A 56,070-nucleotide genomic window follows, 5' to 3' on the forward strand; every position below is an offset into this window, starting at 1 on the left:
CTGCACGCCGCCGGGCTGGACGAGCACCGCTTCCAGGTCTGCCTGAACGACATGGCGCATCAGGCGCTGCATGACGGCTGCACACCGACCAACCCGCGTGAGGCCAGCCTCGCCGACTTCGAAAGCATGCTGCGCCGCGCTTACCACGGCGCCGCCGGCAACGACCCATCATCAAGCTTACGGACTTTGCGCGACAACGTGCAAGGCGAAGGAATCAGGAGATATTGAACATGGCACACTATGCACTGACGCCGCGCGTACAGCAGCTGGCGGAACGCTTTTTATCCCAGAACAGCACCATCAGCACCGAGCGCGCCAGCCTGCTGGAGACGCTGCATGACGACGTGGCCGGCCAGCCGGCTCAGGTTCGCCATGCCCGGCGCTTCAATGAGCTGATGAAAAAACTGCCCGGCTATATCGGCCCGGATGAGCTGATTATCGGCAGCCAGTCTTCCGCTCCGCGCGCCGCCATTTTCCACAGCGAAAGCGAGCTACGCACCCCTTCCGCCTTTACCGCGCCGGGCCAGAGCTCGCCTGACTATCTGGCGGTAATCACCAAAGGCCTGAACGCCATCGGCGCCGACATGGAAGACCGCGCCAGAAGCATCGGCAGCGCGGTCAGCCGCGGCGCGCTGGACGAAGCCAACCAGTGCCGCGCGATGATTTACGCCTGCAACGCCGTCGTTCATCTGGCGCACAAGCTGGCTGACAAAGCGGAAAATCTGGCCGCGGTGGAAAATCACCCTTACCGTCAGGCCGAGCTGCGCGAAGCGGCCGCCATCCTGAGAAAAGTGCCGGCGCAGGGCGCAGGCAGCTTTAAAGAGGCATGCCAGGCGTTCTACCTGTTCCAGCTGGCGCTGCACCTGGAAAACGGCAGCTACGCGGTCAGCCCGGGCGGTTTCGACAAGCTGCTGTACGGCTTCTACCAGCACGATATCGCTCAGGGCATCCTGACGCCGGCGCAGGCCTATGAGATCGTCGAGTGCCTGTGGTTAAAACTGTGCGAGCTGTCGGAAGTGCGCGCCCCTTGTGAGCAGGACGGCTACCCGATGTTCGACGCCATGCTGCGCGGCGTAAGCATCGACGACCCGGCGCTGGTCATTAACGAACTGTCCGCCATGCTGCTGGCCGCACGCCGCAATCTGGAAAGCCGCAACCCGGCGCTGCGCGTCCGGCTGTTTAGCAGCCAGTCCGCCTCCCCTATTCAGCACCATGCCGCCGCCGGCGCGCAGCCGGCGCCGGGCCTGACGCCGCGCCTGCAGCGCCTGCGCGACAATTACCTGGACGCCCGCCCGAGCGTCTCCATCTTCCGCGCCCTGGCCTTTACCGAGGTGGCGAAAAACAACCCGGGCCTGCCGACCATTCTGCTGCGCGCCAAGTCGTTCCGCGCCGCCTGTGAAAGCGCGCCGATCCTGATCCAACCGGACGAACTGATCGTCGGCCACCCGTGCGGCAAACCGCGCGCCGGCGCCTTCTCGCCGGATATCGCCTGGCGCTGGGTGAAGGACGAACTGGATACCATGAGCACCCGCCCGCAGGATCCGTTCGAGATCGCCGAAGAAGATAAACAGATCATCCGCGAACAGATCGTACCATTCTGGGAAGGCCGCTCGCTGGATGAGATCTGCGAAGCGCAGTACCGCGAGGCCGGCGTCTGGTCGTTCAGCGGCGAGACCTTCGTCAGCGATCTCTCCTACCACCAGATCAACGGCGGCGGCGACACCTGCCCCGGCTACGACATCCTGCTGTTCACCAAGGGCATGAACGGCATCAAGGCCGACGCCCAGCAGCGCCTCAACGCGCTGAGCATGGAAAATCCGGAAGATATCGACAAGATCTACTTCTACAAGGCGGCGATCGAAACCTGCGACGGCGTGATGAACTATGCCAGACGCCTAGCCGACAAGGCGCGCGAGCTGGCGTCGCAGGAGCGCGATCCGGCGCGCCGCGCCGAGCTGCTGACCATTGCGGAAACCAACGAAAACGTGCCGGCCAACCCGCCGCAGACCCTGCAGGAAGCGCTGCAGAGCATCTGGACGATAGAGTCGCTGTTTGAAGTGGAAGAGAACCAGACCGGGCTGTCGCTCGGGCGTATGGACCAGTACTGCTACCCGATGTATCAGGCGGATATCGCCTCCGGCCGTCTGACGCAGGAGCAGGCGCTGGAACTGATGCAGGCGTTTATCATCAAGTGCGCCGAGCTGATGTGGATGTCCAGCGAACTGGGCGCCAAGTACTTCGCCGGCTACCAGCCGTTTATCAACCTGACCGTAGGCGGCCAGAAACGCAGCGGCGGCGACGCCTGTAACGCACTGACCTACCTGATTATGGATGCGGTGCGCTTTGTCAAAGTGTACCAGCCGTCGCTGGCCTGCCGTATTCACAACCAGTCGCCGCAGCAGTATATGGAAAAAATCGTCGAGGTGGTGAAAGCCGGTATGGGCTTCCCGGCCTGCCACTTCGATGATTCCCACATCAAGATGATGCTGCGTAAAGGGTTCGACTTTGAAGACGCGCGCGACTACTGCCTGATGGGCTGCGTGGAGCCGCAAAAGTCGGGTCGCATCTACCAGTGGACCTCCACCGGCTATACCCAGTGGCCGATCGCCATCGAATTTGTGCTCAACCGCGGCCGTATGGTGCTGTTCGACAGCGACCAAGGCCTGGATACCGGCGAGCTGCACACGCTGAAAACCTTTGAAGACTTCGACCGCGCGGTGAAAGAGCAGGTGGCGCATATCGTCAAACTCTCCGCCATCGGCACCGTGATCAGCCAGCGCGTGCACCGCGACGTCGCGCCCAAGCCGCTGATGTCGCTGCTGGTGGAAGGCTGCATGGAAAAAGGTATCGACGTCGCCGCCGGCGGCGCGGTGATCAACCACGGCCCGGGCCTGATCTTCTCTGGTCTCGCGACCTATGTCGACTCGATGGCCGCCATCCGCAAGCTGGTATATCAGGATCGTAAATACACCCTGGAGCAGATCCGCGATGCGCTGCTGGCCAACTTCGAAGGCTACGAACAGCTGCGCCGCGACTGTCTGAACGCGCCGAAGTACGGCAACGACGACGACAGCGTGGATCAGTTCGCCCTCGATATCACCGAGTGGACGGAGCGCGAATGCCGTCAGTACAAGATGCTCTACTCGCGCCTGAGCCACGGCACCCTGTCCATCTCCAACAACACGCCAATCGGCGAGCTGACGGCGGCGACGCCGAACGGCCGTCTGGCCTGGATGCCGCTGTCCGACGGCATCAGCCCGACCCAGGGCGCGGACAAGCAGGGGCCGACCGCCATCATCAAGTCCGTCAGCAAAATGAACGTGGAGACCATGAACATCGGCATGGTGCACAACTTCAAGTTCCTCAAAGGGCTGCTGGACACGCCGGAAGGCAAGGGCGGGCTGATCACCCTGCTGCGCACCGCTTCGATTCTCGGCAACGGCCAGATGCAGTTCAGCTATGTCGATAACGAGGTGCTGAAAAAAGCCCAGTTGGAGCCGGAGAAATACCGCGACCTGATCGTGCGCGTTGCGGGATACAGCGCCTACTTCGTGGAGCTGTGCAAAGAGGTTCAGGACGAAATCATCAGCCGTACGGTGATTGAGAAGTTCTGATATTGCGCCGGGGATGACGCAGGGAGGCGTTATCCCACCGCCCGACTAATGAGGTAACGATAACCATGGATAACATGGAGCGAAAGGGTCGCATTTTCAATATCCAGAAATACTCGATCTATGACGGAGACGGTATCCGCACCCTGATTTTTTTCAAAGGCTGCAACATCCGCTGCGCCTGGTGCGCCAACCCTGAAGGGCTCAGCAGCCAGTTTCAGGTGATGTACTCCCGCGACAAGTGCGTTGACTGCGGCCAGTGCGTCGATGTCTGCCCGGTGGGCATCCACTCGATGATCAAAAACCCGCAGGGCGACCCGCAGCACCGGGTCGACCGTCAGCTCGACTGCATCGGCTGCCGCAAGTGTGAAGAGGTGTGCATCAGCGACGCGCTGGACATCATGGGCAAAGACGTCACGGTGCGGGAGCTGATGGACATCATCCTGCAGGACATCGACTTTTACCATGCCTCCGGCGGCGGCGTGACGCTGGGCGGCGGCGAGCTGAGCCTGCAGGCGGACTTTGCCGTCGCGCTGCTGACCGAATGCAAAAAAATGATGATCAACACCGCCATTGAGACCAACGGCACCACGCCGCTGGCCAACTACGAAAAACTGGCGACCTGCACCGATATGTTCCTGTTCGACATCAAGCATATCGACAGCGACCGCCACCGCGAACTGTTCGGCGTCGGCAACGAAGGCGTGAAGCGCAACCTGGAGCGCCTGGTGGAGCTTGGCGCTCATATCGTGGTGCGCATGCCGCTGGTGCGCGGCTACAACGACGCCTACGACGCCATCACCGGCGCGATTGACTATGTCACCGCGCTGGCGCGGCGCGGCAATATCAGCCGCATCGACGTGCTGCCTTACCACCAGTTGGGCAACACCAAATACGACCGGCTCGACATGATCTATCCCATTCAGCACGACCCCAGCTACAGCGAGCAAGAGCTGGATCAACTGGCGGCGTTTTTCCAACGCTTTGATTTCGACATCAGACTAGTAAGGCACTAAGGAGAATCACATGAAGTTAAGCCTGGGAGTCATTGAAACCTACGGCCTCACCGCCGCCATTCAGGCCGCCGACGCGGCCTGTAAATCCGCCTCGGTCACGCTGCTGGGTTACAAGAAGATCGGCGCCGGTCTGGTTAACGTATTCCTCGGCGGCGAGATCAGCGCGGTGAAAAGCGCCGTTGACAGCGGCGTCGCCGCCGTCGGCCAGCCGACGTTTATCCGTGGCCGGCTGGTTATCGCCCGTCCGGGCGAACAGGTGGTGGCACTGCTGAATGGTCTGGCGGGCAACGCCCTGACGCCGTCAGACGACGATGCCGCCATCGCACCGAGCGCCGCCGCAGCCGCTCCGGCCGACAAACGGGACGATGCCCCGCCACCGACCGCCGAGGCTAAACAACCCGCGCGCACCGAAAACCGGGCCGGCGGCAAAAAGGATCAGAAATAACGACAGCGTCTCTTAACAGTCAGGAACAACCCTATGTTTAAAGCATCGTTACTGGAAAAGGTGCGTCACAACCTGACGCAGGCGCAGCCGCTGCCGTCGGAGATGGCAATCCCGGTTGGCGTCTCCAACCGCCATGTCCACCTGTCGCAGCCGGATATCGAGGCGCTGTTCGGCCCAGGTTACCAACTGACGCCGCTGAAGGAACTGCGCCAGCCGGGACAGTTCGCCGCTAAAGAGTGCGTGACCATCGTCGGGCCGAAGGGCGCAATTGGCAAGGTGCGGGTGCTGGGGCCGGCGCGGGACGTTTCGCAGCTGGAGATCTCCAAGGCCGACTGTTTCACCCTCGGGGTGAAAGCGCCGGTGCGCGAGTCGGGCCAGCTGCAGGCCTCCGGCGACGCAATGCTGGCCGGCCCGGCGGGCTATGTCGCGCTGCGTTCGCAGGTGATTTGCGCCTAGCGGCATATCCATATGTCGCCGCTGGACGCCGCCCGGCTGGGAGTGAGCAACGGTCAGGCGGTGCGGGTCAAAACGGCAGGTCAGCGCGCGCTGGTCTTCGACCAGGTGGTGGTGCGCGTGAAAGACAGCTTTGCGCTGGAACTGCACATTGACACCGATGAAGCCAACGCCGCCGGACTGGCCTCCGGCGACAGCGTCACGCTGGCAGGCTGAGGGGGCGATGATGCAAGACGACACTCTCGACCGGATCGTGAATGCCGTACTGATGCGTATGCGGCCGCGGCTGTTGCTGCTGCTCACCGCCGCAGACGGCTACCACGAAATCATTCTGGCGCGTTTGCAGCACTGTCGTCACTTCGCGCCGCAGGTGCTGTTTGCCGACAGGGCGCAGGCTGTCCACCCGGCAGACGCCTGGCGGCAGCTGGGCCACGTTGTCACCCTGGAGGAGATGGCGCAAGTCGGCGCGCTGGAAAATATCGACCGCGTCATCGCGCCCTTCCTGGATTTCGCCACCGCGGCGGACGTCGCCCACGACCTGTTTCAGTCTGAAGCCGCTCGCTGCATTCAGCTGGCGCGGCTGCATAACACGCCGGTGCTGGCGCTGGATTACAACTGCAATCCGCACAGCGAATTAAACCGGCTCAAAGGGCTTGGCCGCAGCGCAGACGCGCACTCGCTGGCGGACAATCTGCCCCGGCTGGCGCAGCGCGGCATTCAGTTCTGCAGCCTGGAGCAGATGCTGTCGCCGGCGCCGCCGCCTGCGGCCGCTACTGGCGCCGATGCTGAAACCGGCGGCTATATCACCCTCAGCGAACTCAAACAGCGCAACGGCCGCTGCCCGCCGGGCGCCAGGCTGACCGATCTGGCGCTGGAATACCAACGAGGAAGCCAATAACCAAAAAAACATTCCCCCAACGTGATGGAAATTATCATTTATCAGGAGAAACAGAGTATGTCATCAAAAGCGAAGTCCTGGCTGTGGATGTTGTTGGTGATAGCGTCCGAGACCTCGGCCACCTCAACGTTAAAGATGTTCGATAACAGCGAGGGCGCCACCAAAACCCTGCTGCTGGGGCTTATCGTCGTGCTGTATTGCGCCTGTTATTACGCCCTGTCGAACGCGGTGAAGTACATCCCCGTCGGTCTGGCCTACGCCACCTGGTCGGGCACCGGCATCTTGCTGGTGTCGACGCTGGGCATGGTGTTTTACGGCCAGCACCCCGATATCCCGGCGATGATCAGCATGGCGATTATCGCCAGCGGCATCGTGATTATGAACCTGTTTTCTAAAATGGGCTCGGCAGAGTCAGAGTAAGGGAGAGGCACATGTTTAATATTGGCTTTCTGTGGCTGGCACTGTCTATCGGCGCCGAAATCACCGGCACCTCGATGATTAAAAAAACCAACAGTTTTAAGAAGTTCGGTCCCTCTCTGCTGGTGATCGGCGCGTATTGCCTGTGTTATTTCGCGCTGACCCGGGCGATGGGCTATATGCCGGTAGGGGTGGCCTATTCGCTGTGGTGCGGCTTTGGCATCGTCGGCGTGACCGCGGTGTCGATGCTGCTGTATAAGCAAAAACCCGACCTGCCGGCGATTTTCGCCATGGCGCTGATCATCGGCGGCGGCATCATCATGAACACCTTCTCGCAGATGTAGCGTTTTCTCACCACAAAACGGCCTTCCGGCCGCCGGGATCAAAAAAGGGTCGAAGCAAGCTTCGACCCTTTTCACTGATCAGACGTTCGTTATTTGCGCTTGAGCAGCATATACACGCTGACCGACAGGAACAGCAGGCTCGGCAGCAGCGCACCCAGTACCGGCGGCATGCTGTACACCAGGCTGAGCGGGCCGAAGATCTGGTCCAGCACGTAGAACAGGAAGCCGCAGCTGATACCGGTCACCACGCGCACCCCCATCGGCACGCTGCGCAGCGGGCCGAAGATAAACGACAGCGCCATCAGCATCATCACCGCCACCGACAGCGGCGAGAAGATTTTGCTCCACATGTTCAGCTGATAACGGCTGGCTTCCTGGCCGCTCTGCTTCAGATATTTGGAGTAGTTGTGCAGCCCGCTGATGGAGAGCGAATCCGGATCCAGCGCCACCACGCCCAGCTTATCCGGCGTCAGGTTGGTTTTCCATTCTCCGCTCAGCGTCTGGGTGCCGGTGACCTGCTTGGCGTTGGTCAGGTCCGAGGTGTCCACCTGTGACAGCTTCCATACGCCGTCTTCAAAGCTGGCGGTGGCGGCATAGCGCACCGTTTCCAGCCGGCGCTGGTCGTTAAAGTGGTAGATATTGACGCCGGACAGCTCGTTCTTGCCGGAAACCCGCTCGATATAAATAAAGTCAGTGCCGTCCTTCGCCCACAGGCCGCTTTTGGTGGACAGCAGCGAACCGCCGTACATCTGCTGCGCACGGTAGTTGCGCGCCATCTGCTCGCCCTGCGGCGCTACCCATTCGCCGATCGCCATGGTCAGCAGCATCAGCGGAATGGCGGTTTTCATCACCGAGCCGGCAATTTGCAGCCGCGTAAAACCGGAAGCCTGCATCACCACCAGTTCGCTGCGCGTCGCCAACTGCCCCAGCCCCAGCAGCGCGCCCAGCAGCGCCGCCATCGGGAAGAAGGTTTCAATGTCCTTCGGCACGCTCAGCAGGGTATACACCCCCGCGCCCAGCGCCGAATACTCCCCTTGCCCCACTTTGCGCAGCTGGTCGACAAACTTGATGATGCCGGACAGCGACACCAGCATGAACAGCGTCATGATGATGGTGTTGAAGATGGTTTTACCGATATAGCGGTCTAATACGCCAAACATCAGACAGCTCCTCTCAGACGTCCGCGCAGTTTACGCATCGGCACGGTATCCCACAGGTTGAGCGCCAGCGCGATCGCCAGATACACCGCGTTCACCAGCCAGATCCACAGCATCGGGTCCAGCTTGCCCTTGCCGGCGTTGGAGCGCAGCGAGGTCTGCAGCAGGAAGAAGATCAGATACAGCAGGATAGCCGGCAGCATGCTCAGCACGCGCCCCTGACGCGGATTCACCACGCTGAGCGGCACCACCAGCAGCGCCATCAGCACCACGGAGACCACCAGCGTCAGGCGCCAGTGGAACTCGGCGCGCGCGTCCTGATCGTCGGAGTGCCACAGGGCGCTCATCGGCATCTGCTCGGCTTCGGTGTTGTCCGCGACGACGGCGCGGTGGCCAATCACCGCCTTGTAGTCGCTGAAATCGGTGATGCGGAAATCGCGCAGCAGCGCGGTGCCCTCAAAGCGGGTGCCTTTATCCAGCGTCACCACCTGCGAGCCGTCTTTCGTCTGGTTGATCTTGCCATGTTCCGCCACCACCACCGACGGGCGCTGATTGCCGTTAGGCCGCAGCTGCGCCAGGAACACATCGTTGAAGGTGTTGCCCTTGACGTTGCCGATAAACAGCACCGCATTGCCGTCCTGCGACGGCTTGAACTGCCCTTCCGCCAGCCCGGCTACGCTCGGGTTGGCCTTGGCTTCGGCAACCACCTCATCCTGGTGGCTGGAGGCCCACGGGCCGATCCAGAACACGTTGGCCGCGGCGACGAGGGCGGTGAACAGCGCCAGCACCATTGCGGCGACAATCAGGGTGCGTTTGCCCAGGCCACAGGCGTGCATCACCGTAATTTCACTTTCGGTGTACAGCCGTCCAAGCGTCATCAGCAAGCCAAGAAACAGGCTTAACGGTAAAATGAGCTGCGCCATCTTCGGCACGCTCAATGCGAGCAGGGATAATACTAAATTTGTCGGGACATCGCCGTCCACCGCGTCCCCTAACACCCTGACCAGGTTCTGACAAAAGAAGATCAGCAGCAGGATGAACAGGATCGCGATTTGGCTCTTGAGCGTTTCCCGTACCAGATATCTAATGATAATCACGCTTATTACGCCTGTGAAAACTTGTCTTTTTGCAGGAAAATCGATAGTTTCTTCGCTAATCCGCCATTTATTCTCATCATATGGCAACCTTCACAGCTAAAATAGTATTACAACATCAAGCCGTTTGGGTGCCCTATAGGAACATACCTATAGTCGCCAAAACAGAACAATTTACGCCGTTCAGGTTAACATACTTTAGTTAACTCAACGGCGGGAGATCGTTACGGAGCTGGTTATTCTAGCCGTACCTCCCGCCTTTGTCTTTAAGATTCAGGAGAGTGCATGGAGTTCAGTGTAAAAAGCGGTAGCCCGGAAAAACAGCGCAGTGCCTGTATTGTAGTCGGCGTTTTCGAACCGCGCCGCCTGTCGCCTATCGCGGAACAACTCGACAAAATCAGTGATGGTTATATCAGCGCCCTGTTGCGCCGTGGTGAACTGGAAGGCAAGGTCGGCCAGACATTGCTGCTGCATCACGTGCCTAACATCCTCTCCGAACGTATCCTGCTTATCGGCTGCGGTAAAGAGCGCGAACTGGATGAACGCCAGTACAAACAGGTGATTCAGAAAACCATCAATACCCTTAACGACACCGGCTCCATGGAAGCGGTCTGCTTCCTGACCGAGCTGCACGTCAAAGGCCGCAACACCTACTGGAAGGTGCGTCAGGCGGTGGAGACCGCCAAAGAAACGCTGTACACCTTCGACCAGCTGAAAAGCAACAAGGTGGAGCCGCGCCGTCCGCTGCGCAAAATGGTGTTCAACGTGCCGACCCGCCGTGAACTGACCAGCGGCGAACGCGCCATCCAGCACGGCCTGGCAATTTCCTCCGGCATCAAGGCGGCGAAAGATCTCGGCAACATGCCGCCGAACATCTGTAACGCCGGCTATCTGGCCTCGCAGGCGCGCCAGCTGGCGGACGCCTTCAGCACCAATGTCACCACCCGCGTGATCGGCGAGCAGCAGATGAAAGAGCTGGGCATGAACGCCTATCTGGCGGTCGGCGCCGGTTCACAGAACGAATCATTAATGTCGGTGATGGAATATAAAGGCAATCCTAACCCGGACGCCAAGCCTATCGTGCTGGTCGGCAAGGGCCTGACCTTTGACTCCGGCGGCATCTCGCTCAAGCCGGGCGAAGGCATGGACGAGATGAAATACGACATGTGCGGCGCGGCGACGGTCTATGGCGTGATGCGCGTAGTGGCGGAACTGAAGCTGCCGCTGAACGTGATCGGCGTGCTGGCCGGTTGTGAAAACATGCCGGGCGGGCGCGCCTACCGTCCGGGCGACGTGCTGACCACCATGTCCGGCCAGACGGTGGAGGTGCTGAACACCGACGCCGAAGGCCGTCTGGTGCTGTGCGACACCCTGACCTACGTCGAGCGCTTCGAACCGGAGCTGGTGATTGATATCGCCACCCTGACCGGCGCCTGCGTGATCGCGCTTGGCCACCATATCACCGGGCTGATGTCGAACCACAACCCGCTGGCGCACGAGCTGATCGGCGCCTCCGAGCAGGCCGGCGACCGCGCATGGCGCCTGCCGATGGCCGACGAATACTACGAGCAGATGGACTCCAACTTCGCCGACATGGCGAATATCGGCGGCCGTCCGGGCGGGGCGATCACCGCCGCCTGCTTCCTGTCGCGCTTTACCCGCAAGTACAGCTGGGCGCACCTGGATATCGCCGGCACCGCCTGGCGCTCCGGCAAGGCCAAAGGCGCAACCGGCCGTCCGGTCGCGCTGCTGTCGCAGTTCCTGCTGAACCGTGCAGGCCTGAACGGCGACGATTAAATACCCTTAATCTTTCAAGCCGCCGCCTTGCTGGCTGCAACTTGAAATCTATTGGGTATATAATCTTCTCAGCAGCGAAGGAGCAGAGTTATCTGCTCCGTTCCCTAAAAGGGCGCAACCGACATGTTGTGCCCTGTTTTTTTATCGGCAGCGGTGGATCCCAATGAAACAGGCGACGTTTTACTTGCTCGACAATGCAGACCCGGCGGGCGCGCTCAGCGCACACGAGGCCGTGGCCTGCGCCGCGGCTGCCGACGCCTTCCGCGCCGGTAAGCGGGTGCTGATCGCCTGTGAAAGTCAGGAACAGGCCATCCGGCTGGATGAAGCGCTGTGGCAGCGCGATCCGCACCAGTTTGTCCCGCACAACCTGGCAGGCGAAGGGCCGCACTACGGCGCGCCGGTGGAGCTGTGCTGGCCCGGCAAGCGCGGCAACGCCCCGCGCGATCTGCTGATCGCCCTGCTGCCGCAGTTTGCGGACTTTGCCACCGCTTTCCATGAAGTGGTAGACTTTGTCCCTTATGAAGAAACCTTAAAACAGTTGGCGCGCGACCGATACAAAGCCTATCGCAGCGTCGGCTTCCAATTGACCACGGCAACGCCGCCAACTCACTGAATTACGAAATAAAATGGAAAAGACAAACAGTCAGCTCGATACCGCCTACAACCCGTCCCAGATCGAACAGAAACTGTACGATCACTGGGAGAGCCAAGGTTACTTCAAGCCCAATGGCGATACCAGCCAGGAAAGCTTCTGCATCATGATCCCGCCGCCGAACGTCACCGGCAGCCTGCACATGGGTCACGCTTTCCAGCAGACCATCATGGACACCATGATCCGCTACCAGCGCATGCAGGGTAAAAACACCCTGTGGCAGGCGGGCACCGACCACGCCGGCATCGCCACCCAGATGGTGGTGGAGCGCAAAATCGCCGCGGAAGAAGGCAAAACCCGCCACGATTACGGCCGCGACGCGTTTATCGACAAAATCTGGCAGTGGAAGGCGGAATCCGGCGGCACCATCACCCGCCAGATGCGCCGCCTCGGCAACTCGGTAGACTGGGAGCGCGAGCGCTTCACCATGGACGACGGCCTGTCCAACGCGGTGAAGGAAGTGTTTGTCCGCCTGTACAATGAAGACCTGATCTACCGCGGCAAGCGCCTGGTGAACTGGGATCCGAAGCTGCGCACCGCCATCTCCGATCTGGAAGTGGAAAACCGCGAATCCAAGGGTTCCATGTGGCACCTTCGCTACCCGCTGGCCGACGGCGCGAAAACCGCCGAAGGTAAAGACTACCTGATCGTCGCCACCACCCGTCCGGAAACCGTGCTGGGCGACACCGGCGTGGCGGTCAACCCGGAAGATCCGCGTTACAAAGACCTGATCGGCAAAGAGATCGTGCTGCCGCTGGTGGGTCGCCGCATCCGTATCGTCGGCGATGAGCACGCCGATATGGAAAAAGGCACCGGCTGCGTGAAAATCACCCCGGCGCACGACTTTAACGACTATGAGGTGGGCAAGCGCCACGGCCTGCCGATGATCAACATTCTGACTTTCGACGGCGATATCCGTCAGGAAGCGGAAGTGTTCGATACGCTGGGCGAAGCCAGCGACGCGTACAGCAGCGACATCCCGGCGCAGTTCCGCGGCCTGGAGCGTTTCGCCGCGCGTAAAGCCGTGGTAGCCGCCTTTGAAGAGCTCGGCCTGCTGGACGAGATCAAACCGCACGACCTGACGGTGCCTTACGGCGACCGCGGCGGCGTGGTGATCGAGCCGATGCTGACCGACCAATGGTACGTGCGCACCGCGCCGCTGGCGAAAGTGGCGGTGGAAGCGGTAGAGCAAGGCGATATCCAGTTCGTGCCGAAGCAGTACGAAAACATGTACTTCAGCTGGATGCGCGACATTCAGGACTGGTGCATCTCCCGTCAGCTGTGGTGGGGCCACCGCATTCCGGCCTGGTACGACGCCAACGGCAAAGTGTACGTCGGCCGCAATGAAGAAGAAGTGCGCCGCGACAACAACCTGGCGGCGGACGTGGCGCTCAGCCAGGACGAAGACGTGCTGGACACCTGGTTCTCTTCCGGCCTGTGGACCTTCTCCACCCTGGGCTGGCCGGAGCAGACCGACGCGCTGAAAACCTTCCATCCGACCAGCGTGATGGTCAGCGGCTTCGACATCATCTTCTTCTGGATCGCCCGCATGATCATGCTGACCATGCACTTTATCAAAGATGAAAACGGCAAGCCGCAGGTGCCGTTCCACACCGTCTACATGACCGGCCTGATCCGCGACGACGAAGGGCAGAAGATGTCCAAGTCCAAGGGCAACGTGATTGACCCGCTGGATATGGTCGACGGCATTTCGCTGGAAGATCTGCTGGAAAAACGCACCGGCAACATGATGCAGCCGCAGCTGGCGGAGAAAATCCGCAAGCGCACCGAGAAGCAGTTCCCGAACGGCATTGAGCCGCACGGCACCGATGCCCTGCGCTTTACGCTGGCGGCGCTGGCCTCCACCGGCCGCGATATCAACTGGGATATGAAGCGTCTGGAAGGCTACCGCAACTTCTGTAACAAGCTGTGGAACGCCAGCCGCTTTGTGCTGATGAACACCGAAGAGCACGACTGCGGCTTCAACGGCGGCGAGATGCAGCTGTCGCTGGCGGACCGCTGGATCCTGGCGGAATTCAACCGTACGGTGAAAGCCTACCGCGAAGCGCTGGACAGCTACCGTTTCGACATCGCCGCCGGCATCCTGTACGAGTTCACCTGGAACCAGTTCTGCGACTGGTATCTGGAGCTGACCAAGCCGGTTATCAACAACGGCAGCGAGGCGGAACAGCGCGGTACGCGCAACACGCTGATCACCGTGCTGGAAGCGCTGCTGCGCCTGGCGCACCCGATCATTCCGTTTATCACCGAAACCATCTGGCAGCGCGTCAAGCTGCTGAAAGGCATCAGCGACGATACTATCATGCTGCAGCCGTTCCCGGCCTACGACACTGCGCTGGAAGATGAGCAGGCGCTGGCGGACCTGGAGTGGATCAAGCAGACCATCATCGCGGTGCGTAATATCCGCGCCGAGATGAACATCGCGCCAAGCAAAGCGCTGGAAGTGCTGCTGCGCAACGCCAACGGCGATGCCCAGCGCCGCGTGCAGGACAACCAGAACTTTATCGCCCGTCTGGCGCGTCTGGAATCCATCGCGCTGCTGCCTGCCGGCGAGAAAGGCCCGGTTTCCGTCACCAAACTGGTGGACGGCGCCGAGCTGCTGATCCCGATGGCCGGCTTTATCGACAAGGACGCGGAAATCGCGCGCCTGACGAAAGAGATGGCCAAGCTGGACGGCGAGATTGCCGCGATTGAAGGCAAGCTGGCGAACGAAGGCTTTGTCTCACGCGCGCCGGAAGCGGTCGTCGCCAAAGAGCGCGATCGTCTGGCGGCCTGCAAAGAAGGCAAGGTGAAACTGCAAGAGCAGCAGGCGACCATCGCCGTGCTGTAATCCCGCGGGCGCCGCAGCATGCGCCCGTCAGTCAGACAACGGATAAAAGCTGATTATTAGGGAGAGCGTGCCGCTGGGGTCGTAGCGGCGCAAGCCGCCGGAGCGCCCCTCGGTACGCTAGGCCCGGGTATCTCGGATTATCAGACTACTTTGCACAGCGGGTTAACCCCGCTGTTTTTTTTTTCGCCGTTGCATCCGCCCCGGCATCGGTGTTATTACAAACTATCAATACCGCACCAGCGCCCCACCGAAAAATACGCCCGGTGCGCTTGCTGCCGGAATAATAACAATGACGATCTTTTTTGGATGGCGAGAGCAAACATGACAACCGCAACGCCCGTGCGCCTGCAGGTGCGCCCCATCACGGCGGCCGATAACGCCGCCATCGCCCAGGTGATCCGCGAAGTGTCCGCCGAGCACGGCCTCACCGCGGACAAGGGCTACACCGTTTCCGACCCGGATCTGGATGCGCTGTATCAGCTGTACAGCCGGCCGCGCAGCGCCTACTGGGTGGTGGAGCTTAACGGCCAGGTGGCCGGCGGCGGCGGCGTCGCTCCGCTGCCGGGCGGCGAGGCGGACGTGTGCGAACTGCAGAAGATGTATTTCCTGCCGTCGCTGCGCGGACAGGGGCTGGCGAAGCGGCTGGCGCTGCAGGCACTGGACTTCGCCCGTGAACAGGGCTTCCTGCGCTGCTATCTGGAAACCACCGCCAGCCTGACGCAGGCCGTCGGCCTGTATCAGCACCTTGGCTTTGTCCATATCGACCATGCCATGGGCCACACCGGCCACGGCGACTGCGAAGTCACCATGCTCAAGACGCTGTAACCCCCGCCCAATGCCGCCGTGGACACCCTGCCCACGGCACAGCCATTAACATCAGAATCATTGATTTTTTCAGAAAGAAATCTGCCGTATTCAATCAGTTAAATTCGCAATAAATTATTTATTCATAATTTATTGTGATATTCATTAATAAATTAATGAATGCAGGTTTGACCGCCACGCCGGCTGGACTACGCTGCTATCAGCGATTCGTTCAGCCAACAGGGAGTGCCTATGTCAGACAACCGTTTTGATTACATCATCGTCGGCGCCGGCTCGGCCGGCTGCGTGCTGGCGGCGCAGCTGGTCCGCCGCACGCAGGCGCGGGTATTACTGCTGGAAGCCGGCGGCGACGACAATAATCTGTTTATCAAAATGCCGGCCGGGGTGGCGAAGATTATCGCCAAGAAAAGCTGGCCCTATGAAACCGAACCGGAACCGCACGCCAATAACCGGCGTATGCAGATCGCCCAGGGGAAAGTGCTGGGCGGCAGCAGCTCGGTCAACGGTATGATCTACATCCGCGGCCAGCAGCAGGACTTCGACGCATGGGAGCAACAGTACGGCTGCCACGGCTGGGGCTACCGCGACGTACTGCCCTACTTCAAACGCGCGGAGGCCAACGAAAGCCTGTCTGACGCGTATCACGGCGACGACGGGCTGCTGCCGGTCAGTGAAAACCGCTATCGCCACCCGCTCAGCATGGCGTTTATCCGTGCCGGGCAGGAGCTGAACCTGCCCTATCGCAACGACTTCAACGGCGACAGCCAGCACGGCGTCGGCTTCTACCAGACCACCACCCGCAACGGCGAACGCGCCAGCACCGCGCGCACCTACCTGCAGGCGGTGCGTGACCAGCAGCGGCTGGTGGTGAAACTCAACGCGCTGGCACACCGGGTGATTATTGAAGACAACGTCGCCCACGGCGTGGTGTACAGCCAGAGCGGCGGCGCGGAGGTGAGCGCCTTCGCCGAGCGGGAGGTGATTATCAGCGCCGGCGCGGTCGGCTCGCCCAAACTGCTGATGCTGTCGGGCATCGGCCCGCGCGCGCATCTGGAATCGCTGGGCATCACGCCGCTGGCCGACCTGCCGGTGGGCAAAAACTTCCACGACCATCTGCATATGTCGATCAACGCCAGCACCCGGCAACCGGTCAGCCTGTTCGGCGCCGACCGCGGCCTGCAGGCGCTGCGCCACGGCGCGCAGTGGCTGGCGTTCCGCAGCGGCGTGCTGACTTCCAATATCCTGGAAGGCGCGGCCTTTGCCGACAGCCGCGGCGGCGATCGTCCCGACGTGCAGGTGCACTTCCTGCCGCTGCTCGACGGCTGGGACGATGTGCCGGGCGAACCGCTGCCCGCAACCCACGGCATTACGCTGAAGGTCGGCTACCTGCAGCCGAAGGCGCGCGGCGAGGTGCTGCTGCGCAGCCGCAACCCGGCCGATGCGGTCAAGCTGCATGCCAACTACCTTGGCCACCCGGAAGACCTGGCCGGCTGCGTGCGCGCGGTAAAATTCGGCCTGCGTTTTCTGCAGACCGCGGCGCTGAAGCCGTTAATCAAAGAAGTGCTGATGCCGCTGCCGGACTGGCAGCGCGATGACGCGCAGCTGGAAGAGTTTGTGCGCAACTTCTGTAAAACGGTGTATCACCCGGTGGGCAGCTGCCGCATGGGGCAGCACGCCACGGATTCGGTCACCGATCTGCAGCTGCGGGTGCATGGTTTTGAGCGGCTGAGAGTGGTCGACGGTTCAGTGATGCCGCAGGTTACCAGCGGCAACACCAATGCGCCGACCATCATGCTGGCCGAGAAGGCCGTCGATCTGATCCTCGGCGCGCCGGATTAAGCCGGCAGGCCGCTGTGGAAGCGGAACTCGCTGTCCGGCGACAGGATCAGATCCGCTTCGAGACGGCCGAAGTAGGCGACGCGCTCGCTGATATCTTCCTCGCCGGCGATCTGCTGCGCCAGCGTCAGGTAATCCTGGTAGTGGCGCGCTTCCGAACGCAGCAGCGACAGGTAGAAACGGTGCAGCTCGTCGTCCAGATGCGGCGCCAGCTTGGCAAAGCGCTCACAGGAGCGGGCCTCGATATAGGCGCCGCAGATCAGTTTATCGATCAACGTCGCCGGATCGTGGGTGCGCACCTCGCGGATCATCCGCTTGGCGTAACGGCTGGCGGTAATCTTCTTATAGGCAATGCCGCGCGACTGCATAATTCCCAGCACCTGAGAAAAGTGGTGCAGCTCTTCTTTAATCAGCAGCACCATTTTATCCACCAGATCCTGGCCGTAGGCGGAGCCCTGCTTCGGCAGCAGTTTCCGGGTGAACTGGCTCTGGTTGAACAGCGCGTCCGGCACGCCCTGCTCTTCATGCACAAACGTCTCATACGGCTTCAGCAGCGCCAGCAGCGCATCGCCGCTCGCCTTGTCCACCACGTAGCGGCGGATCAGCCACATGCCGGTCTGGGCGGCCTTAAGCTCGCACACCAGATGGTCGGTCAGCAGCAGCGACAGGTTTTCCGGCCGGCGCGCGGCGTCGATCCAGCCGTCCGGGGTTTCACAGTGCAGAAAAGAGAGAATCGGGGCAAGTAACGATGGGTAATTCATAAGATCTTCAAAGGCCGGCGGGAGCCGGCCCTACAGAGTGGTTAACAGGGAAACGATCAGTGGCGCTTGCCGTCGTCGTCTTCGTCGATAAATTCGCCGTCTTCTTCGTCGCCGTCTTCGCCGTCCGGGTCTTCAAAATAGGTGCCCCAGCCGTCGTAGTTAACGCCGCATTTTTCCGCCAGCGCCACCAGTTGCTCAACCTGCGCGTCGATCACGTCCGGGTTCAGGCCCACTTCGCTGATCACGTCGCAGCACATCAGCACCTGGCCGTCTTCCACTTCCAGCTCTTCGGCGTCGGTCACTTCGTAGCCCAGTTTGAAGGCTTCCACCGCGGCCTTCTCCAGAATTTCAAACTTTTCGGCAGAGAAATGGTGCTCGATGGTGTAGAGTGCGTCCGGATCGCTGCCGTCTTCCAGCAGTTCTTCAATGATCAGACGCGTCTCTTCCCGTTGTTCTTCCAGCAATTCGCGGTTTGCCATGACTCTATCCTCAATAAATGGCTTTTACTCCTTCTATTTTCACACAGCGTCGGCGCCGCTGCCACGTTAATCACGAAAGATTTCCGCCCCGGGGTTGAATTTGAATATTCATACATATAAAGTGAATTTTAATTCAAAAATAGACAATAAAGGATACCTGGCGATGAGCAGCATAAACCCTTTTTACCAGCGGCATTTTTTACGCTTGATGGATTTCACCCCGGCAGAGCTGCAGGCGCTGCTGCAGTTGGCCGCCGATCTGAAACAGGCAAAAAAGCAGGGTCGTGAAACCCGCCGTCTGCAGGGGAAAAATATTGCGCTCATCTTTGAAAAAGACTCCACCCGCACCCGCTGCGCGTTTGAGGTCGCCGCGTTCGATCAGGGCGCGCAGGTCACTTATCTCGGCCCGAGCGGCAGCCAGATCGGCCATAAAGAGTCGATGAAAGACACCGCCCGGGTGCTGGGGCGCATGTATGACGGTATTCAGTACCGCGGCTACGGCCAGCCGCTGGTGGAAACGCTGGCGCACTACGCCGGCGTGCCGGTCTGGAACGGCCTGACCGATGAGTTCCACCCGACCCAACTGCTCGCCGACCTGCTGACGGTGCAGGAACACTTGCCGGGCAAACCGCTGTCGGCGGTGAAGTTCGCCTACCTCGGCGATGCGCGCAACAACATGGGCAATACACTGCTGGAGGCGGCGGCGCTGACGGGTATGGATCTGCGTCTGGTAGCGCCCAAGGCCTGCTGGCCGCAGGCGGAACTGGTGGCGGAGTGCCAGGCGCTGGCCGAACGCCAGGGCGGTAAAATTACCCTGACCGAAGATATCGCCGTCGGGGTGAAAGACGCCGACTTCCTGTATACCGACGTCTGGGTATCGATGGGCGAGCCAAAGGAAGTTTGGCAGGAGCGTATCGCGCTGCTCAAACCTTATCAGGTCAATATGGCGATGCTGCGCCAGACCGGCAACCCGCAGGTCAAGTTCCTGCACTGCCTGCCGGCGTTCCACGACGACCAGACCACGCTTGGCAAACAGATGGCCGAGCAGTACGGCCTGTACGGCGGCATGGAGGTCACCGACGAGGTGTTTGAATCGCCGCACAGCATCGTGTTCGATCAGGCGGAGAACCGTCTGCACACCATCAAGGCGGTGATGGTCGCCACCCTGAGCCGTGAAGGGTAAGAAAACGATCCCTTTCGCCTGATTTAGGCTAAGCTCAACACCATATTGCCGGGGCGCGTCACGCACGGGCAATGGGAGAGCGGGTTGCGGCCCGTTCTCCCTTTTCCGTTTTTTCCTGCCGGCCAATCGATGGCTAAAATCCCTTTTTAACGTTTGCAGCGGCGTCCGTCGCGGGTATAATGCGCGGCAATTTGCCAGGAGAAAGCATGAACAACAGCATCACTTTTGCACCGCAAAACCGGCTGCCAATCGGCGGTCAGCTGGCGTTCTTTCTCCTGTTGCCGGATCGATCTTATTAAAAGGCCCCTCGTTGAGGGGCTTTTTTTTGCCTGCAAGACAGAGCAACACCGCGTTTGTTAACCGCCCCGCGCCACGGGCATGCGTCGAGGAGAGTGAAAAATGGCCAACCCGCTGTATCACAAAAACATCATCTCTATTAACGATCTCAGCCGTGAAGATCTGGAACTGGTGCTGCGCACCGCCGCCAGTCTGAAGGCACAGCCGCAGCCGGAACTGCTGAAGCACAAGGTCATCGCCAGCTGTTTCTTCGAGGCCTCGACCCGCACCCGCCTGTCGTTTGAAACCGCCATTCAGCGCCTGGGCGCCTCGGTGGTCGGCTTTTCCGACAGCAGCAACACCTCCCTCGGCAAAAAAGGCGAAACGCTGTCCGACACCATTTCCGTCATCAGTACCTACGTCGACGCGATTGTGATGCGCCACCCGCAGGAGGGCGCGGCGCGCCTGGCCTCTGACTTCTCCGGCAACATCCCGGTGCTTAACGCCGGCGACGGTGCCAACCAGCACCCGACGCAAACGCTGCTGGACCTGTTCACCATTCAGGAAACGCAGGGGCGGCTGAGCAATATCAACATCGCCATGGTCGGCGACCTGAAGTACGGCCGCACGGTGCACTCTCTGACCCAGGCGCTGGCCAAGTTCGAAGGCAACCGCTTCTATTTCATCGCCCCGGACGCGCTGGCGATGCCGGGCTATATCCTGAAGATGCTGGAGGAGAAAGGCATCGCCTACAGCCTGCACAACAGCATTGAGGAAGTGGTGCCGCAGCTAGATATTCTGTATATGACGCGCGTGCAGAAAGAGCGCCTCGACCCGTCGGAATACGCCAACGTGAAGGCGCAGTTCGTGCTGCGCGCCGCCGATCTGGCCGGCGCGCGCGACAATATGAAGGTGCTGCACCCGCTGCCGCGCATCGATGAAATCACCATCGACGTCGATAACACGCCGCACGCCTACTACTTCCAGCAGGCGGGCAACGGCATTTTCGCCCGGCAGGCGCTGCTGGCGCTGGTATTAACCGCAGAACTGGACTTTTAAGGGGGAACCGTCATGACGCACGATAACAAACTGCAGGTTGAAGCCATCAAATGCGGCACGGTGATCGACCACATTCCGGCGCAGGTCGGCTTTAAGCTGCTGACCCTGTTCAAACTGACCGCCACCGACCAGCGCATCACCATCGGCCTGAATCTGCCTTCGAAAGAGCTGGGGCATAAAGATCTGATCAAGATTGAGAATACTTTCCTGACCGAACAGCAGGCCAACCAACTGGCGATGTACGCGCCGAAGGCCACGGTCAACCGTATCGACAATTATGAAGTGGTGCACAAACTGACCCCCAGCCTGCCGGACCATATCGACGGCGTGCTGACCTGCCCGAACGGCAACTGCATCAGCCGCAGCGAACCGGTTCCTTCCAGCTTCAGCGTAAAATCCCGCGCCGACGCGGTGCACCTGCAGTGCCGCTACTGTGAAAAAGAGTTCGAACATCAGGTGGTGCTGCAGGCCGGATAAAATTTAGCGTTTCATACGGGGCGTTCGCTGTTCATCTGCCGGCGACGCCCTATAATGGGATTTCCGAAGCGCACTACCCACGTTGATACCTGACGGATTTACGCCGCAGCGCGGCCTAAAACCCGCAGGGAAAATCAGGAGAAAACATGTCACGTAACATCAGCACTGAACTCGCACCGGCAGCCATTGGTCCTTACGTGCAGGGCGTTGACCTGGGCAGCATGATCATCACTTCCGGCCAGATCCCGGTCGATCCGAAAACCGGCGCCGTAGCCGACGACATCGCCGCGCAGGCGCGCCAGTCGCTGGAAAACGTGCAGGCGATCGTCGAAGCCGCCGGCCTGAAGGTCGCCGACATCGTTAAAACCACCGTGTTCGTCAAAGATCTCAACGATTTCGCCACCGTGAACGCCACCTACGAGGCGTTCTTCAGCGAGCACAATGCGCCGTTCCCGGCCCGCTCCTGCGTGGAAGTAGCGCGTCTGCCAAAAGACGTGAAGATTGAAATCGAAGCGATTGCCGTGCGTCGTTAATTCTGCCCGCACAGGATAAAACAACGGTCAGCCCAGGCTGACCGTTTTGCATTCCGCCCCGTCTATCAGCGCACCGTCAGCCCGCGCAGCAGGATTTCCAACGGATACACCGCGGCGATGATCAGCTCATCGCGCACCTGCGCCGCCGCATCCAGCTGCTGCTGGATCTGCTCCGCCTCGCGCTTGTCCAGCGGCTTACCCTGCCGCCAGCGCTCCAGCAGCTTCAGCCCCAGATCCGCCAGCGCGTTGACGTCCTGCGCCACCGGCGCCAGATCTTTCATCAGCACGTTGCCGCCAATCAGTCGTTTCACCGGCGCCGCGTTCTGCTGCCAGCGCAGCAGGCGGCTACGCAGCGCCTCGGCGGCCACGCGGTTATCGCGATCGCGCAGAAGCGCTTCCACCTGCTGATGCATCTCGCGCACCGACCGGCTCTCCGGCGGCAGCGCGTCCGCCAGGCGGTTCAGCGGCTCAAACTGGTGGTAGTTGCCCGCCTGAAACTTCAGATGCTGACGCGTGTAATACTGCGCCGGCTCCAGCGCTTCGGCCAGCGTCTGCAGCGGCATAATCTCGACGCTGTTGGCCAGACGGGTGAATTCACGCGCGGTTTCCGCATGCTGCTGCAGGCCGACGGACACCACCGACCAGGCGTCCACCGCCGCCAGACGGCGGTACATACTGCTCTCGTCGGTGACCTCCTGCGCCGACCACAGCCGCTCCGCCACGGCGAAGGCGCGCGGCCACAGCTTCAGGTCCAGCAGCGGCGCGCGCACGTTCTCCGCCCACAGCGCCGCCTCGCCGCCAAGAATATTGGCCTGCTGTTTGGCACCCGGCACCACCGGCATGTTACCCGCCGGCGCCGCATCCAGCCGACTGCCGCTGGTGGGATAACGTACGTTGCCCAGCAGCGTGTAGCCGCTGAGCGTGTCCTTTTTCAGGGTCAGCACCGGACGGGTATCGCCCATCCAGGTATCCAGCCGGAAGCTCACCTGCTGCTGCGTGTGCCAGACAATATCATGCAGGGCGCGGCGCGTTTTGCCGTCAAAGTCGATAAAGCCGCGCCAGCCCTGTCGGCCTTTAATCAAGGTAAAACTACCCGTCACCGCGCTGCCCTTCAGCCGCGGAATGTCAAAGCGCCAGCTTTGCGCCTGCTCGCCGGCCGCCACCTTTGTTTCCACGCCCAGCGGCTGCGGCAGCACCTCATTGCGGTAGTGATAGGCGGTGCTCTGCGGCTGATCGAGGTAGAAGCCGGTGGACAAAATTCCCTGATAGCCGTCCTGCGCGCTGGCGCCCAGCGAGTCCGGCCCCTGCCAGGACTGGATCAGAATGGTGCGCGGCAACGCAGGATGATAGATCTCATCCCAGCCCACCATACGCCGCCGGTGCTGTTCGAGGATCTTTTCCAGCCGCTGGTTGAACCAGGCCTGCAGCGCATGGGCATCCGCCAGCTGATGCTGGCGCATAAACGCCTGCAGCGTTTTCGACTGCTGCCACTGGCTGGGAGCGACCTCATCGCCGCCGATATGCACATAGGGATCGGTGAAGATCGTCGCCAGTTCGCCGACGATCGCATCAATAAACTGATACACCTGCTCGTTGCCAGGATCCAGCGTCGGCGCGTGCACGCCCCACTCGCGCTCCATCTGGTATGGCCCCGGCGCGCCGATCAGTTCCGGATAGGCCACCGCAATGCTGGAAGCATGGCCCGGCAGATCGATCTCCGGCACCACGCGGATGCCGCGTGCCGCGGCGTAGGCCACCACCTGCTGCATCTGTTCGCGGGTATAGAACTGGCCGTCGCTGGCCAGCTGCTGCAGCTTGGGATAACGCACGGAGGCAAAACGCCAGCCCTGATCGTCGGTCAGGTGCCAGTGGAACACGTTGAGCTTGGCCGCCGCCATGCCGTCCAGCTGGCGCAGAATATCGCCGACCGGCAGGAAATGGCGCGCCGAATCCAGCAGTACGCCGCGCCAGGCAAAGCGTGGCTTGTCGCTGATACTGACCAGCGGCAAGAAGGTGTTGTGTCCGTCGGTCTGCACCAGCTGCAGCAGGGTTTCCATGCCGCGCAGCGCGCCGAAGCGGGTGGCGGCGGTCAGCGTCGCCCCCTGCGGCGTCACCGATAATTGGTAACTTTCATCGCTGTCCGGCAGCGGCTGCGCCGAGACCTGACGTTGGATCTTCACCGTAATATTGCTGGCCTGCTGCGCCGTCGGCGGCGCCAGCGTCCAGCCGGTCTGCAGTTCCAGGCGCTGACGCCAGCGCGCCGGCGCGTCACCCAGATTATCGCCTTCAATCTTCAGGTTCAGCCGGGGCGTCAGCACCAGTTTGCCCTGCGGCTGGGCGATATCCACCTGCTGCGGCCACGGCATCAGCGGCAGTTTGCCCGCCGGCTGCGCCAGCGCGCCCAATGGGCAAAGTAACGACGCCGCAAGCAGCGTATAACAAAGCGGTTTATGCATCGAAAATTCCTCAGAGGACAGCAAAATCTTATGGATTAAGTACGACAAAAAAACAGCAGAAAGCCCGAGCATAAGGGTAAACGCAGTGCGCCTGTCCAGCGCCGACGGCGAAAAAGCGGGGTTGATCACAGATAACGCAGCCAGGCTGGCGCACGCGCCGGGTTGTCGGCAAGATCCCGTCCGTAAAATGCGTTACTCTGCTTTTGTACTTGCCATGCGCCCGCGGCAGCGGCACATTGCCGGGAAAGCCCACGTTCATCGGCGTTTACGCCTTTCAACCATAACGATAAACCGATCATGCAAAACAGGCTGACCATTAAGGACATCGCCCGCCTCAGCGGGGTAGGAAAATCCACCGTTTCACGCGTGCTGAACCATGAAGGCAGCGTGAGCCAGCAAACCCGTGAGCGCGTGGAGGCGGTGATCCGTCAGCAGGGGTTCACCCCGTCCAAATCCGCACGCGCCATGCGCGGCCAGAGCGATAAGGTGGTCGGCATTCTGGTGTCGCGCCTGGATTCGCCGTCGGAAAATCAGGCGGTGCGCACCATGCTGCCGCTGCTGTACCAGCACGGCTATGACCCGATCGTGATGGAAAGCCAGTTCGACAGCCAACTGGTGCAGGAACACCTGCACGTGCTGGCGCAGCGTAACGTCGACGGGGTGATCCTGTTCGGCTTTACCGGCCTGGAGGCCGAGATGCTGCAGCCTTGGCAGGAGAAAATGGTGGTGATGGTGCGCGAATATCAGGGCTTCTCATCAGTCTGCTACGATGATGCCGGCGCGGTGAACCTGCTGATGGACCGACTGCTCCAGCAGGGACACCGCGATATCAGCTACCTCGGCGTCCGGCAGTCGGACGCCACCACCGGCGCGCGCCGCTATCAGACCTATCTGGATGCCTGCCAGCGCCACGGCCTGACCCCGCACGCGGCGCTGGGCGAGCTCAGCTACCAGAGCGGCTTCCAGCTGGCGGCGGAGGCGATCGTCCCGCAGACCCGCGCGTTGATCTGCGCGTCTGACAGCATCGCCCTCGGCGCGATCAAATATCTGCAGCAGCAGCAGATCGCCGATATTCAGGTGTGCGCCATCGGCAATACCCCGCTGCTCAGCTTCCTGTTCCCGGAGACGCTGTCGGTGGAGTTTGGCTACGGCAGCGCCGGCGTGCAGGCGGCGCAGCAACTGCTGGCCCAGCTCAGCGGCGATGCGCCGATCCGCCGCATCGTGGTGCCGAGCAAACTCTCTTAACCCTCCTGCCGCGTCGGGCCACCCGCGCGGCGGTTTCCCTTGAGATCTCACACGTCATTTTGTGATCGTCATCCGATTCCGGGAACGTTCCCATTTTCTAACCACGGCGAAATGACTAAGCTTTGATCGGCTTCACCCTACTTACCTCTGCATGTCGTTCAGGCCCCGCTCGCCGACACGGCATACGCATAACAACGCCAGATATACCCATAGAAAGGTATTCATAATGAGCAAAGTAAAACAGCAGGATATCGATCGCCTGATTGCGCTGGTCGGCGGCCGCGACAATATCGCCACCGTCAGCCACTGCATTACCCGGCTGCGCTTCGTGCTTAACGACCCGGCCAAAGCCAGCCCGAAAGAGATCGAAACCTTACCCATGGTGAAAGGCTGCTTCACCAACGCCGGGCAGTTTCAGGTGGTGATCGGCCCGGAGGTCGGCGAGTACTATCAGGCGCTGATCGCCAGCGCCGGCGTCAACGAGGCGGACAAAGAGCAGGCCAAAACCGCCGCGCGCCAGAATATGACCTGGTCCGAACGCGCCATCTCCCACTTCGCCGAGATCTTCTTCCCGCTGCTGCCGGCGCTGATCAGCGGCGGTCTGATCCTCGGCTTCCGCAATGTGATCGGCGATATTCCGCTGTCCGACGGCCAGACGCTGGCGCAATCCAGCGCCGGCTGGAAAACTGCCTACGACTTCCTGTGGCTGCTGGGCGAGGCGATCTTTATGTTCCTGCCGGTCGCCATCTGCTGGTCGACGGTGAAGAAAATGGGCGGCACCCCGGTATTGGGCATCGTGCTGGGCATCACGCTGGTGTCGCCGCAGCTGATGAACGCCTACCTGCTCGGCCAACAGGTGCCTGAACTGTGGAACTTCGGCTGGTTTACCGTGGAGAAAGTCGGCTATCAGGCGCAGGTGATCCCGTCGATCCTCGCCGGCATGGCGCTTGGTTGGATTGAAACCCGGCTGAAAAAGTGGGTGCCGGATTACCTTTATCTGGTGGTGGTGCCGGTGCTGTCGCTGCTGCTGGCGACCTTCCTGGCCCATACGCTGATCGGGCCGTTCGGCCGCATGATCGGCGACGGCGTCGCCTGGGCGGTTAAAGCGGTGATGACCGGCAGCTTTGCGCCGATCGGCGCCGCGCTGTTCGGCTTCCTGTATGCGCCGCTGGTGATCACCGGCGTCCACCAGACCACGCTGGCGATCGATATGCAGATGGTGCAGAGCATGGGCGGCACGCCGGTGTGGCCGATCATCGCCCTGTCCAATATCGCGCAGGCCTCGGCGGTGCTGGCGATCATTATCCTCAGCCGCAAGGCCAACGAACGTGAAATTTCGGTGCCGGCGGCAATTTCCGCCTACCTCGGCGTCACCGAGCCGGCAATGTACGGCATCAACCTGAAGTACCGCTTCCCGATGCTGTGCGCGATGATTGGTTCCGCCTGCGCCGGCCTGATCTGCGGCCTGGCCGGGGTGATGGCCAACGGCATCGGCGTCGGCGGCCTGCCGGGTATTTTGTCGATCAAACCGCAGTTCTGGCTGGTGTTCGCGCTGGCGATGCTGGTGGCCGTGGTGGTGCCGCTGGTGCTGACCATGCTGGTGTACCGGCGCAAGGCGCGCCGCGGCGAACTGCCGGTATAACGCGCAATCGATCATGAATGTAGGGGCCAGGCTCGCCTGGCCCGCTGTCACAGTCAAAAGGTATTCTTTATGAGCAACCCAATCCCCTGGTGGCAAAACGGCGTCATCTACCAAATCTACCCGAAGAGCTTTCAGGACAGCAGCGGTAACGGCTACGGCGATCTGGCCGGCGTGATCCAGCGGCTGGATTATCTGCAGGATCTGGGCGTCGACGCCATCTGGCTGACGCCGGTCTATCTCTCCCCGCAGGTGGATAACGGCTATGACGTCGCCGACTACTGCGCCATCGACCCGGCCTACGGCAGCATGGAAACCTTCGAACAACTGGTGGCGGCCGCGCACCAGCGCGATATCCGCATCGTGATGGATATGGTGTTCAACCATACGTCGACCGAGCATCCGTGGTTCCGGGCGGCGCAGGATCGCCACAGCCCGCAGCGCCAGTTCTATATCTGGCGCGACGGCGCTGAGGGGACGCCGCCGAATAACTGGCGCTCCAAGTTCGGCGGTTCGGCCTGGCAGTGGCACGCCGACAGCGGTCAGTATTATCTGCACCTGTTCGCCACCGAGCAGGCAGATTTGAACTGGGAACACCCGCCGGTGCGCGAGGAGCTGAAGAAAATCTGCCGGTTCTGGGCGGATAAAGGCGTCGACGGCCTGCGGCTGGATGTGATCAATCTGGTGTCCAAGCAGCAGGATTTCCCGGACGACGCGCACGGCGACGGCCGGCGTTTTTACACCGACGGCCCGCGCATTCACCCATTCCTGCAGGAAATGAGCCGCGAAGTGTTCCGGCCGCGCGGCCTGATGACGGTCGGCGAGATGTCGTCCACCAGCCTGGAACATTGCCGGCAATATGCGGCAAACGGCGGCGAAGAGCTGTCGATGACCTTTAACTTTCACCACTTGAAGGTCGATTACGCCAACGGCGAAAAATGGACGCTGGCGGCGCCGGACTACGTGGAGCTGAAGCAGATTTTCCGCCACTGGCAGCAGGGCATGCACAACCACGCCTGGAACGCGCTGTTCTGGTGTAACCACGATCAGCCGCGCATCGTCTCGCGTTTCGGCGACGACCATGCGCTGCGCGTGCCGGCGGCGAAGATGCTGGCGATGGTGCTGCACGGCATGCAGGGCACACCCTATATCTATCAGGGCGAGGAGATCGGCATGACCAATCCGCACTTTGTGCGTATTGACCAATACCGCGACGTCGAAAGCCTGAATATGTACGCCGAACTGCGCGCCGCAGGGCGCAGCGACGCCGAGCTGCTGGCGATTCTGGCCAGTAAATCGCGCGATAACGGACGCACGCCGATGCAGTGGAATGCCGGACAACACGCCGGCTTCAGCCAGGGCACGCCCTGGATACCCTGCGCCGACAACTACCGACAGATAAACGTCGAGGCGGCGCTGGCCGATCGGGATTCGGTGTTTTACACCTATCGTCACCTGATCGCCCTGCGCAAGCAGTATCCGCTGCTGACCCACGGCGACTATCAGGATCTGGCGCCGGCACACCCGGCGCTGTGGTGCTACCAGCGCAGCTGGAACGGCCAGCGGCTGCTGGTGGCAGCCAATCTGAGCGCCCGGCCGCAGGCGTGGGACGCGGCCGGCGTTGCAGCATCCGATCTGTGGCGCGTGGCGATCGGCAACTACGCCGATACGCCGCCGCAGCCGCAACCGCTGACCCTGCGGCCGTTTGAGGCGGTGTGGTGGCTGCTGGAGGAATAATGTTCCTACACTCAGCTGCGTAAACCCGCTTTGCCCCCCGCTACCCGAAGGGCAGAGCGAGCCCAAGCGCGGGTGCAGGGGCCGCGCCCTCGGCCCCTGTAATCGCCGTTCATGTAGAGCCAGAGAAATACCGTATTCTTATGGCAATTCTAATAACTCCGTGCCCACGGAGATGGACATAGACTTACGCGGTAAACAGCGCCTGCACCCTCGTCGCGACGCCGGCAGCTTCCTGCGCCAGACGCGCGTCGCTGAGGTCATTCACCCCCTGCACCAGATGCGGCGGCAGATAGTCCATCCCGGTCAGGTTCGCCATCGCCTGGAACGGCAGCAGCAGATCGGCCGCCGGATAGCGGTTGTAGCCCTGCGCGCTGTAGGCCTGCCGATCGCCACCGGTGCTCACCACCAGCTGCAGCGGTTTACCGTGCAGCTGCGTGCCGCGGCTGCCGTAGGCGAAACCGTAGGTTAATACCGCATCCTGCCATTCGCTGAGGATCGCCGGCGAACTGTACCAGTAAAACGGGAACATCATCACCAGCGCATCATGGCTTTGCAATAACGCCTGCTCATGGGCCACATCAATGCGGTAATCCGGGTAGCTGCGCATCAGCTCATGCACGGTTACCCCGGGCAACGGGCGCACGGCCTCGATCAGCGCCCGGTTAACGCGGGATTCATCGGGAAAGCGGTGGGCGGTCAGCACTAAAATACGCGACATACTTTTATCCTTCTTCAGCGGCGCGGCGACATCGCCGCGTTATCACCGCTCGTGATGGCGCTATCTTTTCATTTCCGCCGCGTTCGGTGTAGGCTGTGTTTACTCACTTTAGTTTCAACCCAAAGTATCTACCGCCATGTCGCTGCCTTTTGACGTACACCGCCTGCTGCCGGCCTTTCTCAGCGCGGCGCAGAGCCAAAACTTCTCCGCTGCGGCGCGCCAGCTGGGCGTCACGCCGGCGGCGGTCAGCAAGAATATCCGCGCGCTGGAAAGCAAACTGGCGCTGCGTCTGTTTCAGCGCAACACGCACAGCGTAACGCTGACCGCCGAAGGCCAGGCACTGCTGGCACAGGTCGCCCCGCTGTGGCAGGCGCTGGCCGGCACGCTGGAGAGCGCCGGCGCCGAACGGCAGCCGGCCGGCACGGTGCGCGCCAGTATCTTGCCCGGCTTTGGCCGCCGGATGCTGATGCCGCGCGTGCCCGAATTTCTCCAGCGCTATCCGCAGATCGAGCTGGATCTGTCACTGGACGCACGGATCGTCAATCTGGTGGGAGAAGGCTTCGACGTGGCGATCGGCAACCGGATCGGCGAAGACAGCCGGCTGGTCGCCCGGCCGCTGTACGCCATGCAAAGCGGGCTGGTGGCCGCGCCGGGTTATCTGGCGCAGTACGGCACGCCGCGTACGCCGGCGGATCTGGCGCGGCACCACTGTCTGCTGCACCGCAACCCGGCCAACGGCCGGCGGATTAAATGGCCGCTGCGGCTGCCGGACGGCGCGTCGATGCCAGAACTGCGTGGCCCGCTGGTCGCCAGCCGGCCGGAGATGCTGCTGGACGCCGCACTGGCCGGGCTGGGCATCGCCTATATCGCCGACTGGCACAGCGCGCCCTATCTGGCCGAAGGTGCGCTGCAGCCGGTGTTGGCGGATTACTGGCCGTCGCCGACCCCGCTGTGGCTCTACTACGCCTCCAGCAACCTGCCGCCGCGCGTGCGTGTCTGGGTAGATTTTTTGCTGGAGCAATTTTCCCCTCATCCTGCGCAATGACGATCTGTACGGCGATCGCCCCGCCGCCGGCTTTCTTTGTCCTGCATCAAGAAAATTCCGCCAACACCCATATATAGTATCTCCACTAACATCAGCATCTATATATAGTAGTTATCCACAAAATCATCCACACCGCCCCGTAGCCCAGCCCCGCTGCGGCATTGCCCTGTGGATAAGCTGAAACGGCTATCTGTTCCCATCGGCGGAACAAGGAGAACGACGTGAAACCAGTAGTGATTAAACGGGACGGCTGTCAGGTTCCCTTCGACGAAGCACGTATCAAACAGGCCATCGAACGCGCCGCCCGCGCCGCCGAGGTGAACGACAGTGAGTATTGCGCCGCCGTCGCCCGTGAAGTCGCTCAACAGATGTCCCGCCAGCCGCGGCTGGATATCCATGATATTCAGCAGGCGGTGGAAAACCGGCTGATGGCCGGCGAATACAAACAACTGGCGCGCGCCTATATCGAATACCGTCACGACCGCGACGTCGCCCGCGAACTGCGCGGCCGGCTGAATCAGGAGATCCGCGGCCTGGTCGAACAAAGCAACGCCGCGCTGCTGAATGAAAACGCCAATAAAGACAGCAAGGTCATTCCCACCCAGCGCGATCTGCTGGCCGGCATTGTCGCCAAACACTATGCCAAGCAGCATATCCTGCCGCGCGACGTGGTGCTGGCCCACGAACGCGGTGAAATTCACTACCACGATCTGGACTACGCGCCGTTTTTCCCGATGTTCAACTGCATGCTGATCGACCTGCAGGGCATGCTGACCAACGGCTTTAAAATGGGCAACGCCGAGATCGAAACGCCGAAATCGATCTCCACCGCCACCGCGGTCACCGCGCAGATCATCGCGCAGGTGGCCAGCCATATCTACGGCGGCACTACCATCAACCGTATTGATGAGATCCTGGCGCCGTACGTCAGCGCCAGCTTCCGCAAACACCAGCAGGTGGCCGAAGAGTGGCAGATCCCGGACGTAGCCGGCTATGCCATGGCGCGCACTGAAAAAGAGTGTTACGACGCCTTCCAGTCGTTGGAGTATGAGGTCAATACGCTGCATACCGCCAACGGCCAGACGCCGTTCGTCACCTTTGGCTTCGGCCTCGGCACCAGTTGGCAGTCGCGGCTGATCCAGCAGTCAATCCTGAAAAACCGCATCGCCGGGCTGGGGAAAAACCGCAAAACGGCGGTGTTCCCAAAGCTGGTATTCGCCATCCGCGACGGCCTCAACCACCGCTACGGCGATCGGAACTACGACATCAAGCAGCTGGCGCTGGAGTGCGCCAGCAAACGCATGTACCCCGATATCCTCAATTACGATCAGGTGGTGCAGGTAACCGGCTCGTTTAAAACGCCGATGGGCTGCCGCAGCTTCCTCGGCAGCTATCAGGAGAACGGTAAGCCGGTGCACGACGGACGCAACAACCTTGGCGTCATCAGCCTTAATCTGCCGCGCATTGCGCTGGAATCGCAGGGCAATGAAGAACGCTTCTGGCAGTTGCTGGATCGCCGCCTGCTGCTGGCGAAAAAGGCGCTGATGACGCGCATCGCACGCCTGCAGGGCATCAAGGCGCGCGTGGCGCCGATTCTGTATATGGAAGGGGCCTGCGGCGTGCGGCTGAACGCCGACGACGATATCGCCGAAATCTTCAAAAACGGCCGCGCGTCGATCTCCCTCGGCTATATCGGCATTCATGAAACCATCAACGCGCTGTTCGGCAACGCCGGGCACCTGTTCGATGACCAGGCGCTGCGCGCCAAGGCCGTCGCCATTGTCGAACGTCTGCGCGCCGCCACCGAAAGCTGGAAAGAGGAAACCGGCTACGGCTTCAGCCTGTACAGCACCCCGAGCGAAAACCTGTGCGACCGCTTCTGCCGGCTGGACACCGCCGATTTCGGCGTGGTGCCGGGCGTGACCGACAAGGGCTACTACACCAACAGCTTCCACCTCGACGTCGAGAAAAAGGTCAATCCGTACGACAAACTGGACTTCGAGGCGCCTTACCCGCCGTTGGCCAATGGCGGCTTTATCTGTTACGGCGAATACCCGAACCTGCAGCATAACCTGAAGGCGCTGGAAGACGTATGGGACTACAGCTACAGCCGCGTGCCCTATTACGGCACCAACACGCCAATCGACGAGTGTTACCAATGCGGCTACACCGGCGAGTTCTCCTGCACCAGCAAAGGGTTTACCTGCCCGAAATGCGGCAATCACGACTCTGCCAAGGTGTCGGTCACCCGCCGCGTCTGCGGCTATCTCGGCAGCCCGGACGCGCGGCCATTCAACGCCGGCAAGCAGGAAGAGGTTAAACGCCGGGTGAAGCATCTGGATAACGGGCAGTTGGGCTAACGGCCCGGCCGGCCGTTTACGGAAGGATCGGCGATGAATTATCACCAGTATTACCCCGTCGACGTGGTCAACGGCCCCGGCACCCGCTGCACGCTGTTTGTCGCCGGCTGCGTGCACCAGTGCCGCGGCTGCTACAACCAGAGCACCTGGCGGCTTGATTCCGGCCAGCCGTTTACTGCGGCGCTGGCGGACCAGATTATCGCCGACCTCAACGACCCGCGCATTACACGCCAGGGATTGTCGCTGTCCGGCGGCGATCCGCTGCATCCGGCCAATGTGCCGGAGATATTACGGCTGGTGCAGCGGGTGCGCGCTGAATGCCCCGGTAAAGATATCTGGCTGTGGACCGGCTACCGGTTGGCGGAGCTGGACGCTGCGCAGCAACGGGTGGTGAATCTGATCAACGTGCTTATCGACGGGAAGTTCGTGCAGGCGTTGCGCGATCCGGCGCTGATTTGGCGCGGCAGCAGCAATCAGGTGGTGCATAAGCTGCGCTGAGCGTGAAGCGGGGATGCATTTTCGCATCCCCGCAACTTTTTAGAATATAAACATCCCGACCATGCCGGTCAGGATGCCGCACAGCGCCACCAGCGCCGCCGTCAGGCACAGCGCTTTTGCGGAGAAGGCCTTCTTCAGCATCAGCAGCGACGGCAGGCTGACCGCCGGCAGCGTCATCAGCAGCGCCAGCGCCGGGCCGGGGCCCATGCCCGCCAGCATCATCGCCTGCACGATCGGAATTTCCGCCGCGGTGGGAATCACAAACAGACAGCCGGCAAGCGCCAGGCCGATAATCCACAGCAGGCTGTTATCCACCGCGCCCTCGGCGTACGGGAACAGCCAGACCCGCGCCGCCCCCAACAGCAGCACCGCCAGAATATAAACCGGGATGGTTGACCAACACAGCGTCCACAGCGCCGTCAGCCAGCGGCGCAGGAACGGCTGAGGCGCGCTCTCGCACGCCGGCGGAGTCGTCACCGCTTCGCTCGCCGGCGGCGCGTCGTTTGCGGTCAGACGCTGCACCAGCCAGGCCACGCCCAGCACCATGATCACGCCGGCCGCCAGACGCATGGCGGCAAACTGCCAGCCCAGCACAAAGCCCATAAAAATCAGCGTGGCCGGGTTCAGCACCGGGTTGCTGAGCCAAAACGCCAGCGCCGCGCCGCTGGATACCGACTGGCGGCGTAAACCGGCCGCCACCGGCGCCGCGCAGCAAGTGCACATCATGCCCGGCAGCGCGATCAGCGACCCCAGCAGCGTGCCGGAGAAACGCTGATGCCCCAGCGTACGCACCAGCCAATCGCGCGGAATCAACACCTGCACCAGTGACCCCACCAGCACGCCCAGCAGCGCGGCCTTCCACACCGCCGCAAAGTAGGTCAGCGCGTACTGCCACGCCGCCATCCACGGGTTATGCGCGCCATCGGCCAGGATCGAGCCGCCGATGGAGTGGCTTTCCGCCGCGACAAACGCCTTACCGTAGTAAGGCTGCCATTTGACGTAGTACAGACCGACGGCGACCACCAGTAAAAACAGCACGGGTTTCCACAGCGGCCATGAACGCGTCTGGCTGCCGGAGGCAGGTAAAGGTTGAGACATGAGAGTAACCAGCAAGCAACAAACAATGGCGCTAGCTTAGCGCGATAGCGCGCCGTGCGCACCCGCCTGTCGAAAATAGTTCATCTGTTCGCCACATCGCCGTCACCTCAGCGTCATCTGCGCCCGGCAGGATAAGCCCCATCACCAACCGCCTCCCAGCCGCCGCACCGGCGCTGTTAGCGGCGATTGGCGCACGGAGGTTTTAACTATGACGCAGATATCTAGACATCCTACCAGTTACCCTACACGCTATCAGCAAATCGCGGCGCAGCTGGAAGAAGAGCTACGCAGCCGTTACCGCGGCGGCGACTACCTGCCTTCGGAACAGCAGCTGGCGGACCATTATCAGGTCAACCGCCATACCCTGCGCCGGGCGGTGGATCAACTGGTGGAGCGCGGCTGGCTGCAGCGCCGCCACGGCGTCGGCATTTTGGTGCTGATGCGCCCTTACGACTACCCACTGCACGCCAAAACCCGCTTTACCCAGAACCTGCTCGAGCAGGGCAACCACCCCACCAGTGAGTGCTTACTCGCAGTATTGCGCCCGTGCAACGGCCACATCGCCAGCGCGCTGGGCTGTGAGGAGGGCCAGCAGGCGATCCACCTGCGTACCCTGCGCCGGGTAAACGGCGTACCGATGAGCGTGATCGACCACTACCTGCCCGACCTCGACTGGTGGCCGGCCCTGCAGCAGTTCCGCCAGGGATCGCTGCATGAATTTATTGAACAGCATATCCATCAGCCGCTCAGCCGCCGCCAGACGCGCATCAGCGCCCGACAGGCGCAGGCGAAAGAGCGCCAACTGCTGGAACTGGCCGCCGACGCGCCGCTGCTGTGCGTGCGCACCCTCAACGTCTGCAGCGGCAGCGACCGGCTGGCGGAATACTCCGTCAGCCTGGCACGCGCCGATATGCTCGAACTGACCATGGAGCACTGAATGTCCTCTCTCTCATCACGACAACGCTGGATGTCGGTGCTGGCGCACAGCCGCCCGGCCCAGCTGCGCAGCCACTGGCAGGCGCTGAACCTGAACCCCGAGTACCGGCTGCTGCGCGCGCCGGAGATTGGCCTGACGCAGCTGCAGGGGCGCATGGGCGCCACCGGCCGCCGCTTTGTGCTGGGCGATATGACCGTTACCCGCGCGGTGGTGCAGCTGGAAAGCGGCGGCCACGGCTACAGCTATGTTGCCGGGCGCGATAAGGCGCATGCCGAACTGTGCGCGCTGGTCGACGCCCTGCTGCAACAGCCGGCATACCAGGAACGGCTGCTGCAACAGTTGATCGCCCCACTGGCGGCGGCGCAGCAGGAACAACGCCAGCAGCGCGCCCGCGAGGTGGCCACCAGTCGGGTCGATTTCTTTACGCTGGTACGGGGAGAGTCGCCATGAGTTTACTGGATGGTTTCGCCAGCCCGGTGGCGCAGGCGCAGCAGACGTTCCGCCTGATCCTGAAAGCATTGAGCGAACCGGGCGTCACGGTGCGGCTGACAGGCGGGCCGCAGTGGCCGCCGCTCAACGCCGCCGCCACCGCCGTCTTGCTGACGCTGGCCGACGGCGAAACGCCGCTCCTGATCGAACCGGCGCTGAACAGTGAGCAGGTGCTGACTAACCTTCGTTTCCACACCGGCGCGCCGCAGGCCTCCTCGGCGGCGCAGGCGGCGTTCGCCGTTTACGACCCGCGCCTGCAGGCGGCGGATCTGCACGCGCTGCCGCACGGCGACGAACTGGCGCCGGAACAAGGCGCGACGCTGATCGTCCAGCTCGACGATCTGGAAAACGGCGCGCCGCTGCGGCTGCGCGGCCCCGGCATTGCCCACAGCCGCACCATCGCGCCGACGCTGCCGGAGGCGCTGCGCCGCTATCTGCTGGCGCGCCCGCAGCCCTTCCCGCTCGGGCTTGACGTGATTCTGACCTGCGGCGACGCGCTGCTGGCCATCCCGCGCACCACTCATCTGGAGGAATGCTGATGTACGTAGCCGTAAAAGGGGGCGAAAAAGCCATTGAGGCCGCGCACCGGCTGCAGGAGCAACTGCGACGCGGCGACCCGGCACAACCGGCGCTGACGGCCGCGCAGGTGGAGCAGCAGCTTGGGCTGGCGGTGGACCGGGTCATGACCGAAGGCGGCGTCTATGACCGTGAACTGGCGGCGCTGGCGATTAAGCAGGCCAGCGGCGATCTGGTGGAGGCGATTTTCCTGCTGCGCGCCTACCGCACCACGCTGCCGCGTCTGGCCGTCAGTGAGCCGTTACTCACCGAGCAGATGCGACTGGAACGCCGCATTTCGGCGATTTACAAAGACCTGCCCGGCGGCCAGCTGCTCGGCCCGACCTATGACTACACCCACCGGCTGCTGGACTTCGCGCTGCTGGCGGACGGCGGCGCGCCCGATGCAACGCCGCAGCTCGCCGACGATGCGCCGGCAACCGGCTGCCCGCACGTGTTCAGCCTGCTGAGTCGCCAGCAGCTGGCGCAGGCGGAACAGGACGACGGCAGCACGCCGGCGGATATCACCCGCACGCCGCCGGTCTACCCCTGCCCGCGCTCGGCGCGCCTGCAGCAACTGGTGCGCGGCGATGAAGGCTTTCTGCTGGCGCTCGGCTACTCCACCCAGCGCGGCTATGGCCGCAACCACCCGTTCGCCGGCGAGATCCGCAGCGGCTATGTCACGGTGGAGATCGTGCCGGAAGAGCTGGGCTTCGCCATCGACATCGGCGAAATCCTGCTGACCGAATGCGAGATGGTGAACGGCTTTGTCGCCCCGGAACAGCAGCCGCCGCACTTTACCCGCGGCTACGGCCTGGTGTTCGGCCGCGCCGAGCGCAAAGCGATGGCGATGGCGCTGGTGGATCGCGCCCTGCAGAAGGACGAGTACGCGGAAGACGGCGACAGCCCGGCACAGGACGAAGAGTTCGTGCTGTCCCACGCCGATAACGTCGAGGCCGCCGGCTTCGTGTCCCATCTGAAACTGCCGCACTATGTGGATTTCCAGGCGGAACTGGAACTGCTGCAACGCCTGCGGCAGCGCGGCGAGCCCACGCAGGAGACGCCCCATGAGTAACGTACTGAGCGGCTACAACCCCGGCTATCTGGATGAACAGACCAAACGCATGATCCGCCGCGCCATCCTGAAGGGCGTGGCCATTCCCGGCTATCAGGTGCCGTTCGGCGGCCGCGAGATGCCGATGCCCTACGGCTGGGGCACCGGCGGCATCCAGCTGACCGCCAGCGTGGTCGGCGACGCCGACGTACTAAAAGTCATCGATCAGGGCGCGGACGATACCACCAACGCGGTCTCGATTCGCCGCTTCTTCCAGCGCGTCGCCGGCGTCGCCACCACCGAGCGTACCGTCGAGGCTACGCTGATCCAGACCCGCCACCGCATCCCGGAAACGCCGCTGCGGGAAGACCAGATCCTGATCTATCAGGTGCCGATTCCGGAGCCGCTGCGCTTTATCGAACCGCGCGAAACCGAAACGCGCAAAATGCACGCGCTGGAGGAATACGGCGTGATGCAGGTGAAACTCTACGAGGATATCGCCCGCTACGGCCATATCGCCACCACCTACGCCTATCCGGTGAAGGTCAATGACCGCTACGTGATGGATCCGTCGCCGATCCCGAAATTCGACAACCCGAAGATGCATATGATGCCGGCGCTGCAATTGTTCGGCGCCGGGCGGGAGAAGCGGATCTACGCCCTGCCGCCGTACACCAAAGTGGTCAGCCTGGACTTTGACGATCACCCGTTCAGCGTCCAGCAGTGGGAGCAGCCCTGTGCGCTGTGCGGCTCCCGCAGCAGCTACCTGGACGAGGTGGTGCTCGACGATCAGGGCAACCGCATGTTCGTCTGCTCAGATACCGACTACTGCCGGCAGCAGCTGGCGTCATCCACGGAGACACCGCGCCCATGAGCACCACACCGTTACACGACGCCCCGCTGCTGTCGGTCGAGCGTCTGACCCATCTGTACGCGCCGGGCAAAGGCTTCAGCGACGTCTCTTTTGATATTTACCCCGGCGAAGTGCTGGGCATCGTCGGCGAATCCGGCTCCGGTAAAACCACCCTGTTGAAAAGCATCTCGGCGCGGCTGGCGCCGCAGCAGGGGCGCATCCTCTACCGTCCTCAGGCCGGGCAGGAGCAGGATCTGTACGCCATGGCGGAGAGCGCGCGCCGCCGCCTGCTGCGCACCGACTGGGGCGTGGTGCACCAGCACCCGCTGGACGGGCTGCGGCCGCAGGTGTCCGCCGGCGGCAATATCGGCGAGCGGCTGATGGCCGTCGGCCAGCGCCACTACGGCGATATCCGCCGTCAGGCCGGGCAATGGCTGGAGGACGTCGAGATCCCGCTGTCGCGCCTTGACGATCTGCCCACCACCTTTTCCGGCGGCATGCAGCAGCGGCTGCAGATCGCCCGCAACCTGGTCACCCACCCCAAGCTGGTGTTTATGGACGAGCCGACCGGCGGGCTGGACGTGTCGGTGCAGGCGCGGCTGCTGGATCTGCTGCGCACGCTGGTGGTGGAGATGCGGCTGGCGGCGGTGATCGTCACCCACGATCTGGGCGTCGCGCGCCTGCTGGCGCACCGGCTGCTGGTGATGAAACAGGGGGAAGTGGTGGAAAGCGGCCTGACCGACCGGGTGCTGGACGACCCGCACCATCCCTATACCCAACTGCTGGTGTCTTCCGTGTTGTCGTAACTGAGTGGGGAATCTATGACGATCAAAATTCGCGTCGAACATCTGAGCAAGACCTTTGTGTTGCACCAGCAGCACGGTACCCGGCTGCCGGTGCTGCACGACGCCAGCCTGACGGTCAGCGCCGGCGAATGCGTGGTGCTGCACGGCCACTCCGGCAGCGGTAAGTCCACCCTGCTGCGCTCGCTGTACGCCAACTACCTGCCGGACAGCGGCCATATCTGGCTGGACCATCAGGGAGAATGGATCGATATGGCGCAGGCGGAGGCGCGGCAGATCCTGGCGGTGCGCCGCCGGACGCTGGGCTGGGTCAGCCAGTTTCTGCGGGTGATCCCGCGCATCAGCGCGCTGGAGGTGGTGATGCAGCCGCTGCTGGAGCTGGGCGTGGCGCATGACGAGTGCCGCGAGCGCGCCAGCGCGCTGCTCAGCCGGCTTAACGTGCCGCAACGGCTGTGGGGGCTGGCGCCGTCCACCTTTTCCGGCGGCGAACAGCAGCGGGTCAATATCGCCCGCGGCTTTATCGTCGACTACCCGATCCTGCTGCTGGATGAACCCACCGCCTCGCTGGACGCACGCAACAGCGCGGCGGTGATCGCCTTGGTCGAACAGGCGCGCCGGCGCGGCGCCGCCATCGTCGGCATTTTTCATGACGACCAGGTGCGAACTCAGGTCGCCGACCGGCTGCACATCATGCAAGCGCCGCAGGCGCTGGAGACGCCGTGATGATTATTAATAACGTAAGGCTGGTGCTGGAAGACCAGGTGGTGAACGGCTCGCTGGAGATGGGCGACGGCGTGATCCGCAGCTTTGCCGACGGCCACAGCCGTCTGCCGCAGGCGCTGGACGGCGAAGGCGGCTGGCTGCTGCCGGGCCTGATCGAACTGCATACCGATAACCTGGATAAATTCTTTATGCCGCGCCCCAACGTGGACTGGCCGGCCCATTCCGCCATGAGCAGCCACGACGCGCTGATGGTTGCCTGCGGCATCACCACGGTGCTGGACGCGGTGGCGATAGGCGATGTGCGCGACGGCGGCCACCGGCTGGAGAACCTGCAAAAAATGATCGACGCGGTGATCCACAGCCAGCGCGCCGGGGTAAACCGCGCCGAACACCGCCTGCACCTGCGCTGTGAACTGCCCAACGCCGGCACGCTGCCGCTGTTTGAACAGCTGATGGATAAACCGGGCGTGTCGCTGGTGTCGCTGATGGACCATTCGCCGGGCCAGCGCCAGTTCGCCTCGCGCGCCAAGTATCGCGAATATTATCAGGGCAAATATAACCTGAGCGACGCCGCGATGGATGAGTATGAGCAGCAGCAGGTCGCGCTGTCCGCCCGCTGGGCGACGCCGAACCGCCAGGCCATTGCCGAACGCTGTCGCGAACGGGGCATTGCGCTCGCCAGCCATGACGACGCCACCGCCGCGCACGTTGCCGAGTCCTGCGCGCTGGGCAGCGCGATCGCCGAGTTCCCCACCACCGAGGAAGCGGCCCGCGCCTCACACCGGCAGGGGCTGCAGGTGCTGATGGGAGCGCCGAACATCGTGCGCGGCGGCTCGCATTCCGGCAACGTGGCGGCGCATCAGCTGGCGGCGCAGGGGGTGTTGGATATCCTCTCTTCCGACTACTACCCCGCTAGCCTGCTCGACGCGGCGTTCCTCCTGGCCGCCGACGCGCGCAACGGTTATGACCTGCCGCAGTCGGTGGCGATGGTCACCCGCAACCCGGCGCGGGCATTGGGGTTAGCCGATCGCGGCACCATTGCCGAGGGGCTGCGCGGCGATCTGGTGCTGGCGCGCGCGCACGGCGAGCATATCTATGTGCAGCACGTGTGGCGTCAGGGACGGCAGGTGTTCTGATGGCGCAGCTTATCTATCTGATGGGGGCCTCCGGCTCCGGCAAGGACAGCCTGCTGGCCGCCCTGCGCAACGCGGCGGACAGCGCGCCGCTGGTGGCGCACCGCTATATCACCCGCCCGGCGCAGGCCGGCTGTGAGAACCACGTGGCGCTGAGTGAACGCGAGTTTCTGCGCCGGCGCGCCAACGGCCTGTTCGCGCTGGACTGGCAGGCCCATCACACCCGTTATGCGTTAGGGATCGAGGTCGATCTGTGGCTGCTGCTGGGGATCGACGTGGTGGTCAACGGTTCGCGCGCCTATCTGCCCTACGCCCGTCAGCGCTACGGCGCACAGCTACTGCCGCTGTGCCTGCAGGTTGAACCGGCGGTGCTGCGCCGGCGTCTGGAGCGGCGCGGCCGCGAGGACAGCGGGCAGATTGAACAACGGCTGGCGCGCGCGGCGGCCTACAGCGTGCCGTCCGACTGCCTGCGGCTGGATAATAACGGCGAGCTGAGCGACACGTTGGCGGCACTGCTGACGGCGCTGCGGCGCGAGGAGACACCATGCAACTGACTTTTCTCGGCACCGGCGGCGCCCAGCAGGTGCCGGCATTTGGCTGCGAGTGCGCCATCTGCCAACGGGCGCGCCGTGAGCCGGCCCGGCGTCGTCGCGCATGCAGCGCCATGCTGGATTATCAGGGGGAAACTACGTTAATTGATGCGGGATTGACGTCATTGGAGCGGCGGTTTTCGGCGGGGCAAATTCAGCGTTTTTTACTGACACATTACCACATGGATCACGTTCAGGGGTTATTTCATTTGCGCTGGGGGTGTGGAAGCGCCATTCCGGTGTACGGCCCGCCCGATGAACAGGGCTGCGACGATCTATTCAAACACCCCGGCATTCTGGACTTTCAGCCGCCGCTGGCGCCGTTTGTCAGCGTGACGCTGGGCGGACTGCGCATCACCCCGCTGCCGCTGATCCACTCTAAAATCACCCACGGTTACCTGATCCAGAGCGCCGACCGCACGCTGGCCTACCTGACCGATACCGTCGGTCTGCCGCTGGACACCCTGCGTTTTCTGCAGGGCGTCCGCCTGGATCTGCTGGTGCTGGACTGCAGCCTGCCGCCGCAGGCACAGGAGCCGCGCAACCATAACGACCTCACCCGCGCGCTGGAGATTCAGCAACGGCTGTTGCCGCAGCGCACCCTGCTGACGCATATCAGCCACCACCTCGACGCCTGGCTGCTGACGCACACGCTGCCGCCGGGGCTGGAGCTGGCGTACGATGGCCTCTGCATCGATGTCAGTGCGCCAGACGCTCCCCGTGCTGCAGCCGATCGGACTCCAGCACCCTGACGCCGTCGCCGGAGCTGAACGCCTGCTCCAGCAGGGTTTGCGCCACATCGCGGGCGGCGACCGATTTCCATCTGCCGGGCAGCAGCCTGAACAGCGGCTGGGCTACGCGCTCCAGCAAACGCGGCGCGGCGCGTTTACCCAGCAGCATCGACGGCCGCACCAGCGTCAGACGCTGCCAGCCCTGCTCGCGCAGCGCCTGCTCCATCTCCCCTTTGATGCGGTTATACAGGAAGGTGGAGTGCGGGCTGGCGCCCATCGCGCTCACCGCCAGACAGTGCTGCGCGCCGAGCCGACGGCCGGTCAGCGCGCTTTCCACCACCAGCGTATAGTCGACGTAGTGGAAATTGCCGTCGCTGCCGGCCTGCTGCCGCGTGGTGCCAAGACAGCAGAACACCGCGTCAACCGGCTGATCCAGCTCCGTCAACAGGGCGAACAAATCGTCGCCCACCGGGTTGGTCAGTTTGTCATGCGGCGGCAGCGGCCGGCGGCTGGGGGCGGTAATTGCCGTCACCCGCCGGTCCGCCAGCAGCAGGCGCAACAGCTCGCCGCCCACCAGCCCGCTAGCGCCCGTTATCAATACCCGTGCCATAATGCCTCCCGTGCCGTTGTCGCTTTCCATGTAAGTATAAGACAGGTAACAAACCCTGGATCGGCAGGGTGCCTGCGCTAGCTGCGGGCCCAAAACAACTTGGTGCCAAAACCGAGAACGTTGTCGGTCATCTTCACCTCCTGCAGGCTCAGTTGCCACAGGGTGGCCGACATGGCTTTTGCCACCGGGAAACGCTTGCAGTAACGGGCGCGCGCCTGTTGCTCTTCATCACCGCTCAGTATGCGCGCCTCTGCGCGATACTGGACGCCTTTAATCAGCGCGATGCTTTTGGGCTTTGGCGCAATGGTGCCGACCACTTCAGCATGCTGCTGCATCAGCTGCCCGTGGCGGGTATGCGGTTCGGTCATCAGCCACAGCGCCATGCGCTCGGCGTCAAACACGTAAAAACAGTTGGCGCACCACATCTCCAGACCGTTGCCGGCGCAGAGCGTCAGCACGTGCTGTTTGCTGAGGAAGCGGATGATATGCTGCTGCTGTTCGCTCTGTTCCACCGGGGTCTCCTTTAGGCTGTTAACAGCATCTTACCACCGGATTGAGGAGCTGCCTGTGCGGCAGTGAACATGCGCTTGATTTAAAACGAGAGGGCGATGAGTTTCTAAGCTGCCTGTACGGCAGTGAACTGTTGCAGTATAGCGCTAATTGGTTGTTTAAACAGCAAAATCACTATAATTTTGCCCAAAACCCTTTTTTCAGACACACCAATCATAGCCTTATAAATCAACTAATTAAAATCAGGTATAAAAGAAGGGTCAAACCCTGAGACAGGGTGTTCAAACTATAAAGCCTGCGAGGCGCAAACAACGCTTGACGGCCTATGCTCGCCGGTCCCTACAAAGATTTTGCCACCATGCCAACAGCCGCCAGCGCCATAATGACGCCCGTGGTGCGAAAGAGTCTACGCTGCGACGATACGCTGGTCAGGAAACGACGTATTTTTAGTGCCGCCAAAATAAATACGGCGCCGACCAGCAAAAGGACAAGCATGGTCAGCGGCACCAACATCGTTCCCCATACCTGTAGAGAAACGTGATCCAACGAGATGACCAGCGGCAATATAGCCAGATAAAAGGCGATGGTTTTGGGATTTCCGAGCGTGATCGTCAACCCGGACAGCCATGCGGAGGTTAGCTCACGACGGGTAGCCTTCTGGTCGATATTTACCGCCTGGGGCTGATAACGCCAGAATTGCCAGGCGAGAAAGGACAGGTAGCAGGCGGCGGCCCAGTTTATCAGGGTAAAGAGTGAGGTATAGGTATGCGCAATAACCGCCAAACCAAATACCGCAGTGGAAAGATAGATTAAGTCCCCGAGTATCAACCCGGTCAGCATGGTAAACCCCGTCACTGCGCCGCCGCTGACGCTGCGGGCGACCAGCGCGGTCATGCCTGGCCCCGGCACGGCGGCGGCCAGACCCAACGCCGCAGCGTAAGAGATGATTTGAGCGGTTCCTAACATAAGTATTCCTGTTGTAATTGATTATTGATAATTAGAAGACTGGTTGTTTGATACCAGACATAAGCCAAGAAAAAACCGTGAATTATCACATCTGTGAATTTAAATAATGCTCTTGAGTTATCAGCATAATTGAGTGGGTTTTATATCAATACCTCACCTATTATTACGCTGCATTTATCTAAAAATCTCCACACGACATTAATATTCATATAATTACAAGACAATGTCGGCGCAGAATCGCCATCCCTTCCCCCCATACTGAAATCTTGTTAACAAGCAGCAGAGAATATATTTAACGCGCACAATGAGTCGTCGTTAAGAACAGAAATCCTCTCTGAATCGCTAACAAACCCTCGCCATTTCGAGATAAAACAGGCACAACAACACATTAATTTCACGAACCTATTATGCATTGAGCATCGAGGAATTTGTGACCTATATTGCTTGCTTAAACGAGAATTATTGGCAAGAATTACCGATTACATAGCAAAAAATGAAAGGAACGTTCCGTTATGCCGCTTGATATGACAGAGATGAAAATCCTCAGGCTGTTGCAAGACGATGCCAGAGTCACAAACCAGGCGTTAGCGGAGAAAATAGGCATGTCGGCCTCGCCGTGCTGGCGCAAAGTCCGCAAGCTTGAGGAAGAAGAAGTTATCCAAGGCTATCGCGCGGTGTTGGATCGCAAAAAGATCGGCCTGGGTGTAATGGTGTTTATTCGCGTCGCCATCGACAGCCATAGCGAAACGGAAGCCAAGAAATTTGAAGAAGAGGTAACGGCGTTGGAAGATGTGGTGGCCTGTTACAGCATTGGCGGCGATGCCGACTTCTTGCTGCAGGTCGTGGCCTCCGATCTAGATTCATATGCTGATTTTGCCATGTCGGTAGTCCGCAGATTGCCCGGCATTAAAGAGATGCAGAGCATGTTCGTATTAAAAGAGATCAAACCGCTGGTGTCTTACCCGATAAAGAAAACTACGCAGACTAAAAACGGACAGTGAAGAAGGGATGCTTCTGCCGTTTACCCTGGAGTGATAAGCACGGTATCAATCCGACTATTCATAAACCTTGGGCATAGATAACCTGCTTTAAGCTGCCTATGTAGCAATGAGTCTCTGAATGATACGGTGGAACACTACCGATCAATGAGTAAAGGTTAATTTTATCGCATCCTCTGTTTTGGCTATATATGCGCTTCTTCCGGAGCTTTCTTGTGCCCACCTTTTACCGAAGACGGGGTCGTCAACGTGTCGGTATCCTAAAGACTCCAGATAGTCGACCAAGACAGCCTCATCCACATTCTTGCCATACTCAATCTCGTCTATTTGCGGAGAAGCTCCATCAGCAGCTCGGAAATGAATGACCGTATCATCAGTCAAAAAAGGAGCGTTATTTACTTCATCTGGCGCGATTAACTTATACGCCAGCCAATCAGCACGGGAGTAATCAGTGCTGTCCGTCATGGCAACCGAGGCTACTTTGTAACAACCGAACAAAAGTATCGTTATAAAAACGATCGAAAAAATTTTAGTTCTCTTAATCACCTAAATATCCCCTGTGGTAGATCGCCAAAATTCATATGGCGACCATGATCGACAACAATTTTTACTGTATCCCCCTGGAAATTACTAAAAGGGACGATTGACTTCATAAATGGAGGTAATTCCCCATATTTTGGCTTAGCACTTTTGTTCTTAACCGGGTCTGGAAAAAGCATTGGTCGGAATAGTTTATTTTTATAATTACCGATTGGGCCATAATGATCCCAGCGTTTAAGCGCTTCCTGCCGGCTAATTAAACGAAGTAAAGGGAAGTAGTTCATCGGTCTGATCACACGGTAAAAACCGAGAAGATCCGATACCAAGTCTTCAGCGCTAAAACCGCTGTCTGTTACCCAACTGAACGGGACTGATGCCTGAAGATTTTCAAAGCGTAATGCGGTACGCATCATCATGGCAAGGACAATACTATGTCTTGAGGCTTGATCACAGCCCTTTTTTATACGCCAGCGCGTGTGCACTCCAATACCTAAACTATGGACAAATTTATACATTGACTGAAAATACATGACTTCATAGTAGGGTTCTGGTTTCCTCTCACCAACATCCATTTGTTCGATAACCTTACGGATGTCCGCACCCGCAGCATGACCAAGATCAAGCCAACCAAGAATTTCAGAATAGACAAGACCATATTGAGCGGTCGATACATCTCTAATATCTATCAAATCCTCTCTTTTACTCATTTGGCCTATCCTTTGACCTAGAAATAAGAGTGTAATAGTACAAATTACGAACATTTATTAAAAGCTGCAGAGTCTTAAAAAACGAAGACGCATGCATTTATCAACCGCTTGTGCAGCAGTGAACAACAACTTCGGCAAACGCATCAATTCCTCGTTTTTCTAAGCTGCCTGTACGGCAGTGAACTGTTGCCATCTACATCTAACTGCCTGTTTTAACAGCTAGACTCTCATTCTTCCGCTAAAAAACCTTTTTTCAGACGCTTCAATCCTAACCTGCTAAATCAACAGGTTAGGATTGCGTACAGAAAAAGGGTCAGAACCAGGGAACGGTGGCGATAGCACTCAGGCCATAAGCGCTGAACTCACCGGCGGTCGGCGTACTGCGCAACATGCCCTGTTCGATAAACAATAAAAACGACTGGCCGTTGGAGAGGCTTTTCAGGCGGATAAACGGCAGCGTGCTGCGCTGCGCTTTCGCCGCCGGAATACGTTCCTGCGCCTGCTCTATCGTCAGCCAGCCTTTAGCGACCGAACGGCGCTGTAGCCGCTCTGCGCTGCTTTTCACCTGCACGCGACGCACCGTGCGATACGCTGCGCCTGCCGGCACCGGCAATATCGCGCTGCTTTCGGTGTAGTCACGCAGGCCTTTACGCCAGCCGTGCTGCTCCAGCTCGGTCAATGCCGCCTGCGAACCGTGCAGCCGTAGCCGTTCCCCCACAACGTTTTGCCCGCATCGGGAAAACTGACGCCGATGCGCCCCCCAACGCCCGGTGCAGCTTGGCAAACAGCGCCTCCAACAGCATCGGCGTGCTGAATTCCGGATCGGGCAGTACGCGGAGTTCGATATAGTGGTCCATAGGCTCCCCTTATTCGCCCTTCTCGCCGAACATGCCGCCGCGCGGTTTTACGCAGCAGACAGCGCAAGGTATTCAGCCCCTCCAGCGTAATCGCCGTTTGCCAGGTACGGTCGCCGCGGCGTTCGGCGAACTGGTCGAGAATACGCCGCGTTTCCACCAGCGCCCGTTTGCTGCACTGCGCCACCAGCATGATATTCATCACGCCACCTGACTCAGTTGAAGTGCCGTATCCTGCAGGGCGTCAATCATGACGTCCAACGCCTGCGCCTTTTGGAAGCCATTCAGGCAACGTTGGCGAAACGTCTGTTCATCTTCCCCTTCCATGGCGGCGATAAACGCCTGCGGCAGGATCAGTGCGTCTTTAATCAGATCGGCCACGTCAAACACCAGCCCACCGCGCCGGGTTTTGCCATGCAGCACCGCCAGCCCGTGGGGTAAACCGATCACCCAGGTGGCCACCGCCGCCAGCCCGTAAGCCAGGTAATTGCCGTGGTCGAGAAAACGATTGGCGACATCCGCCCCGCCACCGCGTTTGGCGCGGGTAAAATCGCCGTAGCTCACCGCCTGCGCCGCTAATTTATATAACGCCTTGGTCATCACCGCTTCCTGCGTTAATAAATCGGTACCGTTGCGGCAATCTGCAAGGCTATTTTCATAACGGGATAATAATTGCAGCAGCCGCTCCTGGGATAAATTAAACCCACTTTCCCGCTGCATGGCGGGGCTCAGCCAGTGCTGTTTTATTTTTGCAATGCGTACACGCTGAAAAGCAACGGCCGCCGCCAGACGGTATTGTTCGTCAAACCAGAAACTCACCCAGTGCTGTAAATATTCAGTAGCACGGTATTCGCTCTGTGAGGTTAACCAGGAAACGTCGACCTCGACCTCATTGGCTGCGTACAGCGGCGTGCCGCCACCGCCGCAAAAGCCAACCAGCACGCCGGCCTTGGCGAATTCACGCATCGCCGCTTGCGTGACTGACGTGCCGGTGCCCAGCATCACCACCGTGGTGTTGGCGATAGAAATATTCCAATACAACGACTGCCGTCCTTCATCCGTGACATATTCTACCCGGCCGCCGTTTACCAGCACCCGACAATATTGCAGATAATATAAATTGGCACGTTTAGAGTGCAGAATAGTTTTTAATTCTGACGGCTAAATAATATTGCCCACGGTGATTATTCCTTTGCTATAAAATTAGAAAATTCCTTTTTTGTGGTGCGCTGTTCACAAAAAACCGACAACTACACTACCACGGGGGTAAATTCTCATTCTCCGTGTGAAATATAAAGTTCTATTATCTGTTTTGCTATTACCGACCTCTTATTTTTGCTAAAAAGTCGCTTCGACGATAACCATCGTCTATTGCCTATATTTTTTCCGGTATCACTGCCCGGTTAGACAGAAAAAGGAGAAACGGGGATACTGAGCGCCGTAAACCATGCGGAACAGACCCGCACGAGACGATTCGTTCAAAGGTAGGAATAATGGCGGAAACCACCACCTGGCACCTGTATATGCTGCGTCTGCCAAGCGGCATGCTGTATACCGGCATCACCACCGACGTGGCACGGCGGCTGGCGCAGCATCAGGCGGGCAAAGGCGCCAAGGCGCTGCGCGGCAAAGGCGAGCTGCAGCTCGCCTTTCACTGCGCGGTCGGCGACCGTTCGCTGGCGCTGCGGCTGGAATACCGCATCAAGCAGCTGAGCAAGGTGCAAAAAGAGAGGCTGGTGTCACACCCGCCTCTGTCTTTGGACTATCTGCTGGTTAAAAACGGTTAAACGGCGCGGCGTACTCCACTGCGCCGTTTACGCCGTCCAGCGCGTCTTGCGCCAGCGGGTAAACCTGAAACGCTTGCTCGCAACCCGGCCAGCGGCAGCTCAGCCCGAACTCCGCCGCCGGCTTAAAGCCAAAGCGTGAGTAATACGCCGGCTCGCCCAGCACCACCACGGCGGCATAGCTGAACTCATTCAGCGCATCCAGCCCTTCGTAAACCAGCTTCTCCCCCAACCCCTGACGGCGCAGGCGCTCTTCCACCGCCAGCGGCGCCAGGCCGACCCACTGGCGATCCTCGCCTTCAACGTCGACCGGGCTGAAGGCGGCATAGCCCACCACGCCGCCTTCGTCATCGGTGGCGACCACGCCCAGCGTCAGCAGGCCGTCTTCGCGCAGCTGGCGCACCAGATCGGCTTCATCGTCACGCCCGAAGGCACTGCGCAACAGGGCATCGATGCCCGCGGCGTCTACCGGAATCTCTACGCGAATCAGCATGGCGCCACCACTCGGGAAGACGGTTCTGCGCCCTCTTGTAAACCTGCTTCAACAAACTCCGCCAGCTGCAGCAAGCCAATGCGCAGCGGCGCCGGCATGGCTTCCAGTTCAATCGCATCCATCAGATTTTTTACATACAGGCCCAATTCGGTATCCCCTTCAATCTGTAGCCGACGCTGGAAAAACAGCGTGTCAGGATCCTGCTTGCGCGCCGCGATCAGGATCAGATCGTTGGCGTCGCCGCTGAAGCTGACGTCGGCCTGTGCATGCTGGCGAACCACCAGCCGATCGTTTTCTACCGTCATAAACCATTGTAGCGCCAGATCGCGTACTTCGATCTTCAGCCACCGTGATTCAAGAAATTCCAGATCGCCATCCGCGAGCGCCTGACGGAACTGCCAACCCAGCACCTGCTCCAGCAGTTGACGCTGCAGGGCGAAAGGGGTGAGTTTGAGCGGCACGCGCAGCAGCGACGGCCCTTGGCGCACAATGCGCGATCGTAGTTTTTCCAACACGGTCATCCACTCCTTCATTACTCAATTCCCGCTATTTTGCCATATTGCGGCCAGGCTTCCGCGGTCTATATCAACAAATTATGCGATTGAGGGTGACTCCCCCGCCGTTTATCAATACGCCAGAAACTGCCCCAAATCAAAACCTGCTGCGTATGACTTCACTAAAATTGTCCCCCCGTTAAACAGCGCCGCTGCCGTATTACGCACGGCGACAACCGTCACAGCGCCCCGCCGCTGGACCAGGATCACTGTATGGAGCTGCTTTGTCCCGCCGGAAATTTACCGGCGCTGAAGGCCGCGGTCGATAACGGCGCCGACGCCGTTTATATCGGTCTGAAGGACGACACCAACGCGCGCCACTTCGCCGGGCTGAACTTCAGCGAAAAAAAACTGCAGGAAGCGGTGGAGTATGTGCATCGCCACGGCCGTAAGCTGCACATCGCCATCAACACCTTCGCCCACCCCGACGGCTACGCCCGCTGGCAGCGCGCGGTGGATATGGCGGCGCAGCTGGGCGCCGATGCGCTGATTCTGGCGGATCTGGCGATGCTGGAGTACGCCGCCGAGCGTTACCCGCATATCGAACGCCACGTCTCCGTGCAGGCCTCCGCCACCAATGAAGAGGCGATTCGCTTCTATCAGCGTCACTTTGCCGTGCACCGCGTGGTGCTGCCGCGCGTGCTGTCGATGCATCAGGTGAAACAGCTGGCGCGCACCAGCCCGGTGCCGCTGGAGGTGTTCGCCTTCGGCAGCCTGTGCATCATGGCGGAAGGCCGCTGCTATCTCTCTTCTTACCTGACCGGCGAATCCCCCAATACCGTCGGCGCCTGCTCGCCGGCTCGCTTCGTCCGCTGGCAGCAGACGCCGCAGGGCATGGAATCACGCCTGAACGACGTGCTGATTGACCGCTACCAGGAAGGCGAAAACGCCGGCTACCCGACGCTGTGCAAAGGCCGCTATCTGGTTGACGATGTGCGCTACCACGCGCTGGAAGAGCCCACCAGCCTGAACACGCTGGCGCTGCTGCCGGAGCTGCTGGCCGCCAATATCGCTTCGGTAAAAATTGAGGGCCGCCAGCGCAGCCCGGCCTATGTCAGCCAGGTGGCGCGCGTCTGGCGCCAGGCAATCGACCGCTGCATCGCCGACCCCGCCGGCTACCAGCCCGACGCCGGCTGGATGGCTGCGCTCGGCGCAATGTCTGAAGGCACCCAGACCACGCTCGGCGCCTATCACCGTAAATGGCAATAGCAGGAGGCTGCATGAAATACGCATTGGGGCCGGTGCTCTACTACTGGCCGAAGACCGAGACCGAAAGTTTTTACCAGCAGGCGATGCGCAGCAGCGCCGATATTATTTATCTCGGCGAGAGCGTCTGCACCAAGCGGCGCGAGATGAAGGTCGGCGACTGGCTGGCGCTGGCCAAGACGGTGGCGCAGTCCGGCAAGCAGGTGGTGCTCTCCACGCTGGCGCTGCTGCAGGCGCCTTCCGAGTTAAACGAGCTGAAGCGCTATGTGGAGAACGGCGAGTTTCTGATTGAGGCCAACGATCTCGGCACGGTGAATATGGCGGCGGAGCGCGGCCTGCCGTTTGTCGCCGGCCATGCGCTGAACTGCTATAACGCCTATACCCTGCGGCTGCTGCACAAGCAGGGCATGACGCGCTGGTGCATGCCGGTGGAGCTGTCCCGCGACTGGCTGGGTAAGGTGCTGGAGCAGTGCGGCGAGCTGGGTTTTCGCCGCGGCTTCGAGGTGGAAGTGCTGGGCTACGGTCACCTGCCGCTGGCCTACTCCGCCCGCTGCTTTACCGCCCGTTCGGAAAACCGCGGCAAGGACGAGTGCGAAACCTGCTGCATCAAATACCCGCAGGGACGCGCCATGCGCTCACAGGAAGACCAGCAGGTGTTCGTACTCAACGGCATTCAGACGATGAGTGGTTACTGCTACAACCTGGGCAATGAGCTGAGCGGCATGCAGGAGCTGGTCGATATCGTGCGGCTGTCGCCGCAGGGCGTGGAAACGCTGACGATGCTCGAGCAGTTCCGCGCCAATGAAAATGCTCAGCAGCCGCTGGCGCTGGCCGGCAGCAGCGACTGCAACGGCTACTGGCGACGTGTTGCCGGGTTGGAGCTGGTGCAGTAACAGCCCCACTTCTGTTCTTCTACGGTTTAGATTGATCCCCGCTCGCGCGGGAACACAGACAGAAATCACCTGGGGTGAGAAGTTATACCGGTTTATCCCCGCTCGCGCGGGGAACACATCTTCACCATCAGTGTTTCCGGCTGCTGTGACGGTTTATCCCCGCTCGCGCGGGGAACACTCCAAAGATATCCAATTGAATGATATTGATTTTTTAGCGATTAAAAAAACCACCAACTTTTCCCGATTATAGGGGAAATATAACCAATTGAAAAATAATCGATTTATGTTCACTGCGCCATTAAAATAGGCGCAGCACCGGACATATAATCACTCACCTTCTGCAGCACGTGCCGAGCAGGCTTTGCCCTTCAAAACTACATCCGCCGCTTACGGAATAGGCCGCGCAGCGCCACGCTGTTATGCGCCAGCCCCACCCCGATACCGATCACGGTATACGCCGCGCCAAGCAGCAGCAGCATCAGCACGTCGTTCCCCACTTCATTCAGCGACATCCCCATCTGGTTCACCCCGGCGATCGCCTTGGTGGCCCAGGTGGAGGGAATGCAGTAGGAAATGGCGCGCACCCAGCCCGGCATCGCCTGCAGCGGCCAGATGGTGCCAGAAAGGTAGAAAATCGGCGTGGTGATAAACGCCAGCGTCAGGTAAATCATCTCCACGCTGCGCAGGCACTCGGTCACCAGCTTCCCTAGCCCCAACACCGCCAGCAGGAACGGGAAGGTCAGCAGCAGCACTTCCGCAATGTTCGCCGTCTGCCGGTAGCCCAGCACCCATGGCCACAGCACAAACAATACGATCGACAAAAACAGCCAGATCGGCAGCAACGCCGACAGACCGCCGAGATACACCGGGATCGACGGTTTGCCGCTCGGCGCGCTTTTCAGCGCAATGCTGACGCGCACGCTGGCGATCAGCAGCGAGTGCTGCAGCAGCATGACCAGCAGACCGGGGAAGACGATCGCCGCAAAACTGATGCCGGGGTTAAACACGTCCAGCGTCTGCCCCTGAATCGGCGTCAGGATAATCTGCGCCTGCCGTTCGCTAAAGCCGCTGCGCAGCAGCAGCGATGTATTGTATTGATTCAGCAGTTGCTGATAAGCGGTCACCACGTCCTGCTGGATCTGCCCGTTGGCCAGCCGGTTGGTGGCGTCGCCGTACACCGGTACCACAATGTTCTCACCGTGCAGGATCTTCTTCTCCAGATCCACCGGCATAATGATCACCGCAAACAACTCGCGCCAGCCCAGATCGCGCTGCGCCTGATCCAGACTGTCGTAGGTTTTGATAGCGATTTTCGAGGTGGCGTCCAGCTGACGGATCAGCTCACGGCTGGCGCTGCTATGATCCTGATCGATCACCCCCACCGGCAGATCCCACACCGAACGGTTGGCATACACCAGGCTCATTACGCACAGCGACAGGATCAACATCAGCCACATCGGCCGTTCCAGCATGCCGATCAGCACCCGGCTAAAGGTTTGCCAGTAACTCTTCATAGCGCTCCCTCGTCCTTAGCCAGCCGCTTCGGCAGCCGGTTGCGCACCAAAAACGCGGTCACCAGCGGATAGACCAACAGTAGCGCACAGACGCCGAAAATCGCCCGCGCCGGCACCTGACGCAGAAAAACGTCAAACATCGCGTACAACGCGTGCGTCAACGGTTCGATATTGGAAATAATCCGCGCCGGCAGCGGCATCGACAGCTCCGGCACCGCCATGCCGGAATAGGTCATCGCGATACTGACCAGAATACCGATCAGGCTGTAGGCGGTAATCGCGCTGCCGGTAAAGGTAAACAGCAGCAGGCCGATGCTCTGCGCCGCCGCCACGTAGAAAAAGCCGATCAGCAGCATAAACAGCGGGTTGCCGCTGACGCGCGCGTCGAAAATCCCCACCAGCGCGGCAATCTCAATCATCAACAGCGTGGTAAAGCTGATAGTGTACGGCGCCAGTTTGCCCAGCAGCGCCAGGCTGAACGGTCTTGCGCTCAGCAGCGACTTGCTGCGCGCCATCACGTAGATCATGCAGGTGACGACAAACAACTGCAGCAGGTGAATGGTCGCGGCGAACTGCTGGTAATAAATATAACTGCCGCTGGCGTTAAACAGACTGCCGTAGTTAAGCGTCACATCCGCCAGCTGCGGCAGCGTTTTCCCCATGCTGGCGGCGATAATCGAACGGTAGCTGCCGTTGGTTTCCGTTATCAGGCCGCTGAAATCCTGGGTAGAGTAGAGCCCGGCGCCGTAGAACAGGGCGTTGTAATACAGCACAATGCTCGGCTGCTTGCCCGCCAGGGCATTCGCCTCAAGATCGGGCGGCACATACAGCAGCGCATAGTCCTGCGCGCTGCGCAGCCGGCGCAGCGACTCACTCAACCCGCCGTCATGGGCCTCCACATGAGCATGAGAGCCGGCGTCCAGTTTACGGACCAGCGATTTGGACAGCGGGCTGTGGTCGTTATCCACCACCGAAACCGGCAGGTTCAGCAACGTCCCCTCCGAGAAGTTGCTGCTGATAAGGCCAAACAGGATCAGCGGGAACAGCCAGCCCAGCCAGTGGATCACCGGGCTGCGGAAAGCAACCCGGCATTCCCGGCTAAATGCGTGGCTGAAGCAGCGCCATCCGGCCCTTACTCTTTCCATTGCCATAAGCTGCTCATCCCTGGGCGCAGGCCTTCAATCGGCTGAGCCGGGTACAGGCGGACTTCAAAGGTTTTCAGGTCGAAATCACCGGTGGCGCGCGTAGCACGCTTGGTGGCGTAGTCCCCCAGCGGGGCGATATAACGCACTTCGGCATCGATGACTTTATCTTTCAGCGCCGGTACGCGCAGCTTCACCTTATCGCCTTTGCGTATATTGGCCAGAATGTCTTCACGCAGGTTAAACACAAAGTAGGCATCCGGCAGGCGGATCAGCGTCACCAACGGGCTGGAAGCATTCAGCAGCTCACCGACTTCGGCGGGAATCGGCCCCACTTCGCCGTCGACCGGCGCCTTCACCTGCAGGTCATCAGCCTGCGCCTGCACTTCCAGCAGGTTTTCTTCCGCTGCACGCAGTGCCGCGGCATATTGCTGACGCAGCTCGATACGGTCGCCGTTGATGCCTTCATCC

54 protein-coding genes and 3 pseudogenes (2 of these 57 cut by a window edge) are annotated in these 56,070 nt (G+C 60.8%); 37 read left to right on the top strand and 20 right to left on the bottom strand.

The window, feature by feature from the left end:
* The 8 genes and pseudogenes from FO014_RS07540 to FO014_RS07575 form a co-directional block, all read left to right on the top strand.
* Positions 1 to 228 carry the final stretch of a 1-propanol dehydrogenase PduQ gene (locus tag FO014_RS07540; RefSeq protein WP_160028727.1) on the top strand. The gene continues 984 nt to the left of window position 1, outside the view, so only the last 228 of its 1,212 coding nucleotides appear in the window; its start codon lies off the left edge, out of view; it ends in the stop codon at positions 226 to 228.
* A gap of 2 nt (positions 229 to 230) precedes the next feature.
* Complete coding sequence (gene cutC, locus FO014_RS07545) at positions 231 to 3,614, top strand: choline trimethylamine-lyase (protein ID WP_160028729.1); 3,384 nt, start codon at positions 231 to 233, stop codon at positions 3,612 to 3,614.
* Positions 3,615 to 3,679: 65 nt separating this feature from the next.
* Entirely contained in the window at positions 3,680 to 4,627 is a 948-nt protein-coding gene (gene cutD, locus FO014_RS07550; protein WP_160028731.1) for a choline TMA-lyase-activating enzyme, read from the top strand.
* Positions 4,628 to 4,637: 10 nt separating this feature from the next.
* Positions 4,638 to 5,072, top strand: a complete 435-nt coding sequence (locus FO014_RS07555) for a BMC domain-containing protein (protein WP_160028733.1) — start codon at positions 4,638 to 4,640, stop codon at positions 5,070 to 5,072.
* A 33-nt stretch (positions 5,073 to 5,105) separates the two neighbouring features.
* Positions 5,106 to 5,741 (top strand): annotated as a pseudogene (locus FO014_RS07560) (phosphate propanoyltransferase).
* A 7-nt stretch (positions 5,742 to 5,748) separates the two neighbouring features.
* Positions 5,749 to 6,423 (top strand): hypothetical protein, encoded by a 675-nt coding sequence (locus tag FO014_RS07565; RefSeq protein ID WP_160028735.1) that lies wholly within the window; start codon positions 5,749 to 5,751, stop codon positions 6,421 to 6,423.
* A 57-nt stretch (positions 6,424 to 6,480) separates the two neighbouring features.
* Entirely contained in the window at positions 6,481 to 6,843 is a 363-nt protein-coding gene (locus FO014_RS07570; protein WP_160028737.1) for a DMT family transporter, read from the top strand.
* A gap of 11 nt (positions 6,844 to 6,854) precedes the next feature.
* Complete coding sequence (locus FO014_RS07575) at positions 6,855 to 7,184, top strand: DMT family transporter (RefSeq protein ID WP_160028739.1); 330 nt, start codon at positions 6,855 to 6,857, stop codon at positions 7,182 to 7,184.
* A gap of 89 nt (positions 7,185 to 7,273) precedes the next feature.
* On the opposite strand, the gene lptG is transcribed toward FO014_RS07575, so the two are convergent.
* Both lptG and lptF read right to left on the bottom strand, forming a co-directional pair.
* A complete protein-coding gene (lptG, locus tag FO014_RS07580) occupies positions 7,274 to 8,344 on the bottom strand; it encodes an LPS export ABC transporter permease LptG (protein ID WP_015670685.1) in 1,071 nt (356 codons plus the stop codon).
* Positions 8,344 to 9,438, bottom strand: coding sequence for an LPS export ABC transporter permease LptF (gene lptF / locus FO014_RS07585; protein WP_160028741.1), 1,095 nt, complete (start codon positions 9,436 to 9,438; stop codon positions 8,344 to 8,346). The genes lptG and lptF overlap by 1 nt, the downstream gene beginning before the upstream one ends.
* A 282-nt stretch (positions 9,439 to 9,720) precedes the next feature.
* Here lptF and pepA point away from each other — a divergent pair, with 282 nt between their 5' ends.
* The 5 genes from pepA to FO014_RS07610 all read left to right on the top strand — a co-directional run bounded on the left by pepA (position 9,721) and on the right by FO014_RS07610 (position 17,399).
* Positions 9,721 to 11,232, top strand: a complete 1,512-nt coding sequence (gene pepA / locus FO014_RS07590; protein WP_160028743.1) for a leucyl aminopeptidase — start codon at positions 9,721 to 9,723, stop codon at positions 11,230 to 11,232.
* 163 nt (positions 11,233 to 11,395) lie between these two features.
* Positions 11,396 to 11,845, top strand: coding sequence for a DNA polymerase III subunit chi (locus FO014_RS07595; protein WP_160028745.1), 450 nt, complete (start codon positions 11,396 to 11,398; stop codon positions 11,843 to 11,845).
* Positions 11,846 to 11,858: 13 nt separating this feature from the next.
* Positions 11,859 to 14,735 (top strand): valine--tRNA ligase, encoded by a 2,877-nt coding sequence (locus tag FO014_RS07600; protein ID WP_160028747.1) that lies wholly within the window; start codon positions 11,859 to 11,861, stop codon positions 14,733 to 14,735.
* Between the two features lie 321 nt (positions 14,736 to 15,056).
* Positions 15,057 to 15,560, top strand: coding sequence for a GNAT family N-acetyltransferase (locus tag FO014_RS07605; protein WP_160028749.1), 504 nt, complete (start codon positions 15,057 to 15,059; stop codon positions 15,558 to 15,560).
* 231 nt (positions 15,561 to 15,791) lie between these two features.
* Positions 15,792 to 17,399, top strand: coding sequence for a GMC family oxidoreductase (locus tag FO014_RS07610; RefSeq protein WP_160028751.1), 1,608 nt, complete (start codon positions 15,792 to 15,794; stop codon positions 17,397 to 17,399).
* Here the strand turns inward: FO014_RS07610 and miaE are convergent.
* Entirely contained in the window at positions 17,396 to 18,157 is a 762-nt protein-coding gene (gene miaE / locus FO014_RS07615; RefSeq protein ID WP_105229575.1) for a tRNA isopentenyl-2-thiomethyl-A-37 hydroxylase MiaE, read from the bottom strand. The two genes, FO014_RS07610 and miaE, sit on opposite strands and share 4 nt — an antisense overlap.
* 56 nt (positions 18,158 to 18,213) lie before the next feature.
* A complete protein-coding gene (rraB, locus tag FO014_RS07620) occupies positions 18,214 to 18,636 on the bottom strand; it encodes a ribonuclease E inhibitor RraB (RefSeq protein ID WP_105229574.1) in 423 nt (140 codons plus the stop codon).
* Between the two features lie 163 nt (positions 18,637 to 18,799).
* Here rraB and argF point away from each other — a divergent pair, with 163 nt between their 5' ends.
* From argF to ridA, 4 genes are all read left to right on the top strand, one after another.
* Entirely contained in the window at positions 18,800 to 19,819 is a 1,020-nt protein-coding gene (gene argF / locus FO014_RS07625; RefSeq protein ID WP_111737832.1) for an ornithine carbamoyltransferase, read from the top strand.
* A 399-nt stretch (positions 19,820 to 20,218) separates the two neighbouring features.
* On the top strand, positions 20,219 to 21,154 hold the full coding sequence (gene pyrB / locus FO014_RS07630) for an aspartate carbamoyltransferase (RefSeq protein WP_160028753.1): 936 nt from the start codon (positions 20,219 to 20,221) through the stop codon (positions 21,152 to 21,154).
* 12 nt (positions 21,155 to 21,166) lie between these two features.
* On the top strand, positions 21,167 to 21,631 hold the full coding sequence (pyrI, locus tag FO014_RS07635; protein WP_015670674.1) for an aspartate carbamoyltransferase regulatory subunit: 465 nt from the start codon (positions 21,167 to 21,169) through the stop codon (positions 21,629 to 21,631).
* 146 nt (positions 21,632 to 21,777) lie between these two features.
* A complete protein-coding gene (gene ridA / locus FO014_RS07640; RefSeq protein WP_105229570.1) occupies positions 21,778 to 22,164 on the top strand; it encodes a 2-iminobutanoate/2-iminopropanoate deaminase in 387 nt (128 codons plus the stop codon).
* Between the two features lie 65 nt (positions 22,165 to 22,229).
* Here ridA and FO014_RS07645 read toward each other — a convergent pair whose 3' ends face one another.
* Positions 22,230 to 24,620 (bottom strand): beta-N-acetylhexosaminidase, encoded by a 2,391-nt coding sequence (locus FO014_RS07645; protein ID WP_160028755.1) that lies wholly within the window; start codon positions 24,618 to 24,620, stop codon positions 22,230 to 22,232.
* A gap of 297 nt (positions 24,621 to 24,917) precedes the next feature.
* On the opposite strand from FO014_RS07645, the gene treR reads away from it, so the two are divergent.
* The 3 genes from treR (at position 24,918) to treC (ending at position 29,241) form a co-directional block, all read left to right on the top strand.
* Complete coding sequence (gene treR, locus FO014_RS07650) at positions 24,918 to 25,865, top strand: trehalose operon repressor TreR (protein WP_160028757.1); 948 nt, start codon at positions 24,918 to 24,920, stop codon at positions 25,863 to 25,865.
* Between the two features lie 226 nt (positions 25,866 to 26,091).
* Positions 26,092 to 27,507 carry a PTS trehalose transporter subunit IIBC gene (gene treB / locus FO014_RS07655; RefSeq protein ID WP_160028759.1) on the top strand — a complete coding sequence of 472 codons (1,416 nt, stop codon included), beginning with the start codon at positions 26,092 to 26,094 and terminating at the stop codon, positions 27,505 to 27,507.
* A 69-nt stretch (positions 27,508 to 27,576) separates the two neighbouring features.
* On the top strand, positions 27,577 to 29,241 hold the full coding sequence (gene treC / locus FO014_RS07660; protein WP_160028761.1) for an alpha,alpha-phosphotrehalase: 1,665 nt from the start codon (positions 27,577 to 27,579) through the stop codon (positions 29,239 to 29,241).
* A gap of 184 nt (positions 29,242 to 29,425) precedes the next feature.
* Here treC and FO014_RS07665 read toward each other — a convergent pair whose 3' ends face one another.
* A complete protein-coding gene (locus FO014_RS07665) occupies positions 29,426 to 29,959 on the bottom strand; it encodes an NAD(P)H-dependent oxidoreductase (protein ID WP_160028763.1) in 534 nt (177 codons plus the stop codon).
* Between the two features lie 136 nt (positions 29,960 to 30,095).
* Here FO014_RS07665 and FO014_RS07670 point away from each other — a divergent pair, with 136 nt between their 5' ends.
* From FO014_RS07670 to nrdG, 3 genes are all read left to right on the top strand, one after another.
* A complete protein-coding gene (locus tag FO014_RS07670; RefSeq protein WP_160028765.1) occupies positions 30,096 to 31,004 on the top strand; it encodes a LysR family transcriptional regulator in 909 nt (302 codons plus the stop codon).
* A gap of 221 nt (positions 31,005 to 31,225) precedes the next feature.
* The gene (gene nrdD, locus FO014_RS07675) at positions 31,226 to 33,364 is read left to right on the top strand and encodes an anaerobic ribonucleoside-triphosphate reductase (RefSeq protein ID WP_105229564.1); all 2,139 of its coding nucleotides are present in this window, start codon (positions 31,226 to 31,228) and stop codon (positions 33,362 to 33,364) included.
* A 33-nt stretch (positions 33,365 to 33,397) separates the two neighbouring features.
* The gene (gene nrdG / locus FO014_RS07680; RefSeq protein WP_160028767.1) at positions 33,398 to 33,862 is read left to right on the top strand and encodes an anaerobic ribonucleoside-triphosphate reductase-activating protein; all 465 of its coding nucleotides are present in this window, start codon (positions 33,398 to 33,400) and stop codon (positions 33,860 to 33,862) included.
* 39 nt (positions 33,863 to 33,901) lie between these two features.
* Here the strand turns inward: nrdG and FO014_RS07685 are convergent, their stop codons facing one another.
* Positions 33,902 to 34,960, bottom strand: coding sequence for a permease (locus tag FO014_RS07685; protein ID WP_160028769.1), 1,059 nt, complete (start codon positions 34,958 to 34,960; stop codon positions 33,902 to 33,904).
* Between the two features lie 208 nt (positions 34,961 to 35,168).
* On the opposite strand from FO014_RS07685, the gene phnF reads away from it, so the two are divergent.
* The 10 genes from phnF to phnP are packed head-to-tail and all read left to right on the top strand — an operon-like array spanning position 35,169 to position 42,849.
* Entirely contained in the window at positions 35,169 to 35,897 is a 729-nt protein-coding gene (phnF, locus tag FO014_RS07690; protein ID WP_160028771.1) for a phosphonate metabolism transcriptional regulator PhnF, read from the top strand.
* Positions 35,898 to 36,347 (top strand): phosphonate C-P lyase system protein PhnG, encoded by a 450-nt coding sequence (gene phnG, locus FO014_RS07695; RefSeq protein ID WP_160028773.1) that lies wholly within the window; start codon positions 35,898 to 35,900, stop codon positions 36,345 to 36,347.
* On the top strand, positions 36,344 to 36,925 hold the full coding sequence (gene phnH / locus FO014_RS07700; protein WP_160028775.1) for a phosphonate C-P lyase system protein PhnH: 582 nt from the start codon (positions 36,344 to 36,346) through the stop codon (positions 36,923 to 36,925). Before phnG ends, phnH begins: the two co-directional genes overlap by 4 nt.
* Entirely contained in the window at positions 36,925 to 38,016 is a 1,092-nt protein-coding gene (locus tag FO014_RS07705; RefSeq protein WP_105233195.1) for a carbon-phosphorus lyase complex subunit, read from the top strand. Before phnH ends, FO014_RS07705 begins: the two co-directional genes overlap by 1 nt.
* Positions 38,009 to 38,869, top strand: coding sequence for an alpha-D-ribose 1-methylphosphonate 5-phosphate C-P-lyase PhnJ (locus FO014_RS07710; RefSeq protein WP_105229558.1), 861 nt, complete (start codon positions 38,009 to 38,011; stop codon positions 38,867 to 38,869). Before FO014_RS07705 ends, FO014_RS07710 begins: the two co-directional genes overlap by 8 nt.
* Positions 38,866 to 39,654 carry a phosphonate C-P lyase system protein PhnK gene (gene phnK / locus FO014_RS07715; RefSeq protein WP_105229557.1) on the top strand — a complete coding sequence of 263 codons (789 nt, stop codon included), beginning with the start codon at positions 38,866 to 38,868 and terminating at the stop codon, positions 39,652 to 39,654. Before FO014_RS07710 ends, phnK begins: the two co-directional genes overlap by 4 nt.
* A 15-nt stretch (positions 39,655 to 39,669) precedes the next feature.
* On the top strand, positions 39,670 to 40,374 hold the full coding sequence (gene phnL / locus FO014_RS07720) for a phosphonate C-P lyase system protein PhnL (protein ID WP_160028777.1): 705 nt from the start codon (positions 39,670 to 39,672) through the stop codon (positions 40,372 to 40,374).
* The gene (phnM, locus tag FO014_RS07725; RefSeq protein WP_160028779.1) at positions 40,374 to 41,510 is read left to right on the top strand and encodes an alpha-D-ribose 1-methylphosphonate 5-triphosphate diphosphatase; all 1,137 of its coding nucleotides are present in this window, start codon (positions 40,374 to 40,376) and stop codon (positions 41,508 to 41,510) included. The genes phnL and phnM overlap by 1 nt, the downstream gene beginning before the upstream one ends.
* Positions 41,510 to 42,061 carry a ribose 1,5-bisphosphokinase gene (gene phnN / locus FO014_RS07730; protein WP_160028781.1) on the top strand — a complete coding sequence of 184 codons (552 nt, stop codon included), beginning with the start codon at positions 41,510 to 41,512 and terminating at the stop codon, positions 42,059 to 42,061. Before phnM ends, phnN begins: the two co-directional genes overlap by 1 nt.
* Positions 42,052 to 42,849: a phosphonate metabolism protein PhnP gene (phnP, locus tag FO014_RS07735; RefSeq protein ID WP_160028783.1), complete on the top strand. Its 798-nt coding sequence runs from the start codon at positions 42,052 to 42,054 to the stop codon at positions 42,847 to 42,849. The genes phnN and phnP overlap by 10 nt, the downstream gene beginning before the upstream one ends.
* Here phnP and FO014_RS07740 read toward each other — a convergent pair.
* The 3 genes from FO014_RS07740 to FO014_RS07750 form a co-directional block, all read right to left on the bottom strand.
* The gene (locus FO014_RS07740; RefSeq protein ID WP_160028785.1) at positions 42,797 to 43,438 is read right to left on the bottom strand and encodes an NAD(P)H-binding protein; all 642 of its coding nucleotides are present in this window, start codon (positions 43,436 to 43,438) and stop codon (positions 42,797 to 42,799) included. The genes phnP and FO014_RS07740 overlap by 53 nt on opposite strands.
* Positions 43,439 to 43,515: 77 nt before the next feature.
* Positions 43,516 to 43,950 carry a YhbP family protein gene (locus FO014_RS07745; protein ID WP_160028787.1) on the bottom strand — a complete coding sequence of 145 codons (435 nt, stop codon included), beginning with the start codon at positions 43,948 to 43,950 and terminating at the stop codon, positions 43,516 to 43,518.
* Between the two features lie 337 nt (positions 43,951 to 44,287).
* Entirely contained in the window at positions 44,288 to 44,914 is a 627-nt protein-coding gene (locus FO014_RS07750; protein WP_160028789.1) for a LysE family translocator, read from the bottom strand.
* 512 nt (positions 44,915 to 45,426) lie between these two features.
* Here FO014_RS07750 and FO014_RS07755 point away from each other — a divergent pair.
* Entirely contained in the window at positions 45,427 to 45,915 is a 489-nt protein-coding gene (locus FO014_RS07755; protein WP_160028790.1) for an Lrp/AsnC family transcriptional regulator, read from the top strand.
* A gap of 141 nt (positions 45,916 to 46,056) precedes the next feature.
* Here the strand turns inward: FO014_RS07755 and FO014_RS07760 are convergent, their stop codons facing one another.
* The 5 genes and pseudogenes from FO014_RS07760 to cas1f all read right to left on the bottom strand — a co-directional run bounded on the left by FO014_RS07760 (position 46,057) and on the right by cas1f (position 49,156).
* A complete protein-coding gene (locus tag FO014_RS07760; protein WP_160028791.1) occupies positions 46,057 to 46,458 on the bottom strand; it encodes a hypothetical protein in 402 nt (133 codons plus the stop codon).
* Positions 46,455 to 47,159, bottom strand: a complete 705-nt coding sequence (locus FO014_RS07765) for a hypothetical protein (RefSeq protein WP_160028792.1) — start codon at positions 47,157 to 47,159, stop codon at positions 46,455 to 46,457. Before FO014_RS07765 ends, FO014_RS07760 begins: the two co-directional genes overlap by 4 nt.
* Positions 47,160 to 47,472: 313 nt before the next feature.
* Positions 47,473 to 48,016: pseudogene (gene cas6f, locus FO014_RS07770) on the bottom strand (type I-F CRISPR-associated endoribonuclease Cas6/Csy4).
* 31 nt (positions 48,017 to 48,047) lie between these two features.
* Positions 48,048 to 48,215, bottom strand: a pseudogene (locus FO014_RS24200) (hypothetical protein); the annotation flags it as partial.
* A complete protein-coding gene (gene cas1f, locus FO014_RS07775; RefSeq protein ID WP_160031378.1) occupies positions 48,215 to 49,156 on the bottom strand; it encodes a type I-F CRISPR-associated endonuclease Cas1f in 942 nt (313 codons plus the stop codon). The pseudogene FO014_RS24200 and the gene cas1f, both read right to left, overlap by 1 nt.
* Before the next feature lie 350 nt (positions 49,157 to 49,506).
* Here cas1f and FO014_RS07780 point away from each other — a divergent pair, with 350 nt between their 5' ends.
* The gene (locus FO014_RS07780) at positions 49,507 to 49,800 is read left to right on the top strand and encodes a GIY-YIG nuclease family protein (protein ID WP_145961161.1); all 294 of its coding nucleotides are present in this window, start codon (positions 49,507 to 49,509) and stop codon (positions 49,798 to 49,800) included.
* On the opposite strand, the gene FO014_RS07785 is transcribed toward FO014_RS07780, so the two are convergent.
* Positions 49,787 to 50,290 (bottom strand): GNAT family N-acetyltransferase, encoded by a 504-nt coding sequence (locus tag FO014_RS07785; RefSeq protein ID WP_105229545.1) that lies wholly within the window; start codon positions 50,288 to 50,290, stop codon positions 49,787 to 49,789. The two genes, FO014_RS07780 and FO014_RS07785, sit on opposite strands and share 14 nt — an antisense overlap.
* Positions 50,284 to 50,805, bottom strand: coding sequence for a ubiquinone anaerobic biosynthesis accessory factor UbiT (gene ubiT / locus FO014_RS07790; protein WP_105233191.1), 522 nt, complete (start codon positions 50,803 to 50,805; stop codon positions 50,284 to 50,286). The genes FO014_RS07785 and ubiT overlap by 7 nt, the downstream gene beginning before the upstream one ends.
* 252 nt (positions 50,806 to 51,057) lie before the next feature.
* On the opposite strand from ubiT, the gene ubiU reads away from it, so the two are divergent.
* Together ubiU and FO014_RS07800 are read left to right on the top strand one after the other, a co-directional pair.
* Positions 51,058 to 52,053: a ubiquinone anaerobic biosynthesis protein UbiU gene (gene ubiU, locus FO014_RS07795; protein WP_105229544.1), complete on the top strand. Its 996-nt coding sequence runs from the start codon at positions 51,058 to 51,060 to the stop codon at positions 52,051 to 52,053.
* A gap of 11 nt (positions 52,054 to 52,064) precedes the next feature.
* Positions 52,065 to 52,943 carry a U32 family peptidase gene (locus FO014_RS07800; RefSeq protein ID WP_160028793.1) on the top strand — a complete coding sequence of 293 codons (879 nt, stop codon included), beginning with the start codon at positions 52,065 to 52,067 and terminating at the stop codon, positions 52,941 to 52,943.
* Between the two features lie 374 nt (positions 52,944 to 53,317).
* On the opposite strand, the gene FO014_RS07805 is transcribed toward FO014_RS07800, so the two are convergent.
* The 3 genes in view from FO014_RS07805 to FO014_RS07815 are tightly spaced (each overlapping or abutting the next) and all read right to left on the bottom strand, a layout consistent with a single transcriptional unit that may run on beyond the window.
* On the bottom strand, positions 53,318 to 54,457 hold the full coding sequence (locus tag FO014_RS07805) for an ABC transporter permease (RefSeq protein ID WP_160028794.1): 1,140 nt from the start codon (positions 54,455 to 54,457) through the stop codon (positions 53,318 to 53,320).
* Complete coding sequence (locus tag FO014_RS07810) at positions 54,454 to 55,608, bottom strand: ABC transporter permease (protein ID WP_160028795.1); 1,155 nt, start codon at positions 55,606 to 55,608, stop codon at positions 54,454 to 54,456. The genes FO014_RS07805 and FO014_RS07810 overlap by 4 nt, the downstream gene beginning before the upstream one ends.
* Positions 55,590 to 56,070 carry the end of an HlyD family secretion protein gene (locus FO014_RS07815; protein WP_160028796.1) on the bottom strand. It continues 491 nt past the right edge of the window, so 481 of the gene's 972 nt are visible here — the last part of the coding sequence; the start codon falls outside the window, past its right edge; its stop codon occupies positions 55,590 to 55,592. Before FO014_RS07815 ends, FO014_RS07810 begins: the two co-directional genes overlap by 19 nt.

This window comes from Serratia rhizosphaerae (assembly GCF_009817885.1).
Classification (GTDB): domain Bacteria; phylum Pseudomonadota; class Gammaproteobacteria; order Enterobacterales; family Enterobacteriaceae; genus Serratia_B; species Serratia_B rhizosphaerae.

What these genes read in the sequence shown, in the direction of transcription:
- cutC (WP_160028729.1), top strand. Translation starts at nt 231, where the DNA reads ATGGCACACTATGCACTGACGCCGCGCGTACAGCAGCTGGCGGAACGC.
- cutD (WP_160028731.1), top strand. Translation starts at nt 3,680, where the DNA reads ATGGATAACATGGAGCGAAAGGGTCGCATTTTCAATATCCAGAAATAC.
- FO014_RS07555 (WP_160028733.1), top strand. Translation starts at nt 4,638, where the DNA reads ATGAAGTTAAGCCTGGGAGTCATTGAAACCTACGGCCTCACCGCCGCC.
- FO014_RS07565 (WP_160028735.1), top strand. Translation starts at nt 5,749, where the DNA reads ATGATGCAAGACGACACTCTCGACCGGATCGTGAATGCCGTACTGATG.
- FO014_RS07570 (WP_160028737.1), top strand. Translation starts at nt 6,481, where the DNA reads ATGTCATCAAAAGCGAAGTCCTGGCTGTGGATGTTGTTGGTGATAGCG.
- FO014_RS07575 (WP_160028739.1), top strand. Translation starts at nt 6,855, where the DNA reads ATGTTTAATATTGGCTTTCTGTGGCTGGCACTGTCTATCGGCGCCGAA.
- lptG (WP_015670685.1), bottom strand. Translation starts at nt 8,344, where the DNA reads ATGTTTGGCGTATTAGACCGCTATATCGGTAAAACCATCTTCAACACC.
- pepA (WP_160028743.1), top strand. Translation starts at nt 9,721, where the DNA reads ATGGAGTTCAGTGTAAAAAGCGGTAGCCCGGAAAAACAGCGCAGTGCC.
- FO014_RS07595 (WP_160028745.1), top strand. Translation starts at nt 11,396, where the DNA reads ATGAAACAGGCGACGTTTTACTTGCTCGACAATGCAGACCCGGCGGGC.
- FO014_RS07600 (WP_160028747.1), top strand. Translation starts at nt 11,859, where the DNA reads ATGGAAAAGACAAACAGTCAGCTCGATACCGCCTACAACCCGTCCCAG.
- FO014_RS07605 (WP_160028749.1), top strand. Translation starts at nt 15,057, where the DNA reads ATGACAACCGCAACGCCCGTGCGCCTGCAGGTGCGCCCCATCACGGCG.
- FO014_RS07610 (WP_160028751.1), top strand. Translation starts at nt 15,792, where the DNA reads ATGTCAGACAACCGTTTTGATTACATCATCGTCGGCGCCGGCTCGGCC.
- miaE (WP_105229575.1), bottom strand. Translation starts at nt 18,157, where the DNA reads ATGAATTACCCATCGTTACTTGCCCCGATTCTCTCTTTTCTGCACTGT.
- rraB (WP_105229574.1), bottom strand. Translation starts at nt 18,636, where the DNA reads ATGGCAAACCGCGAATTGCTGGAAGAACAACGGGAAGAGACGCGTCTG.
- argF (WP_111737832.1), top strand. Translation starts at nt 18,800, where the DNA reads ATGAGCAGCATAAACCCTTTTTACCAGCGGCATTTTTTACGCTTGATG.
- pyrB (WP_160028753.1), top strand. Translation starts at nt 20,219, where the DNA reads ATGGCCAACCCGCTGTATCACAAAAACATCATCTCTATTAACGATCTC.
- pyrI (WP_015670674.1), top strand. Translation starts at nt 21,167, where the DNA reads ATGACGCACGATAACAAACTGCAGGTTGAAGCCATCAAATGCGGCACG.
- ridA (WP_105229570.1), top strand. Translation starts at nt 21,778, where the DNA reads ATGTCACGTAACATCAGCACTGAACTCGCACCGGCAGCCATTGGTCCT.
- FO014_RS07645 (WP_160028755.1), bottom strand. Translation starts at nt 24,620, where the DNA reads ATGCATAAACCGCTTTGTTATACGCTGCTTGCGGCGTCGTTACTTTGC.
- treR (WP_160028757.1), top strand. Translation starts at nt 24,918, where the DNA reads ATGCAAAACAGGCTGACCATTAAGGACATCGCCCGCCTCAGCGGGGTA.
- treB (WP_160028759.1), top strand. Translation starts at nt 26,092, where the DNA reads ATGAGCAAAGTAAAACAGCAGGATATCGATCGCCTGATTGCGCTGGTC.
- treC (WP_160028761.1), top strand. Translation starts at nt 27,577, where the DNA reads ATGAGCAACCCAATCCCCTGGTGGCAAAACGGCGTCATCTACCAAATC.
- FO014_RS07665 (WP_160028763.1), bottom strand. Translation starts at nt 29,959, where the DNA reads ATGTCGCGTATTTTAGTGCTGACCGCCCACCGCTTTCCCGATGAATCC.
- FO014_RS07670 (WP_160028765.1), top strand. Translation starts at nt 30,096, where the DNA reads ATGTCGCTGCCTTTTGACGTACACCGCCTGCTGCCGGCCTTTCTCAGC.
- nrdG (WP_160028767.1), top strand. Translation starts at nt 33,398, where the DNA reads ATGAATTATCACCAGTATTACCCCGTCGACGTGGTCAACGGCCCCGGC.
- FO014_RS07685 (WP_160028769.1), bottom strand. Translation starts at nt 34,960, where the DNA reads ATGTCTCAACCTTTACCTGCCTCCGGCAGCCAGACGCGTTCATGGCCG.
- phnF (WP_160028771.1), top strand. Translation starts at nt 35,169, where the DNA reads ATGACGCAGATATCTAGACATCCTACCAGTTACCCTACACGCTATCAG.
- phnG (WP_160028773.1), top strand. Translation starts at nt 35,898, where the DNA reads ATGTCCTCTCTCTCATCACGACAACGCTGGATGTCGGTGCTGGCGCAC.
- phnH (WP_160028775.1), top strand. Translation starts at nt 36,344, where the DNA reads ATGAGTTTACTGGATGGTTTCGCCAGCCCGGTGGCGCAGGCGCAGCAG.
- FO014_RS07705 (WP_105233195.1), top strand. Translation starts at nt 36,925, where the DNA reads ATGTACGTAGCCGTAAAAGGGGGCGAAAAAGCCATTGAGGCCGCGCAC.
- FO014_RS07710 (WP_105229558.1), top strand. Translation starts at nt 38,009, where the DNA reads ATGAGTAACGTACTGAGCGGCTACAACCCCGGCTATCTGGATGAACAG.
- phnK (WP_105229557.1), top strand. Translation starts at nt 38,866, where the DNA reads ATGAGCACCACACCGTTACACGACGCCCCGCTGCTGTCGGTCGAGCGT.
- phnL (WP_160028777.1), top strand. Translation starts at nt 39,670, where the DNA reads ATGACGATCAAAATTCGCGTCGAACATCTGAGCAAGACCTTTGTGTTG.
- phnM (WP_160028779.1), top strand. Translation starts at nt 40,374, where the DNA reads ATGATTATTAATAACGTAAGGCTGGTGCTGGAAGACCAGGTGGTGAAC.
- phnN (WP_160028781.1), top strand. Translation starts at nt 41,510, where the DNA reads ATGGCGCAGCTTATCTATCTGATGGGGGCCTCCGGCTCCGGCAAGGAC.
- phnP (WP_160028783.1), top strand. Translation starts at nt 42,052, where the DNA reads ATGCAACTGACTTTTCTCGGCACCGGCGGCGCCCAGCAGGTGCCGGCA.
- FO014_RS07740 (WP_160028785.1), bottom strand. Translation starts at nt 43,438, where the DNA reads ATGGCACGGGTATTGATAACGGGCGCTAGCGGGCTGGTGGGCGGCGAG.
- FO014_RS07750 (WP_160028789.1), bottom strand. Translation starts at nt 44,914, where the DNA reads ATGTTAGGAACCGCTCAAATCATCTCTTACGCTGCGGCGTTGGGTCTG.
- FO014_RS07755 (WP_160028790.1), top strand. Translation starts at nt 45,427, where the DNA reads ATGCCGCTTGATATGACAGAGATGAAAATCCTCAGGCTGTTGCAAGAC.
- FO014_RS07765 (WP_160028792.1), bottom strand. Translation starts at nt 47,159, where the DNA reads ATGAGTAAAAGAGAGGATTTGATAGATATTAGAGATGTATCGACCGCT.
- FO014_RS07780 (WP_145961161.1), top strand. Translation starts at nt 49,507, where the DNA reads ATGGCGGAAACCACCACCTGGCACCTGTATATGCTGCGTCTGCCAAGC.
- FO014_RS07785 (WP_105229545.1), bottom strand. Translation starts at nt 50,290, where the DNA reads ATGCTGATTCGCGTAGAGATTCCGGTAGACGCCGCGGGCATCGATGCC.
- ubiU (WP_105229544.1), top strand. Translation starts at nt 51,058, where the DNA reads ATGGAGCTGCTTTGTCCCGCCGGAAATTTACCGGCGCTGAAGGCCGCG.
- FO014_RS07800 (WP_160028793.1), top strand. Translation starts at nt 52,065, where the DNA reads ATGAAATACGCATTGGGGCCGGTGCTCTACTACTGGCCGAAGACCGAG.
- FO014_RS07805 (WP_160028794.1), bottom strand. Translation starts at nt 54,457, where the DNA reads ATGAAGAGTTACTGGCAAACCTTTAGCCGGGTGCTGATCGGCATGCTG.
- FO014_RS07810 (WP_160028795.1), bottom strand. Translation starts at nt 55,608, where the DNA reads ATGGCAATGGAAAGAGTAAGGGCCGGATGGCGCTGCTTCAGCCACGCA.